We start from the raw sequence: 41645 nt of genomic DNA, 5'->3' as shown, positions 1-41645 counted from the left end.
GAGTAGGGGGAGCAGGGGAGCAGAGGAGCTCCCCTGCTCCTCTGCTCCCCTGCTCCCCCTACTCCCTACTCCCTAACTTCTCAAATAACAGTGCTACTTTGTCTAAATCCTTATCTCCGGGTTTAATTTCTACACCGCTAGATAAATCAATACCATCGGGTTTTACCTGACTTAAAGCTGTGAGTATATTATCTGGTGTTAGTCCTCCAGCTAAAAACCAAGAGCAACTGGGACTAAATTGCTGTAGCATTTGCCAATCTAAAGTTTGACCAGTACCGCCTAATTGCTGGGGATGATAAGCATCGAGTAATAAAGTATCTACGTATTGAGCGTAATGAGCCGCTTTTTCAAGATGCTCAAGACTACGAATTCTCAAGGCTTTGATAATTTCTACCTGGGGTAAAGCTTGGCGTAATTGGTCGCAGAATTCAGGCAATTCGTCTCCGTGCAACTGGACACCAGTCAACCCAGAATCGATCGCTGTCTGGTTGATTTTGGAAATGTCGGTATTAGCAAATACACCAATTCTGTCAATATTTTCTGGTAATTGTGCTACTGCTGCTCGAATTTGGGCTGTAGTAACGTAGCGGGGTGAAGTAGGCACGCAAATAAATCCTAGTGCTGTTGCACCAAGAGTTGCGATCGCTACAGATTGCTGTGGCTGAGTGATTCCGCAAATTTTAACTCGCATAAAAATTTAAGATATTGAGAACTAAAAAAAAGGTCGAATTTTTGCTCGCAGTTTTCAGTTGTTTCCTGACTAACTCTATAATTTTGAAGGGTTACATTAATTTTGCCTAGGAGATACAAGCTTGATTTCATCAATCTTACTAGCAGTCCAATCCACTGTTCCCCCAACTCCCGCGTGGAATCCCACAGTGGCTATCATTATTAGCATTAGCAGCTTAGTAGTTCTTTTGCTTTCTACCAAAATTGAGAAGCCCCTAGTTGGCCCTAAATTACCTGTCTTGCCAGTCAGCGTTCCAACATTCATCGCCGCGATGGCTTTTGGTCATATTATCGGCGTTGGTATTGTTCTAGGTCTGACTAATATTGGTCGTCTGTAGATTGGAGATGCTAAAGGCGTAAAATTTTACGTCTGTATGAATCCACAACTCTGACGAACAATTCGGGTTCTTTCTCCAGTCATGAAACTCTCAGAATTAGTACCGTTAGCTGTTGCATAATCAGCCTAACTGAGGGGAAGACTTCACTAACTGAGTATTGACCTAGCTGATAACTGGCTAAATCAGTTTGTTCATGCAGGAGAAAGAACCACTCTCATCAATTTTCTTAACAATCCAAGCTACCGTTACCAACACGAGCAAAGAGTGCTGGCGATCGCTTGCTATTTCTGACTTTAATGCCTTCAAAGGCTGGTTGTGCCAGTTTATTTGAGTGCAGGAGTGATATCATGTCCACCTAATCACTTGTGATTAAAATATCTCCGCGTCCCTGTGTCCCCGCGTCCCCCTTCGGGTTCGCAGTCGCCTGCGGAGGGAAACCCTCCTGCAGCGCTGTCTCACCGCGTCAGTCTAAATAATAAATCTTTAAACGGACATGATATGAAGCCGCTAAAATATGTCTGGTATCTGCAATTAAGGTAGGCGCTAATTACGAATATATTGCACATATAATTTTCGCACCTGCCACAGAAAACCATTGCCGTGAATCAGCACTCTTGGTAGAGAAGCCACTGCTTTAAAAGTTGCGTGGTTTGTAGACGCACTCTAGGAGGTTAGGTTCTGGGTTGATTTTTCTACATAACGTGAAAATCAGATGCCTTGCGGGGGTTCCCACGGCAGTCCGCTCAAGTTGGGAAACCCACATGGCTGCTTAAACGTTGGGGCAAGTGGCGTGGGAACTCTGCGTAGGCGAGTTTCCCTCCCCGTTGTGGCGAACGTCACCCATCAGGGCACTATACAAACGAAGTTCCACTTTTTCTCACGTTGTGACACACTTAATTGACATATAAATGTCACAAGATTGACATAAATTTGACTAAACATTGTTTGAGCAAAAAAGTTGAAACTGGTAAACTCTTGTCAGTATAAGTTTGATGATTGCAGCAATTGTTTTGAGTATTTAGCTCTATAACGACCAGCCCAATCTTATACCTATAATATAATTTTATACAATGAGTAGTTTGCTGTATTTAGGAGGTCTAAATAACTGAATCAAGGTTATGAAAATAAATAATACTGAAGAACTCTATGGAATTTTCTTGATATAGCCGTAGTCACATAGGTTAGGACAGTATTGATTGCTCAAAGTCTTTTAGTAACTGGGTTTATACTCAGCGAGAAGTTGCGATAGCGCAGCGTTAGCGAGTCCTTGAGCGTCGGAGGGTTTCCCTCCTTTGCAACTTCGGTGACTCAGTACTCAGCACTTTGCTATAAGTAGTTTGACATATTGACTTTTGGAAAATAAAAAAGTGAACATTATCAGTTACAGATGGAGAATTAACAAGCATAAAAAGTTTAGCTTCAATAATTTTCCAAGAAATCAGGTTTTTTGGATATTTATGACTAATAAATTTTTACTAATTTTTAGTTTTATCTTTTTGCTTAATTTTTTCTAGTTAATCAAAGGGGTGTAAAAAATGGAGCAGCCTGAAAGTATGAGTATCAAAAACGAGCGCGGATGAAGGCGATCGCTTTGGCTATAGTAAACAAAACTAGATTAAAAACATACAATGTTAATTACTAATACCTAAGTATTTGTATATTGACACAAACCGCAAAATTCAAAGTTAATTTATTATTACTGCATTTTTAATACATGACTTTAAGAAATTGGAGACGCAAGCGTGGTGTAGTATTGACTACTAAAGGGTTACAAAAACTTCAAGAGGCAAAGCGGCAATCAGAAGCAAAGGAAAATTTTGGAAATAGTTATACACTTGAAGAAATGAGTACGATGACTGGATTATATTCCAGTACAATCTCTAAAGTACTCAACCGTGAAGGAGGAGTTGACAAAAAAACTCTAGAAAAGCTGTTTTTAGTTTTTAAAGCAAAAATCGATCTTAGTGACTATTTAAGTTCTAACACTCAGTTAGACTGGGGAGATGCTACCTATCCGTCTATTTTTTATGGACGTACAGATGAACTTATCGCTTTAGAACAATGGGTTCTTGATGAGCGTTGTCAATTAATAGCACTCTTAGGAATGGGTGGCATTGGTAAAACATCTCTGTCTGTAAAGATTTCTCAACATATACAGGAAGATTTTGAATACATAATTTGGCGATCGCTACGAGAAGCACCACCTGTTACAGCTATTCTTTCTAACCTAATACAAGTTTTATCTGATGATAGTACACCAGAAAGTAAATTATCAGAAAACTTAGGTGAAGGAATATCTAAACTAATATATTACTTACAAAATTCTCGCTGTTTAGTAATACTTGATAATGTAGAATCAATTCTCCGCAGTGGTAGTAGAGCCGGACAATATCGAGAAGGATATGAAGGTTACAGCGAGCTTTTTAGACGATTAGGAGAAACATCTCACACTAGTTGCTTAATCTTAACTAGTCGGGAAAAGCCTAAAGACATAGCATTACTAGAAGGGAAACAACTACCTGTTCGCTCTTTACAACTAAGAGGTTTAAAGGTTTTAGAAGCACAAGAAATATTGAAAGTTAAAGGACTAACTGCCGCAGAAGATGAATGGAAAGTAATAATTGAACGTTATGCAGGTAATCCATTAGCTTTGAAAATAGTTGCTACAACAATTCAAGATATTTTTGATGGCAATGTAACTGAGTTTTTGCAAGAAAATACATCTGTATTTGGAGATATCCGCGATGTTTTAGATCGGCAGTTTGAGCGGTTGTCAGATTTAGAAAAAGAAATAATTTATTGGTTGGCGATTAATCGGGAACCTGTTACGTTATCAGAGTTGCGACAAGACATTGTATTACCAAGACCAACTCAAAAACTACTGGAGTCTCTCGAATCTTCGGTGAGGCGATCGCTAGTTGAGAAAAGTGCAGCAACTTTCACATTACAACCTGTAGTTATGGAGTATGTAACTCAGGTTTTGATAGAAGATGTTTGTGAAGAAATTGTAACTGATAATATTGAGCTTTTTCAATGCCATGCTCTGATGAAGGCGACTGCTAAAGATTACATAAAGGAAGCTCAAATTCGCCTCATTCTCCAACCTGTGATACATGGGTTGCTAATTGTCTTAAAAAGTCAAAGAGCTATTGAAAATCAATTAATTAAAATTTTAGTAAGGTTGCGACAAGAATCTCCTTTAGAACCAGGGTATACGACAGGGAATATTATTAATTTGCTTTCTCAACTCAAGATAGATTTAAAGGGCTATGATTTTTCTTCTTTAACTGTTTGGCAAGCAGACTTACAGAATGTCAAATTACACAATGTAAATTTCCAAAATGCCAATTTAGCTAAGTCTGTTTTTGCTGAAACTTTCGGTGGTATTTTATCTGTAGCCTTTAGCCCTGATGGCAAACTTTTGGCTATAGGTGATACCAATGGTGAGATTCGTTTGTACCAAATTTCCGATTGGAAACAGCTTTTAACTTGTAAAGGACATACTAATTGGGTTTTATCGCTTGCCTTTAATTATGATGGCAGTACTCTTGTTAGTGGTAGTACCGATCATACTGTAAAGCTATGGAACACAAGTACTGGTGAATGCCTCCAAACTTTAACTGGACATGAGCATGAAGTTTGGTCAGTTGCTTTTAGTCCAGATGGTCAGACAGTAGTAAGTGGTAGTGATGACCAGACAATGAAGTTATGGAGTGTCCGTTCTGGCCAATGTCTGAAAACTTTCCTAGGACATACAAGTTGGGTACTCTCCGTCGCTTTCAGTAAAAATGAGCAAGTACTAGTGAGTGGTAGTGACGACCAAACTATTAAGTTATGGGATATCAATACTGGTGAATGCTTCAAAACTTTTCAAGGGCACTGTGATGGTATAAGGTCAATTGTCGTCAGTCCTGACGGTAAGATGGTGGCAAGTGGTAGTGATGACCAGACGTTAAAGTTATGGGATATTAACACAGGTGAATGCCTCACAACTTTTCAAGGGCATTCTAATGAAATTTATTCAGTTGCTTTTAGCCCACGGGGCGATTTGTTAGCTAGTGGCAGTTTTGACCAAACAGTCAGGCTATGGAGTGTTAATACATATGAATGCCTCAAAACATTTCATGGACATTCCAGTTGGGTATTTTCGGTTGCCTTTAGTCCACAGGACGATTTCTTAGTAAGTGGCAGTTACGACCAAACAGTGAGACTATGGGATGTTCGCACAAGTCAATGCCTTAAAACGTTCCAAGGGTATACTAATCAAGTACTCTCAATAGCCTTTAGTCCAAATGGGCAGACACTCGCAAGTGGCAGTCATGACTCTTCGGTAAGATTGTGGGATATCAATACAGGTCAATGCTTAAAAACGTTCCAGGGTCATTCTGCTGGGGTTAGGTCGGTTGCCTTCAGTCCAAATGGGCAGACACTCGCAAGTGGCAGTCATGACTCTTCAGTGAGATTGTGGAATGTCAATACAGGGCAATGCTGGAAGCTATTACAGGGACATCGTGCGGCAGTTTGGTCGGTTGCCTTTAGTCCAAATGGGCAGATACTAGCAAGTAGCAGTGACGATCAAACTGTAAGATTGTGGGATATCAATACAGGGCAATGCTGGAAGCTATTACAGGGACATCGTGCGGCAGTTTGGTCAATTGCTTTTAGTCCCAAAGAAATGATGCTAGCAAGTGGCTCTTTAGATCAGACTATCAAATTATGGGATATTACCACTGGTGAATGCAAAAGAACCCTAGAAGGACATACTACCTGGGTTTTATCTATTGCTTTTAGCCCAGATGGTGAATTGCTGGCAAGTACTAGTCCGGATGGAACTTTAAAGCTATGGAGTATTAGTACTAGTAAATCCACAGTGACTTTACAAGATAATACAGGTGGATTACAATCTGTCACCTTTAGTCCAGATAGCTTGACCCTAGCAAGCAACGGCCAAGATAATACAGTCAAGTTGTGGGATGTCAATACGGGTCAATGCCTTAAAGTTTTACAGGGACATACAGGCAGGCTTTGGTCAGTTATCTTTAGTCCTGATAATCAGATTCTTGCTAGTAGTGGTGATGATGAAACCATTCGATTGTGGCATATAGCAACAGGTGAGTGCTTAAAAACTTTGAAAGCAGAGCAACCCTATGAGTGTATGAACATCATTGGAGTTACAGGTTTAACTACAGCAACTATTGCTACGTTAAAAGTTTTGGGGGCGGCTGTTAGCGAAAAACAGCCGATTTAGAAGTTTTCTGAAACTAGTCAAACCTTGTCTGAAATATCAGGTCAATGAACGACATATTTTTCTACTTTAAAATTTAGATAATCAAGATTAGCAGTGATAAAGTAGAAAAATATATAGCCATTAAATTTGCTTTTTATTCTGTTTAATAAGAGCTAGACGATGAGAAGTAGCGAATGTCTCAAGCTTAAGCAACTACAAAAATAAACAGCTTTCATTTAAAAATAAACTATTTCGGTATCGCTTGGTAAACCTTGTATGAGTTCAGAGGTTATAATCGTTTCCAAATCATCGATATTGGCATCATTTAACATCTCTGAACTGGTATCCAAAACATCAAAACTAGTTTCGATGTTTTTATTGATCAGCTCTTGGTTGAAAGAATTATGCCCAATAGATTTACTTACTGTAATCATTGCTTTATTCTCCTGAAAGTTGTTTTAGTAGAAAACAGTTATGTGAGAACTGAAATAAATCGGCTTTGGCCATTTATTTGATGTATTTGCAATCATACAGATTGCACTTGCAGATATCTAGATAGCTCTAGAGGTTTCAATATGCCTTGTATTTCCTCATCTAATATGTAGTCTTCTTTGGGTGGCATAAAGCGCAAAAGTGCAGTTTCATAACAGGCTCTTGCTACACGGTTACGCTCTTGTGGAGTCAGGTGTGCAACAAGCTCAACAATATCGTCTACATGCTTGACTTCCGAGCCAACACTGCTATGTACGCGCAACCAACGTGTTGCATGGATACCTTTTGGTAACAAAGCTTCCACACTTTGGATGTATTCTTCACCTATAAATGTCCCTAAACGCTCGCTTGCATAACAAAGGCCAATACAATCAATTGGATTTGTTGCTTCTACTATTTGGGTAAAGTAATTGACATAATCTCTAATCGGAGATGGATTGAATACCTGCACTACAGCCTCAGCATCATATCCCATGGACTGAATATCAAGCAAAGCAAGTTGGTCATGACCTGCTTCCTCTTTAGCTTTCTGTGTAGCCCATTTTGCCAAATCTTGGCGACCCAAAGCTGCGAAGTTCTGGGCTGCTTTTTCCATCAGTCGTGAAGTATGACGGCTTGAATGATACGCACCTGCAAGCCGCCATACCCAACGCGTATAGGTTCGATTTGGTGGTTGGCGCTCTGATTTAACTGCGTAGTAGGCATATACTATTGCCCGATCTAAAAACATCTGGACTTTAATTAAGCTTGTGCCATCAATCACTTTTTGAGAAAAAGAATCGTTGTTTTCCACAGTATTAGATTCGTGCATCCAAGCGCTGTTAGCATTATCAACTACTGAAAAATCAGTACTCATAGTTTGTTTTGTACTCACGTACTTTACATCACATTGAAAGCAACTTCTGCTTTTCAAAATTAGGTGTAGATAGGCTTGCTATGAAATAAATTTTGGGCAAATTCCCCTATGTTGTAATGTATAAGACTTTGTAACTTTCTACTCAGCGTTGGAGTTAGGCGATCGCATATGCAAGTCAATTATTTAACAAAATTTCTACATCGCAAGAATTCTAACATGATATTTACTACTGGTAACAAAGTAAATAACAATTGATCGAGCTAGTTTACTACTAAAATTTCTATGAATTTTAAACTGTTCGCGATCTGGTTAAATGGTGTATAAAATATTCAATAACACAGTTCACACTAATAGTAATATAGTTATTTAAATAACTTTAGTACAAAGTAGGTATTTTGCAGAAAAGATAAATATTGCTTGTATAGTCAGCTTTTTAGACTTATTTCAAGTGGGTAATTATTTCAGTAACATTGTATTAATAGTTGATCTAACTAATTTTGATGAAAAATACAGACAAGGTATTATTTTTTTCTGATCCATATTCATCCATGACAATCAATGCAATAGACTGCTAGTAACAGCTATCCTTTTTTTTAGAAAGATACTATGCGAATGGCAACACAATGACGAATGGGGAATTCGTAACTATCATTCCATAAGAGTTTTAGACATTTTAAATAACTGGTTTATTTACGCCAACCGACACTCATTGTTTTTAGAACTAAAGCAAAAGAAAATCGGTAAGTTAGGCTTGAACTTAAAGAAAAATGTCAAGTAAATTTTTGAGATTGAGAAATAGTCTCAAAAAAATTGTAATTTTTAATACTTTAATTTATTAACTCTTCAGCTCAAATCGGATGATTTTTGACTTTTATAGCTAAAAAAACCGTTTATCGGGCAATACATTTACGTATAATAAACAGCTGGCAAAAAAATTACACTTAGGTATAGTATTTTTCCAGCAATTTTTAGCTGTAAAAGAAAAAATATAGATTTACTTTTTTTATGTTTCTAACTAGATTTTATGTCGATCGATACTATACAAGGGTTATTTTTATACAGGTAACTTAAAAAACTTAAATTCAATCTTAAAATCTAGATTTTCACTGGTAAAGACGATTCAGGATAAGGAACATTATTAATCTTGATAGAAAATTATGAAGCACGAACGAGGTCGCAGTGTATACATACCCCAATTCTCCATCTCAAAGTAAAAAAGAGACAGTCAAACGAATTACTATAGAACTCGAATTAGATAAAACTGGCGAACAAATTACTGTAGAGCTAGCTTCAGATGAAGCCAAGAGACTTGATAATTATTGTAATCAGACAGGGAAAGTTGCAAAGGACGTGATTAGAGAACTAATTCAAGGAATTACCTTAATTTAGAATTAAATTCTCACAAAATCCAGAATATTAGCCACTGGAAGATTTTTAGCACCAATGCATTTTGTAAATAGAAGTCATGGAAGTTGGGTCACTGCATAACAGACATAGGTTAAACTAATGACCAAAAACCTAGTTAAAGATTAATAGGGAACGATCGCTGTTGACTAGTAACAAAAATAATACAATTTCTAAATACTACTGAGATGAATTTACTGACAACGCTCGGATGAGTTCTCGAATTACATCTGTAGCTGGTCTACCAGTCTGTTCGCAATATTGTTCCAGCTTCTCAGCTTCTTTTGTTGCCAAATTTAAAGTGATTCGCTTAACTGCCCATTTTTTACTCATGATGTAAATTTAGTTATATGTACAAATTTCTCAAAAGAACCAAATCTTTCCGATTCAGTTTGGCGATAAAGCTCATACAGCTATGTTGCCACTACTAGTTCCTCCTGCATATATATAAATTGTTCTGACATGTAAGATGGCTAGCTTTTTCGTTTGCTTCCATAGCAAGTCCTAAAATCGAGGATGCTTGTATTTTGAAGCAAAGCGATCGTAGTCCACAATAATTGTGCTTCTTGTTTAGCTGCCTCTAATATGGTTTCACCGAGGTTGAATATTTTTCTATTTTATCGGGAATGATATTATATCACTCCTTAGTGGAGTTTGATTGGTTTACGCCATGTAGCTTAATAAAACTATCAAATGCATACCATGCCAACACATACCAGGGAATAGTTTCAAATTGCAAACCTTTAGCCACCAGTTGCCGAATCGCCAGGAAACTGAGTCCTAAGGGAAAAAGGAAGCGCAAATCAACTGCTCCATTGGTCGCCTGTTCGACTCGTTTGTTTAAGTCTACAACCGCACCTGAGACATCCACCGCAGCATCAGATTTATCTTCGGTAACATCAGCGAAAATAATTCCTAAATCCACTAATGTGCCAACTACATTTTCCAAACTGCGATCTTTGCCATCATGGTTGATGACAATACTACCGTGACTGATATTAGTTCGTACTTGACTGATATTGGGTTGTGCTTCTAGCGCACGAGCAATGCGTTGCATTTGTTCGGGTTGACGATGGCATCGAGCAACTCTCAACCGCAGCCTTCCTGGAGTATCGCTGACAATTTTTGTCAATATTGCCTGGGATGGTTTATTTAAAGTTGCCTGCTCCATAACTTTAGGCATTTTGGTGACATTACCATGACTATTTGTCATCACACAATTGCCCTCCTCTAAAAAATGAAGTAGACCCCACAGATAAATCCGGGGGTTTAAGAAAAGATGCTGTACTCTAATTTATTTTTACGGATCGATCCGCTTGCTCGTAATCTCTTATTCAATCAAGTATGGTGGTCTTCAATCAGTCGCGGGTTCCAATCCCTAACTGATTGATTCTGACTCCTGAATTCTGACTTGGTGAATTCTTCTTCAACCTTCCGTTGCGTTATCAGCAGGACTGTTAGCAGCTTCAAATGCTGGAGTTTCTTTAGACTCTGCAAGTTCGGCTTTGGCTTCGGCTACAATGTCTTCCCAGGTTTCACCCAGCTCTGCAAAGGCTCCTCTACTTTTTTCGTAGGCGACAATTCCACCTTTGATTATCGATTTCGCTATCGGTTTACCGATTCCCGCGACAACGGGAATAATCACAGGGGCTAGGAGTACTGCTCCAATACTGGCTATAATTCCAGGAGCGCCAGCATCTTCAACAAAATCACTTATTTTAGGTGCCATAGTTAATTTACCTCCAGTAAATTAGAAATTTGTGTGAAAGCCTTTTACCGTAATCTACCCAAGATGACGATTTCATCTTGCTGATGGTAGAGTTTTCTGGGGTGAATGCTTGAGAATTGGGCGCAAACCATTGACTCCGGCAACGATGGTTGAGCCATTGTTCACTACCGTGGCTCCCAAAGGATTCAGACCGAATAAAACGGCTACGATTAATGCTCCTAAATTAGGAACAACAACAATACCAGTGTTTTGCTGAATTAATTGCTTTGCTTGGCGTGCGATCGCAATTGCCTCTAATAAGCCGTGCAAATCATTCTGCATTAACACTAAGTCTGCTGTTTCGCGGGCAATTTCAGAACCATTGGCAAAGGATACAGAGACATCAGCATAGGCTAAAGCTGGCGAATCATTGATCCCATCCCCAACAAATGCAACTGTCTTGCCTTGTTCGTGCAGTTCTCGGACAACTGCTGCTTTTTGTTCTGGAAAAGCTTCTGCGTGAGTATGCGTCGGCGGAATACCCAACTCAGCAGCCACAGTGCGAGCTGTGCGCTTGTTATCTCCGGTGAGCATATGAACTTCTACACCTTCGACCGTCAATAGCTGGGTAATGACTTCCCGACTTTCTGGACGCAGAATATCACTATATCTAATTTTACCTTGAAGTTGACCGTTGCTAGCTACATAAATCGCAGAGGTCGCCCGTTGGTTATGACCGTTGAGCAGTTTCATATCGATGCCTTGCTGACGCAAAAAGCGATCGCTACCTACATAAACAGTCTCGCCTTCAATTTCTGCTTGCACGCCTAAACCTAGTTGATAGTTCCACTTACTACGGTTGGGAATTACCACTTGCTCTGCTTGGGCGTGGCGGATTATGGCCTCGGCTACTGGATGTGTCAGACGCTGTTCGGCCGCCGCTGCTAAGGCGAGAACTCGCAAGCTGGATACGGAAGGATTGAGACTTTCAACGCCAATTACAGTTACTTCCCCTTTGGTCAGAGTACCTGTTTTATCAAATACAATTGTGTCAACTTCTGCTAGTTGTTCTAACGCCCGACCGCTGCGGATCAGAATGCCGTGCCGTGCTGCATAAGTCAGGGTTGCTAAAACCGTTGTCGGAATAGACACCCGAATGCCCGTGCATAAATCGAGAGTCAGAACGCTAGCTACTCTAGCTGGGTTACGAGTTGCGGCAAATACTATTCCTCCGAGTAACAAAGTTGGCACAACGGCTCTTTCAGCTATTTTGGTGGCATGGTTTTCCATGCGGGTATCGTGGACGGGAGCTTCTTGCATTAACTTAATACTCTGTCCGGCACGAGTGTCATTACCTACCCACTCTGTCAAAATATAAATTCGTCCTTCCCGTACCAAAGTTGAGGCAAAAACAGGCTGTCCTTGCTTTTTCAAAATTGGCATAGACTCACCAGTAAGTTTCTGCTCGTCTAGCAGGGCTTTACCCCGCAAAATAGAGCCATCTACGGGAACTTGTTCGCCGGGATAAACGATAACTGTATCGCCGCGCTGTACATTTTGAATCGGAATTTGTTGCTTTTCGCCATCGCGCTCAACCCAGACAAATTGTCCTAGAGAATTGAGTAGATCCAGAGTTTGCAATTGCGAAGAACGAGCAGTGCGATCGCGGATATTTTCACCAATTTCAATTAAACTCAACATCAGCGATGGAGTGAGAAATTGACCTTGGACTGTGGTAATTGCGATCGCCATAAAATCCAAAAAGTCTATATTCAGTTTTCGCTGCGTTGTAATTCCTTGTATTGCTCTTTGAAAAACTGGCCATGTCGCTAGAGCAATGGTTCCCGCCACCATAAGTGGTGGAATAGGCAATCCAAAAGGCCCTCCTAACACAGCTAAACCAGTAGCCACGGCAGAAAGTTGCAAACCAGGCCAGGAATTCTCTGTATCGGTTGTGGGAACAGCTAATGACTGCTTAGGAGCAATTGGCACTATTCCTACATCATCAGCAGCCAAAATCAAACAGCTCAAACGCGATCGCATTTTGGCATCAGCAACCGCATTAGATTTATAAGTCACAACTAGCGACGCTGCCGCAGGCTTAATCCGAACGCTCGTAATCAGGGGATCGGCTTTCAATAAAGCTTGCAAACGTTGAGCATAGTCTTTATCGTGGCGTAACCGAGGCACGCGCAACCGCACCCTTCCTGGAATAGCATGGACAACACTACAGGATTTAGTTACTTGGGAAGAGCGTCCATTTTTCTTTGCCGAAGCAACTTTGTTATTTTGTTCCTGCAAAGTTTTGTCAAATTTTGCCGCTAGACGAACTTCTCTATTCTTTTCTCCTACAGTCATTGGCGACATTTTAACTAGTGGAGGCGATGCTAGTGGAACTGTAACTTTTGCCATTCCTTCACTCTCATACAGATTTATAAGTTTGTTGGTTATTTATTTAGTGCTGAGTGCTGAGTGCTGAGTTCTGAGTATAGTTTTCTCCTCTGCCCCCCTGCTCCTCTGCTCCTCTGCTCTCTTCTCCCTGCTCATCCTGCGGCGATCGCAGCGGACTGAATTAGACTGACTAGATGGGATACTACTGGTGTAAAGCGTTTTTGTACTCGCTTTTTAGCATCCCGAAGCATTCCAGTTTCATAAGCAATAACAATTGATGCTGCATCTTTATTAACTCGCTCAATCTTCACTGTTGGATCTGCTTTGAGTAAAGTCTCTAGACGTTGGACGTATTTGGGATCGCAAGCAATTTGAGGTATGTGAAACCGCACTCGTCCTGGAATTGCATGAGCAATGCTGTAGTCAACTTTTACAGGTTGCTTGGTTGTTTGAGGATGAGCTACAGACTGAGGTTCTGAATCTGAAGTTGTAGTTGGCTTTTCAATATTTTCTTCTGCTTTGTTTTGTGAATTCAATACAGTAGCCAACTGCTTTAGCAAAGCTCGCATCTCTTCTGACATTACCTCTGGTTTACAGGTAATGATAATAGTCCCTGCTTCAGGACTCACTTGGGGAGCGAACGCCCAGTGTTCTTGTTGAAACAATTTTAGAAGATGTTGCTGGGATTGGGGATCTTCGCTGATTTCAGCCAAGGTAAATCCCGGAAATGCACGAGCAATTCTAAAAACGAACTTGATAACTAACTTGACAATCTGCTTCCAGATGTGATTTTTTTGTGTCGCAATTGTCGAAGTTTGTTCTGGTTGCAATGTTGATGAAGATGTGGAACTATCCATCTTTGTCCTCCAGTGTTCCCAACTTGGGGAACCGTCTATAACGAAAAGTTCGCCAAATAGGCTAAGGAAAAAGACAGCCCTGGAGATTTCATCTCAGCCCATAAGCTCGATAAATCAAAGGTTGGATTCTCAGCTGTTGCGTCTATATTTTCATCAGGCTGACTTATTGGTTCTAGAGTTATAGATTCATCAGGTTGATTTACTGGTTCTAAAGATACTTGCTCATTTATTGTCTGAATCGGATGTGTGGGTGGGTTCGTCTCTAAAGCTGATTCCATCAGACTCACCCAATGAGTTAAAGTCACACTATTAGGCTGATAGGCGATTGCAATTGATGCTGCATCGCTATTCAAACGCACATTGATAACTTGGGGATCTGTTTTGAGCAACCTCTCAAGTCGCTTTGCATAGGCACGATCTTGAGCGATCTGAGGTATATGAAACCTAATCCTTCCAGGTATTGTATGTACAACTTTGTAAGCAACTGCTGTGTCCCGATCTCGATCGTTTTGTGATGGGGGTTCTACTTGGCGATCGTTTGTTGATAAGGAAGGCTGGGACGATTTTGTTACCGTAACAGAATCGGAATTCTTACTGCCTTCTGATGTCGAAAATTGTGGCTCTAGATAGTCGATCGCCCGACGAGTTACATTTGAGGTAATCATATAGACTGGAATCGCTGCCAAACCGCTGATTCCCAGTCCTCCTGTCACCGCCAACCCTGTCATCAAGGGGATCAAGGAAATAGACTGCTCTTTCCAAAAATTAAGAGATTTCCACGGCGCAAAAGGATCTATATTGCTGAGTGAATCTGGCGAATCGGCCTGTTGAATATCAAATTGTTGAAGTACCTTCAATATCTGCGGCAATGTCACCAAATTTTCATCAAAGGTAACTACCAAACTGCCTGTTTGCTGATTAGCAGCTTTCACTCCTTGGTATTGCCGCAAACTTTGGGCTATAGTTTCTAGTTTTATATTTGAACTAGCATCAGTAGCACGAATGCGTATGCGCCCATTGGTTGTATGGACTATTTGCATTCCACCAGCAGGCAGTTGCAATTTTGATGTAACTGCCTCGGTGGTATTTTTTTTATCTGTGACTTCATCGCTTTGACGTTGAGCAGGAATTAAGTCAGGAGACATTTTTGGCTGCGGACTTAATACGCGACTACTGATAATTTGTGTCATTTAACCGATAGTTGCACCACAAACAAGGTTAACAATAGGTTAAATATAACTTAAGGTTTGGTGTTGAATCTCATCCTTGAGAATTATATTGGATTAAGTCTTGTTAACTACTCGGTTTTGGTATTCTTGCTCGGTAATCATATCGAGACTATTTTCCAGGCGGTCTACAAAGACGATACCATCAAGATGGTCGTATTCATGCTGAAATATCCGCGCGACAAAATCAGTAAATTCTTGTTTTTGTAACTTGCCATAGCGGTCAGTGTATTCAACTTCAATTGCTTGATATCTGGGAACTAATCCCCTAATACCGGGAACGCTCAAACAACCTTCCCAACCCTTTACAACCTCAGTTGAACGAGCAACTATCTTAGGGTTAATCATCGCAGTAGGTTCCATTTCCGGCGCGTTGGGATACCTAGGATTAGGACGAGAAGCCACAATAAATAAACGTTTTTGTTCTGCTATTTGAGGTGCAGCAATTCCCACGCCATTAGCCTTGGCAACTGTAGCGATTAAATCATCAATTAGTTGTTGAACACTTTCATCGCTAACATTGTCAACCCAGGCAGCTTTTTGACGCAGTACAGGGTTGCCCAATTGAATGATTGGCGTTAATTCAGCCATCGGTAAAACTCCTTAAATATTGACCATTGTACAGACAAGGGTTAATCGCGTCTCTTCAGCTTTCTTGGCGCACTGGTAAAGGTGCAGGACTGACAGCTACTGCTGTTGTTTGCCCATTGCGTTCTACTTGTATTTGTAAAGGACTGCCAATTTTGCTACTTTCTACAAGCTTTTGTACTTCTTCAATTTTAGTTACAGATTGATTATTAATGCGTTGAATTACATCACCAGTTCGTAGTCCTGCCACAGCCGCTGGAGAGCGAGGGACGACACTAATTAACAAAACGCCATTATCTGTTTTGAGATTGATGCGATCGCCTGCTCTCTCTTGTATTCTTTGTTTAATTTCTGGTGTCAATGTCACCATCTGAATACCTAAATAAGGATGCTCGACTCTACCTTTAGCAATTAATTCTTGAGCAATTCTTTGCACAGTGTTAATGGGAATGGCGAATCCCAAACCTTGAGCGCCTCGGATAATGGCTGTGTTCATGCCAATTACTTGCCCGCGAGCATTCAGCAACGGCCCGCCAGAATTACCAGGGTTAATTGCAGCATCTGTTTGCAGATAGTCAACCCGCTTGTCGCTAGCACCGATGTCACTACCAGAGCGACCTGTAGCACTAATAATCCCAGAGGTGACAGTGTTGTTTAAACCTAAAGGATTGCCAATTGCGATTACTGCTTCTCCTGGTTGTAAACCCTCGGAGTTACCCATGGACAAGGTTGGCAGATTATTAGCATTAATTTTAATTAAAGCTACATCCGTTAGCGGATCTTCGCCTAGTACTTTGCCATCAAAAGTCCTGCCATCCTTCAAGGTGACGGTTACACTATCCGCACCATCTACCACATGGGAATTAGTCACAATTTGGCCTGAGGAATTAATGATAAATCCAGAACCGCTACCCCGCTCAACTCTCTGTCTAGGCTGCGATGGTACGTCCCTAAAAAATCGTCGCAAAAATGGATCGTTAAATTCGTCGGGAATCTGAGAAGTGACTGTTTTAGAAGAATCAATCCGAACTACCGCACTTCCCACTTGTTGCACCACTTTGACTACAAAGTTAGGATCTCCCGACGATGAAAAAATTGCTGGAGGAACAATTGCCGGATTATTAGTGTTATTTGCCTGTTGGTCTAAAACCTGAGACTGAGATTCATTGGTTCGAGTTTCAAAGGTTTTGGCAGATAGAAGAGAGCAACTCTCTAGGAACACCGCTGCTATCCCACTAAATAGCATCAAGATAATACCGGTCGATCCCCTCCTTGGGAGTAAACCCTGTGTATCAATATCTTGGACTTCCAAGTTATGCTCTGTTGTCTTCATGTGTCTTTGCTTCTCCGTGCTGGTCAGTGGGTGGTAGGATATTGCCTACCGGGTTTGTCCCAGAATGATTACAACTCAAAAGTTTGTCTCAGGTCTAGGGCTGATTGAATGCTAAATTGGTGCTTGCTTACATCTTCTATTGTGACGATTAGCAGCAAAGGTGGTAAATGATGGCAATACCCATTGACAGTCTTTGGAGTCAGGTGCTAGAGCGCTTACAAATAGAATTATCTCGCCCCACCTTTGAAACTTGGATTAAAACTGCCAGTGCAAAGCAATTGGAAAACAACTGCTTGGTAATAATTACTCCTAATCCTTTTGCTCGTAATTGGTTACAAAAATATTACATTAACACCATTGCTCATGTAGTAGCAGATATCCTAGGTCATCCTGTAGAAATTTATATTACCGTCGATCGCGGCGATGAAGTCGCTCATTTGGATGAGCCAGACGTTTCTTGGGAATCTCCAAACCAAACTATTGTTCCTGAAAGTGTTCCTAAAAAAGGACAAGCAACTAGCGAATTAAACTCTAAATATGTCTTTTCTCGTTTTGTAGTTGGAGCTAATAATCGGATGGCTCATGCAGCATCTTTAGCTGTGGCTGAATCTCCAGGCAAAGAGTTTAATCCTTTGTTTTTATGCGGTGGTGTAGGCTTGGGAAAAACTCACCTCATGCAGGCTATTGGTCATTATCGCTGGGAAATTTATCCCAATTCTAAAATATTTTATGTTTCTACAGAGCAGTTTACTAACGATTTAATTACAGCAATTCGCAATGATAGTATGCAAAGTTTTCGGGAGCATTACCGCGCTGCTGATGTGTTGCTAGTAGATGATATTCAATTTATTGAAGGTAAGGAATATACCCAAGAAGAATTTTTTCATACTTTTAATACTTTACATGAAGCTGGCAAGCAAGTTGTGATTGCTTCCGACCGTCCTCCGAATCAAATTCCTAGTTTGCAAGAACGTTTGTGTTCTCGGTTTTCTATGGGTTTGATTGCTGATATTCAAACTCCAGATTTAGAAACGAGGATGGCAATTCTCCAAAAAAAAGCTGAATACGAAAATATTCGTCTACCTAGAGATGTAATTGAATATATTGCTTCTCACTTTACTTCTAATATTCGTGAATTAGAAGGAGCTTTAATTCGGGCAGTAGCCTATATTTCTATTTGGGGTTTACCGATGACGGTGGAAAATATTGCACCAGTTTTAGAAACACCAAGCGAAAAAGTAGAAGCTACATCAGAAGCAATTTTAACCGTTGTTGCTGATGCTTTTGATGTTTCAATTGAAGACCTCAAAAGTAACTCGCGGCGACGAGAAATTAGCTGGGCGCGTCAAATAGGTATGTATTTAATGCGCCAACATACCGGTCTGAGTTTGCCGAGAATTGGTGAAGAGTTTGGGGGCAAAGATCATACAACGGTGATCTACAGTTATGAGAAAATTAACCAACTGAGGGAAAGCGATCGCAATTTAGCACAAACCTTACGTCAACTGAGCGATCGCATCAACATGACTAGCCGTTCCCAAAAGTCATCGGGAAAATAATTTTTGGTTTACTATAACCAGCAATCACAAGGTTAGTGAACAGCTAAATAACAATATTAAGTAAAGTATAAAAACTGATTAAATTTAAATTTCTCTGTGGAAAAATCACGATTTTTTGGGGAAAACCCTCTTAAGTATAATTACCCTGTGGAAAAAATAGGGGGTTTTTCCACAAGTTTTCCACAGATAATAACTTGCTAAACTATGCTTTCAACAGACTTAGATTGGGTTTTCCACAATTTCCACAATTAGTCAGTTGTCAGTTGTCAGTTGTTATTTCTACCTTATCTTGTTCATCACTTTTAAGTATGCTGTCAGATAATGTAGATATCAAAATTTCTTTCGGAATCAAACTAAAATATTAAAACCTAACACTGATTAGATTTCATTTCTTTGCTCAAAAAAGTAAGGGTGAGTATTACCCACCCTACTCAGACTATGCAGTGTTTTTACGCCACCACTCAATCGTATGCTTTAGCCCTTCTTGGAAGCTCACCTGAGCAGTGAAATTAAAGGCTTGCTTGGCTCTTTCAGTATCCAAACACCTACGAGGTTGACCATTGGGTTTGTCAGTTTCCCAAACAATCTCACCGTCAAACTCCATCAGTTCGCAGATGAGAGTAATTAAATCGCGGATGGAGATTTCATAACCCGTCCCCAAGTTAACTGGTTCGGATTCGTTGTAAAGTTGAGTTCCCATAACAATCCCTCGCGCTGCATCTTCCGAATACAGAAACTCGCGGGTAGGGCTGCCATCACCCCAAACAGGGAGTTTCTTTTCTCCTTGAACTTGGGCTTCGTGAACTTTGCGAATTAAAGCCGGAATTACATGGGAACTTCTGGGGTCAAAGTTATCTTCTGGCCCGTATAAATTTACTGGCAGCAGGTAAATACCATTGAAGTCATACTGCTGGCGGTAAGATTGAAGTTGGACTAAAAGCGCCTTTTTCGCAACTCCGTAGGGAGCGTTAGTTTCCTCCGGGTAGCCATTCCACAGGTCATCTTCTTTAAATGGCACTGGGGTAAATTTAGGATAAGCGCAAATAGTACCGACACAGACAAATTTTTCTACTCCAGCTTGATGGGCAGCATGAATTAGCTGGGTTCCCATAATCAAGTTATCGTAGAATAATTCTGCTGGTTTTTCGCGGTTAAGACCGATACCACCAACGTGAGCTGCTAGGTGAATAATAATGTCTTGTTGCTCGACTGCACGTTGGCAATTTTCCCAAACACGCAGATCGCGATCGCGCGATCGCGGTATTGTAATCTTCTCCCTATCAGCTCCAGCTTTAATTAGCCGATCTATCACCTGACGACCCAGGAAACCCGACCCACCAGTGACGAGAATCCGTTTATTTTTTAGTTCTAAGGCGGTCATATTTTTCTCCTGTGCGGGTGTAAATCAGAAGTGAAGAGCGCCCAGTTCTTGACGAATAGTTGCAATATCGACAGGAATGGTTGAACCATTTCCATTGGGCGATGTTTGACCTAATGCTTGTAAATCTGCTTCTACCATCAGAGCAACTAGTCCTTCAAAGGTGACTGAAGGTGTCCAGCCTAATTTTTGTCTGGCTTTGGTGGGATCGCCTATTAACAAGTCTACTTCCGCAGGACGCAGATAGCGATCGTCAAACTCTACGTAATCTTGCCAATTGAGATTCACGTGCTTAAATGCCAGTTCTAAGAATTCCCGTACTGAATGGGTTTCACCAGTGGCAATTACGTAATCGTCTGGCTGGTCTTGCTGCAACATCAGCCACATCGCTCGGACATAATCTTTGGCATAGCCCCAATCTCGCTTGGCATCAAGATTGCCCATGTAAAGTTTTTTCTGCTTTCCAGCCACAATGCGAGCGACTGCTCTAGTAATTTTACGGGTAACAAAGGTTTCACCACGACGAGGCGATTCGTGGTTAAAAAGTATGCCATTGCAAGCAAACAAATTATATGACTCGCGGTAATTCACTGTTTGCCAATGACCGTAAACTTTAGCACAAGCATAGGGACTGCGCGGATAAAATGGTGTAGTCTCGCTTTGGGGCACTGCTTGTACTAAACCATACATTTCTGAAGAACCAGCTTGGTAGAAACGTACCTGAATGCCAGTACGTCGTTGATAGTCCCGGATTGCTTCTAGCAATCGCAGCACTCCCATTCCTACTGTATCAACCGTGTATTCCGGCGAATCAAAGCTTACTCTGACATGGGATTGAGCGCCGAGGTTGTAAATTTCTGTTGGCTGGACTTCTTCTAAAATACGTCGCAGCGTTGTACCATCCGTGAGGTCACCGTAGTGAAGAAGCATCTTCACTCCCTCTTTATGAGGGTCTTCATAAATGTGATCGATGCGGTCTGTGTTGAAAGTAGAAGTCCGGCGAATAATGCCATGAACTTCATAACCTTGCTCTAGCAAAAACTCACTCAGATATGAACCATCTTGACCGGTGATACCAGTAATCAACGCGCGCTTGTTTTGCGTCATGCTCAATTATCCCTTGTTGCCTTTGATGAAATATTTGCAGTTTAATTGATACAACCTAGCAGCTCGTTGCTAAATTGTTTAATGGGAAACCTACGGGCCTTAATCGATTGATACAGAAGTTTACCGTCAACAAATATACTTAATAAAACGTAATTTAACAAGTCAGCCCTAAATAGCTTAACTTGAGATGATTGAAGAATTTAGTATAAGTTTTTTAATCTTTGCCAAAACTTCATACAGCTTTGGTTTTTGTAAAGGGAACTACTTTCAAGCAAGCAATACTTAGGGGCATAAACTGCCCCAAAGAATAATAGTTGAGTTTTTGTTTAGTACGCTCCGTTATTTTTGGGGATAACAACCACATCAATCGTTTTCAGCATTATCCATAAATCGAGCCAAAAATTCCTAAATTTGACATAATGCAGGTCTATTTGGACTCGTCGAGGGTAAGGAATGTCGTTACGCCCAGAAACTTGCCATAATCCAGTGATACCTGGTCTGATTGTTAGTATCTGATCGATGTGTTCGCCGTACTTTGGTAGTTCTTCCGCAACTAAAGGTCGCGGCCCGACAACACTCATGTCCCCTTTTAAAACATTCCAAAATTGGGGAAATTCGTCCAAGCTAGTAATTCGTAAAAATCGACCTATTTTTGTAATTCGGGGGTCTTGTTTCAGCTTGAAACTGCTCTCAAATTCTTGCCGCAATTGGGGTGATGTTTCCATCATTTGCATTAGGACTTCATCCGCATTGCTCACCATTGTTCGGAATTTAATGCAGTTAAAGGGTTCGTAATTTTTACCAACCCGTTCTTGAACATAAAAAATTGGGCCTTCTGAGCTTAAAGCAATCAGCAAGGCCAAAATTAAATAGATGGGGAAGAACAAAATCAATACCAATAGCGAAAACGCTATATCGAACAGTCGTTTGGCAAACTCTCCGTTTAAACCCTGAAAAGACAAACTTTTGGGTTTGACCTTGGGCATCCTTGTTTTTTGACCACGTTTTAAGTAAGTACGTGTAGACGCTCTAGCGTCTTGCCGTAGGCCTCGCTTGCCGGAGAGGAGTGAGCTCTGGGCAGTCATCATACTCCTTAATAATCCACACCACACATAGTCCCAATCTTAAAGCTAAAAGGAGGTGCTTCTGGGGGGAAATTGCCAAAAGCCTACAAAACAATTACGAAAATCCAGACCTTCCTGGGAAAGATGGTCTTTTTTCTTTGCACTTATTTAAAAATTCTAAATAACGCTGTGCGAAGATTTGCGGTGAAAACTGAGTTGCGTGCGATCGCACATACTCAGGATTAAACAAATCTTGACACATTTCAAATTTTTCTACTGCGTCTACCAAAGCTGCTTCTGTTTGCATCTGGAAGAATAGACCCGTGCCTGTATCCCCGCAAGAGCGAATGTCTCGTACTGTTTCTAAAGCACCTCCTGCACCATAGGCAATCACTGGAGTACCACAAGCTTGTGCTTCTACTAAGGCAATGCCAAAATCTTCACAAGCTGCATACACAAATGCCTTAGCCCTAGCCATATATTTTTTTACCACATCATCGGGTTGCCATCCCAATATTTTGATGTTAGGGTTGGCTATTTCACGAATTTTTTTCATTTCCGAACCTGTACCAACGATCGTTAATGGTCGTTGCAATTGATTAAAAGCTTTGACAATTAAAGATACTTGTTTATAACTCTCTAACCTGGAAACTGTCAGGTAAAAATCCTCCTTTTGAGAAAAAAAAGGAAAAGCTTCGATATTCACTGGCGGGTAAATGACTGTTGCTTCTCGCCGATAGCAGCGCCAAATACGGCGAGCGATATGCTGTGAATTGGCAATAAAGTAATCAACACGATTGGCGCTTAGTACATCCCAATAACGCAAACGATGCAATAAATACCGCGTTGCCCACCCAGCTGCACCACTTCCCATTTTGCTATGGTTAAGATAATCAAAAGTCAAGTCCCAGGCATAGCGCATTGGGCTGTGGCAGTAGCAAATATGCAACTGATCGGGACTAGTCAAGATTCCTTTGGCTACAGCATGGGATGAAGACAGAATTACGTCATACTGTCGCAAATCCAGTTGTTCAATCGCCAACGGCCAAAGAGGCAAATACTTTTGCACGCCATTACGGGCAAAGGGAAAGTGTTGGAGAAACGTCGTACCAATTTGGCGTTTGTACAAATAACTTTCGGGATTACTGGATTCAAAGTCAATGAGGGCATAAAGATCGGCATCAACGTGATTCAGAATTTCCCTTACAACTAGTTCTGAACCGCCGGTGGCTTTTGGTGTTAGCCACTCATGAACCAGAGCGTATTTCAAGGGCACAGCTAACTTTAAAAAATAGAAAAAATGTAAGGCAAATTTGAGGTTAACTGAAAAGTTTCCCTTTGCGATTGACGAACGGGAAGCGCCCCAGGTTCAATCCAAGACGTTATTCTCGTCAAAGTGGTTCCAGAGGGATCTGCAACCTGATAACCTCAAATTGGGGATTAGGGATTGGGGATTGGGTATTGGGTATTGGGAAGAGTTCTTGTTTATTTCTTTCCTAGTCCCCAGTTCCCTGTCCCCAGTCCCTAGTCCCCAGGTATTTGACATAAAAAGTAGGTATTTATGCGAATTTTGATTATAGGTGGTACTAGATTCATTGGTATCTACCTGACTCAACTGCTAGTGGAACAAGGACATGATTTGGTATTGTTCAATCGTGGTAATCGTCCCGCACCTTCTTTGCAGGGAGTAAAACAAATTATAGGCGATCGCACTGATGCCACTCAGCTGAAAGAAAAATTATCACAAGAAAATTTTGATGCAATTTTTGACAATAATGGACGGGAACTTACAGATACCCAACCACTAGCAGAACTTTTTCAAGGTCGAGTGCAGCATTTTGTCTATATGAGTTCTGCGGGGGTATATCTCAAATCTGACCAACTGCCCCATATAGAAGGCGATGAGGTAGATCCTAAAAGTCGCCACCGAGGTAAGCATGAAACAGAAGCTTTCTTAACTAAGCAGGGATTGCCTTTCACTTCGATTCGTCCGACCTACATTTACGGGCCGCGTAATTATAATGACTTGGAAAGTTGGTTTTTCGATCGCATTGTCCGCGATCGCCCGATTCCGATTCCTGGTAACGGTTTACACATCACTCAGCTAGGGCATGTCAAAGACTTGGCAAGGGCTATGACTCAGGTTTTAGGCAATCAGCAGGCAGTAGGACAAATTTATAATGTTTCAGGCGATCGCTTCATCACTTTTGATGGTTTAGCACGTGCTTGTGCTGTTGCTGCTGGCAAATCGCCCGACGCGCTCAAAATTATGCATTACGAACCGAAAAAATTTGATTTTGGCAAACGCAAAGCTTTCCCATTGCGGATGCAGCATTTCTTTGCATCTGTAAATAAAGCTCAAACAGAATTAAACTGGCAGCCGGAATACGATCTGATTTCTGGGCTGACTGATGCCTTTGAAAATGATTATTTGGCAAACGGACGAGATAAAGCCGAGGTAGATTTTTCTGTGGATGACGAAATTTCCCAATATTCGTCTATTTTCAGGTAAGAGAACTGCATTTTTGCTCTAATATCAAAGCCGCTGGCTTTCTTGACCCAGTTTTTTGCAACTGCGATCGCTAGATTGTGTTCTAAATAAATCAAAACTGCTGTAATTAGAGCTTTATACCAAGTCAAGTGTGTTTTTACCTGCTAGCGATCGCAACTTCATCACTGATTTGGGTCAAAGCCCAATTCTCGCAGTTTTGCCGCTAATTTCTCAGCCCGTTGGCTTTCTTGTTCTACTGGAGTGGGAAGCCAATTTCCATCTGCATCGTACCAGCGCAACCACAAGCGTTCAATGCCCTGATAGTAACCTTGCCAAAGTCCTAACCCTAATTGTAGGCTGGGCATCCAGATTTGTGGTGTACTCAAGTTTAAATCGCTGTAGCGGTCTGCAACTAATTGAAATGCTTGAAGTTTGTCGGTGTAGCGATCGAAGACAATGTAATAGGGAACTCGTAAAATCCGCTCATAAACTTCCCACTTCGTTGGCGGTTGACTAATCTCCCGCAGAGTTTTTCCTAAGTCTTCTTTTTCTGTACCAGGAGAAAGCAACTCTACCACGACAAAGGGAGCAACTCCCTCTTGCCAAATGACATAACTCAGACGCAAGTCTCGTTGTTCGTAGAGACGAGATACTCCCACTGCCGCAAACCAATCTGGGCGTTTGTACCATAGGGTATGCTGTGGGTCATAGTAGAGGTTTAAGTCACTAGCAACGAATACTTGGTCTGCTGGATAGTCGGGTGGAGAGAAAGTTTCCCGCAATAGTTGGGGTTGAAAAGCGTGAAATTCGTCAGGCAAGCCAGGTTGCTCAGGGTCTTCACTAGGAAGATCGTACATGGTAGGTAGGGCTTCTTTTGCAGGGCGAGGCGGATCTGTTTGATACATAAGCTAAATCCTAACGGACTATTTTTAAGTTAGCGGATGAGGGCAAAGTTTTAGTGAAGTCAAAAGTCTTAAAAAAATCTTTTATTTTCTCATTTTAGGAATTAACAATTAATATCAATTAATCAATAATTATAAATCAACTCTGATTTTGGAGGAATTATGCCAACAGTATTAGTTACAGGGGGAGCAGGATTTATTGGGGCTAATTTTATTCTTTTAGCCAGAAATAAACAATGGTTTAATGTAGCGAACTTAGACAAGTTGACGTATGCTAGTAATCTAGAAAATTTAGCTCAGTTGCAAAACGACCTGAATTATCATTTTGTGCGAGGGGATATTGGCAACCTCGAATTAGTCAGCTATCTATTAGAACAGTATCAACCAAATGCAATTATTAATTTTGCTGCGGAAAGCCATGTTGACCGTTCTATATTAAGTCCGCAAGACTTTATCCAGACTAATGTGCTGGGAACATTTCAGCTATTAGAAGCAAGTAGGTTTTACTGGGAAAAACTATCATCACAAAGACAACAGAAATTTCGTTTTTTACATGTGTCTACTGATGAAGTATACGGCTCGCTCAATTCAAAAGACCCAGCCTTCCGAGAAGAGACAGCCTATGCACCAAATAGTCCTTATGCAGCATCAAAAGCAGCATCCGATCATTTTGTGCGAGCCTACTATCATACTTATGGATTGCCTACTTTAACAACCAATTGTTCTAACAATTACGGGCCGCGCCAGTTTCCTGAAAAATTAATTCCTTTAACTATTCTTAATGCTTTGGATGATAAACCTTTACCAATATATGGAGATGGACAAAATATCCGAGATTGGCTTTATGTAATTGACCACTGTGAGGCTATTTATCTAGTTCTACAACAGGGCAAAATTGGTGAAACTTATAATATCGGTGGACTCAACGAGCAAGCTAATTTGGATGTTGTAGAAAAAATTTGTGCCATTCTAGATGAGTTAGTTCCTAAATCTGATTTCAGCTACTCTTCTTTGATTACTTTTGTTAAAGACCGTCCCGGTCATGACCGAAGATATGCTATTGACTGTAGTAAAATCAGCCGCGATTTAGGTTGGCAACCTCAAGAAAATTTTGATAGTGGTTTATTCAAAACAATTCAGTGGTATCTCAATAATTCGGATTGGGTAAAAAAAGTGCGATCGCAAGCATACGAAAACTGGCTTAAACAAAACTATGAAACCCGAAATAATTAATATTAAATTGGACTTTCTCAGGAGTTTAATATGAAAGGTATTATTTTAGCTGGTGGCTCTGGAACCCGTCTTTATCCACTAACTAATGTTATTAGTAAACAACTGATGCCTGTTTACGATAAGCCAATGATTTATTATCCATTGTCTGTATTAATGTTAGCAGGTATTCGGGAAATTTTAATAATTTCTACACCTAGCGATCTGCCGCTCTTTGAAAGACTTTTAAAGGATGGCAGTCAGTGGGGTTTAAAGTTTAGTTATATCGAACAACCGCAGCCAGAAGGTTTAGCTCAAGCTTTTATTTTGGGTAAAGACTTTATTGCTAATGAGCCAGTATGCTTAATTTTGGGTGACAACATTTTTTATGGACATGGTTTAACAGAAGTACTGGAACGAGCTGCGACATTGATTGAAGGTGGATTAATCTTTGGTTATCAGGTGAAAAATCCTCACCGATATGGAGTGATTGAATTTGACACAAATGGCAGAGTAATTAGTATAGAAGAAAAACCCTCAATTCCTAAATCTAAATATGTTGTACCGGGAATATATTTTTATGATTCGCAAGTCGTAGAGATAGCTTCTAGTCTCAAACCTTCGACTCGCAAGGAGCTAGAAATTACTGATTTGAATTTAGCGTATTTAAATCGAGGGCAACTACGAGTAGAACTGTTAGGACGAGGATATGCTTGGTTAGATACTGGTACTCATGAATCTTTGCATCAAGCAAGTAATTTTATTCAAACTTTAGAAGAACGTCAGGGTTTAAAAATAGCTTGTATTGAGGAAATTGCCTATAACAAAGGATATATTCAATCATTTCAATTGCGTCAGTTAGCTGAAACTATGGCTAAGAGTAGCTATGGTAATTACTTGATGGCAATTTTAGAGGGCGACCAAAACTATGAAACTTTTCTCCAGAATAATGGAGCGATCGCCACTAGATAAGAATTTTTTGACTCAATAAGTTAAGTCTAGACCCCATTTAAGATAAATGTCAGATTATAACAGAAAAGATTACAGTTAAAAATGGTATTGCCATGAAGGTTGTACAGGTAGAAATTCCCGATATACTATTGATTGAACCACAGATTTTTGGCGACGATCGCGGTTTTTTTTATGAAAGCTATAACGCTAAAGTCTTGTTAGAAAAAGCCGGGATTAACGAGCATTTTGTCCAAGACAATCATTCCCGTTCTGCTCAAAATGTGTTACGCGGCTTACACTATCAAATTCAGCAACCTCAAGCAAAACTAGTCAGAGTAGTAGTAGGCGCAATATTTGATGTGGCTGTGGATTTGCGAAAAAGTTCTCAGACTTTCTCGCAATGGGTAGGTACACACCTGAGTGCTGAAAATAAACAACAGCTTTGGATTCCCGCGGGTTTTGCTCACGGTTTTTTAGTGCTTTCAGAATACGCTGAAGTTCTATACAAAACTACAAGTTATTACGCACCGCAGCACGAACGCACTATTTTATGGAACGATCCAGATTTAGCGATCGCCTGGCCAATTCAAACTGAACCAATCCTCTCTGCTAAAGATAAAGTTGCCAAGTTGCTGCAAGATGCAGAGGTGTTTGTATGAAAATCCTGCTGACAGGTGTAACTGGACAGGTAGGCTGGGAATTGCAACGCAGTTTAATGACTTTGGGTAAGGTGATTCCTGTAAGTCGCAAGTACATGGATTTAACTCAACCAAATAGTATTCGCCACATTATCCAAGAAGTCAAACCCGACTTAATTGTGAATCCGGCTGCTTATACAGCAGTAGATAAAGCAGAGTCAGAACCAGAATTAGCAACGTCTATTAACGGTATTGCGCCTAGTGTCATGGCTGAGGAAGCAAAGCGGTTGGGTGCAGCGATGATTCACTATTCCACCGATTATGTATTTGATGGTACAAATACAACTCCTTATACTGAGTTAGATAAACCTAACCCACAAAATATCTACGGTAAAACAAAACTAGCAGGGGAAGAGGCGATCGCTTCTGTCGGAGTACCGCATTTAATTTTACGTACCAGTTGGGTGTATGGATTGCGAGGGAAAAACTTTTTACTAACTATGCAAAAACTAGCTCAAGAACGCGAAGAAATTAAGGTTGTTAACGACCAAATAGGCGCGCCGACTTGGAGTCGCGCGATCGCTGAAATTACAGCCCAAATTTTATCTCAGGCTCAACAGAATGTATTTGATTTTTTAGCTAGCAAAGGTGGACTTTATCATCTTACAGCCAGCGGACAAACTAGCTGGTATGAATTTGCCCAGGAAATCTTTGCTCATGATATCCAACACAAGCAACGAAAGTTGCAGAGATTAATAGCAATTACCTCCAAGGAGTATCCTACAGCAGCTAGCAGACCAGCATATTCCTTATTAAATACTCAGAAATTGTCTGATAATTTTGGACTGGTTATACCTGACTGGCAACATACTTTACAGTTAGTATTGGCTGCTGATAATTAAATACAGTTCAGTTAAGCATTTATTCTGCACAAGTTTTTGCAACTTGCTGCATTCGATTAAGCGCAGAAGTAGCAAGTATTATTTAATAACTACATCAGTGTTATTTTGTCAATAAAACAGTAGCATAAGATAATATTCATCGCTATTGTGGCTAGGTGTAGGGTTATGACTCCTTTGACATTAAATTTAGACACCGTTCATTTAAGTGATGAACAGTTCTATCAATTATGTCAAAATAACCGCGAGTTTCAGTTTGAGCGAACGGCTAAGGGAGAGTTAATTATTATGCCACCCGTTGGAGGTGAAAGTGGTAATCGAGAAGCCGACTTAATTATTGATTTAGGAATTTGGAATCGCCAAACTGACCTTGGTTTTACCTTCAGTTCCTCCACAGTATTTAAGTTGCCTAATGGTGCAGATCGTTCTCCTGATGCCGCTTGGATTCAAAAGGAACCTTGGCAAGCACTCACCCCAGAACAAAGACGCAAATTTCCTCCGATCGCACCGGATTTTGTAATTGAATTAAGATCGGCAACAGACGATTTAGAAATGCTGCGTTCTAAAATGTGGGAATATATAGATGCAGGGGTGCAATTGGGATGGTTGATTAATCCCCAACAGCAGCAAGTGGAAATTTATCGCCAAGGGCAAAATGTAGAAGTGCGAAACCTTCCTACAGAATTATCTGGTGAAAATCTATTGCCTGGATTTAGCTTGAGTTTATCGCCGTACTTATAGATACTAATTTTCTTATTCACCAGTACTAACTTTTGGTGGCAAAAGATAAATGCCTCCAGATATTAAAGTTAAGGCAACAGAAATCCAAAAAGCAATTAAAGATGGAGTTTGCCAAACTTCTGGTAAAGGTGCAATCAAAAGTGCGATCGCAATTATTTGACTAACAGTTTTGAGTTTGCCCCAAATATTCGCCCCAGATATTTTAGTTTGATTTACCCGCCAACCTGCGATCGCTAATTCCCGCGCTAAAATCAAAAACACTCCCCAAGCGGGAACTTTGCCTAATTCAATCAACACCATTAACGGCGCAAGCACCAGAAATTTATCCACCAAGGGATCGAGAAACTTACCCAAATCGCTAATTTGGTTGAGTTTCCGCGCTAAATATCCATCTAACCAATCAGTCAACGCAGCAACAAGGAAAATTGTCAAGCATATCCATCTAGCTTGCGATGTCGGATTGTACAAACCGTAAAGCAGAAATGGTACGCCCAGAAGACGAGAGAAAGTAATCCAGTTAGGTATTGTCATAGGTTTTAAGTAAAAGGACATGGGGTACAAGTAGACGCGGTGACATAGAATTTCTTCCTCATCTTCCCTATCATCCTCATATCCCACTCTTCCCCCAAGCGTGGGATGATCTGTTTCTTGAGATTCCCCAAATAATTTTATGACTCAACAAGATAATTCCCAATTTCGCATCGAACGCGATTCGATGGGCGATCGCCAAATTCCCAGTAGCGTTTACTACGGCATTCAAACGCTACGGGCAACAGAAAACTTCCCAATCAGCGGTATTAAGCCTTTGCCTACTTACGTAGATGCTTGCTTAATCATTAAAAAAGCTACAGCTATAGTGAATGGCGAACTGAATTGCATTCCTCAAGATATTAGTCAGGCAATTGTACAAGCAACCGATGAAATACTGGCGGGGAAGTTCCGCGATCAATTTGTCGTGGATGTCTATCAAGCGGGTGCTGGAACTTCTCACCATATGAACGTTAACGAAGTTTTGGCAAATCGCGCTTTAGAAATTTTGGGTGAGGAAAAGGGTAACTACAAGCGCGTTAGTCCTAACGACCACGTTAACTATGGGCAGTCTACCAATGATGTGATTCCCACAGCAATCCGCATCGGTGGCTTATTGGCACTTTCAAAGACATTGCACCCAGCATTGGAAGGAGCGATCGCAGCTTTAGAAAACAAAGCTGTAGAATTTCAAGATATCGTCAGATCCGGTAGAACTCACATGCAAGATGCCGTACCTGTGCGCTTGGGTGAGAATTTTCGTGCTTGGGCGCAAATTTTGACAGAACACCAAAACCGGATTTACACAGCCTCCGGAGATTTGATGGTGCTGGGTTTGGGAGGAAGTGCGGCTGGTACTGGTTTGAATACTCATCCCTTGTATCGCGCGCGTGTAGTGGAAGTTCTCTCGCAATTGATTGAAACTCCCTTAGAACCCGCATCTCACTTAATGGCAGCAATGCAGAGTATGGCCCCATTTGTAAATGTTTCTGGGGCTTTACGCAACTTAGCCCAGGATTTAGTCAAAATTTCTCACGACTTACGATTAATGGATTCAGGCCCAAAAACTGGGTTAAAGGAAATTCAATTGCCGCCAGTACAACCGGGTTCCTCAATTATGCCAGGAAAGTATAACCCCGTGATGGCAGAGATGACATCGATGGTGTGTTTTCAGGTGATGGGTTACGACAGTGCGATCGCTCTTGCCGCCCAAGGGGGACAATTAGAATTGAATGTGATGATGCCGCTGATTGCTTATAACCTGATTCATAGTATTGAAATTATCGGTAATACCATTGCTGCACTTACTGAACGCTGCATCCAGGGAATTATTGCCAACCAAGAACGTTGTTTAGCATACGCTGAAGGCAGTTTAGCTTTAGTAACTGCACTGAATACCCACATTGGTTATCTGAATGCAGCCAATGTCGCTAAAGAATCTTTAGAAACTGGTAAGTCTTTACGCCAGATTGTTTTAGAACAAGGATTGATGACTGAGGCACAATTGGCTACCGTGTTAAACCTAGAACAGATGAGTGGTATCTTACCCCTCATGGCAGAATAGGAAGATCGAGGAGATGGGGAAGAATAATTCTATCTTATCCCCAATCCCCAATCCCCAATCCCTATATTAACCATGCATCAAAAACCATCTGTCAGCCTCATCCGGGCTACTTCATACGAACGAGAGGCTTTACGAGAATCCTTAGTCACACTGCTAGAACCTTTTGGGGGAATAGCTGCCTTTGTGAAAAAAGGCGATCGCGTTTTGCTTAAACCTAATCTACTTACAGGTTCGCGTCCTACCAAAGAATGTACTACGCGCGTTGAATTAGTTTACGAAGTTGCCCAGATGGTAATTGAGGTTGGTGGTAAGCCATTTTTGGGAGATAGTCCGGCTTTTGGTAGCGCTAAGGGAGTCGCATTGGCAAATGGTTATCAGCCTGTTTTGCAAGAACTAAATCTCCCCATCAGCGAATTTCACGGTAAGCGTTACCAAACAGTTAACGAAAGTTTTAACCATCTGCTGTTATCTAAAGAGGCAATGGAAGCAGATGTCATAATTAACTTGCCTAAAGTAAAATCCCACGCCCAGCTAACTTTAACTATGGGAGTAAAAAACCTATTTGGTTGCGTCCCTGGGAAGATGAAAGCTTGGTGGCACATGGAAGCCGGGAAAGATGCCAACCGATTTGGTGAAATGTTAGTAGAAACAGCTAGGGCAATTAACCCTAATTTAACTATTTTAGATGGCATTATCGGACATGAAGGTAACGGCCCTAGTGGTGGCGAACCTCGTCCCTTGGGAATTTTAGCAGCAGCATCAGATGTATTTGCCTTAGATCGGGCAATCGTGGAAATTCTCAACGTCCCACCCCATCAAGTTCCTACCGTTGCAGCTTCTCAAAGGCTAGGTGTTTGTCCCGAACTTGCTGCCATTGAGTTTCCTCACTTATCTCCTGACTTATTAAAAATAGAAGATTGGCGATTACCAGACAAGTTAATGCCTATTGATTTTGCAATGCCCCGCGTCATTAAATCCACGTTTAGGCATCTTTACATTCGTTTTCTCAAAGAACCCATGAGTGCTTATAGTAAACATTAGTTTGCCTCGAACTTTATGCCGATGATGAGTGCAAACTCCGCTACAACAACTTCAAAATCAGCAAATTAAGCTGTAATTACCCTCCGATTGCTTAACCAAACCGCCCTACTTTGGTGGCGGTTTTTTCTAAGTTCATTTCCTAGCAATCTTTTTATTTTCTATTTTCTATTACCCATAAGGTTTATTCTATAGCTATACAGATTTAGATAGAAAACTACGAATTAGATATCGATCGCACAAGCTATATGCGATCGCAAACTTTTATATGTCGTATATCTATCATCAAAGCTTTTATACTCTACCTATATATAGATTGACAGAACCAAAGTAATATCACACAAATTTAGTCATTTAGATTTTGCCGGATTTTTTGAGTGTTCTTACGGTATGAGCATTGTCGAACGCGTCGCTTTATCTGTAAATATTCGGTCTAGATTTATGTTCCGAAAATTCTGACTACCGAGTTATTCTGCGTTTTCAATATCTAGAACATAATTGCTATTAGATAGTGAAAATCTACTGTTATTTTTCAGTAACATTTCGGTATCTATCTAAGGTAGTGGAAACAAGCTAAATAGTTAAAACTAGCTTAACTACCCTATTTGAAGATGTTATAATACTAGCAGTTTGACCTGACACAGATTAATTCTCAATCTGTACCAAATAAAAAATGTAGTTTGTACGACATTTTTTTTCACAGATGCTTAACTGAAATCTTCCCAGTTTCAGCAATGAATCGTAACATCTTAGTCACTTGGTCAATTCTGAAATGTTCAGCCGTAACTTTGTATCAAGATTATCATGTAGAAAATTACTACTATGACACTTCCCAAATAGTTTTATCTTTTTGACTACAGCACAGTTGACAGTCAAAAAATAGATAGAATATCATCAAGACTCTCGCCTAGAGAGCAAATATACAAGTAATGTGACGAATTTCAATAATTTTGTATGAATTCAAATAGCCAGTCTGCCAATGCCGAGACGTATTCCCATCGTTTGGCAGACATTGTGGGAACAGCGATCGCTCTACTAACTCTAACTCTACCTGTGTTCGTCATTGGACACTTTTCTTCAAACAACACTCAGAATAATCAGCAACCCTTAACCTATACATTGCCAAAAGGTGAAAAGTAAATAATAGCTACAAACAATATTTCACCAGTAGGCTAACTCCCAAAAAGGAGAAAAAAATGTTGAGCTAACATTTACGAAACTCAGTGCTGAGTGCTGAGTGCTGAGTAACAAAAAATTACTCAGCACTTTCAACTAAGCACTCTTCATTTACTCTCTTGCCACTATAAAATTACCTCTCTCTTTCTTTGCGTTCTTTGCGGTTCGTAAAAAAATTTAGGTATTTTTTGAGCAGCAAAAAAATAATGCACTTAATTAGGCATGATGTGAATCTATATAGTTTTCCTCTTGATTCAGATCGTGCCCGGTCGAAGCAGTGAAAATAGAAAGAATCAGATTCCCGACTTTTATCAAAAGCCGGGAATCTTGTTTTTCAGAGAGAAATCTACCAAATATTTGAGTGTCAAGTTGATTCGATGGGTAAAATTCTCAATGATTTAGGGACTTCCAGAAATTAAACTATTCAATTTTGAGAGCAAAAACGATTGTGAGATTCTTCCTCCCCTGCTTCCCCTGCTCACCAAAGCGATGGAATATTTTTTTTAGTTGGAAGTCCCTTATCTCTAGTCCGATTCGATTTTGTCAGTTCGACTGCACCAGTTCGCATGAATACTTTGAGAAGAAGTCCATCTTGGCCCTAAAATTCTACACGGGGAACCAAACAGGTGCGCCCACCATTCACCGTTAGCTGAGGATTTTTGTTGTGGACTTATCCCGGATTCCTGCCCAACCCAAACCAGGTATCATCAACGTTCTGGTTGAAATTACAGGCGGGAGCAAAAATAAATATGAGTTCGACAAGGAGCTACAAGCTTTTGCTCTAGACCGCGTACTTTATTCTTCGGTAAAATATCCATATGACTACGGCTTTGTACCTAACACTTTAGCTGATGATGGAGATCCGCTAGATGGCATGGTTCTAATTGACGAGCCGACCTTTCCGGGTTGTGTGATCGCCGCACGACCGATAGGCTTTTTAGAGATGATTGACGGCGGCGATCGCGACGAAAAAATTCTTGCCGTTCCAGATAAAGATCCGCGCTACGCTCAAATAAAATCCCTCAAAGACGTAGCACCACACCGCTTGGATGAAATTGCTGAATTCTTCCGCAGTTATAAAAATTTAGAAAAAAAGGTGACTGAAATTCTTGGTTGGCAGGATGTAGAGCAAGTCAAGGCCTTAGTAGATAAGTCCATCAAAGCATTTAAAGGATAATGGATTAGGAGTTAGAAGTTAGGAATTGGAAGTTATAAATTTTTATTTCTAGCTTCTAACTCTCAACTTCTAAAATTGTTGATTACCCCTAAACCAAATGCAGCGCACTCTCCTTTTAGCCAAAATTCATAACTGCACCCTCACAGGGGCGAATGTCAACTATGTCGGTAGTATTAGCATCGATCGAACTTTATTAGATAAATCTGGCATCTTGCCTTACGAGCAAGTACAAGTGGTAAATAATGCTAATGGTCAGCGCTTTATTACTTATGCAATTCCTGCACCTGCCGATTCAGGAGTAATTGAGCTAAATGGGGGTGCGGCACGTCTAGGCATTATAGGCGATCGCTTGATTATAATGACTTACGGGCAGTTCACTCCAGAAGAGTTAAAAAGTTACTCTCCTACAGTAGTCCTCGTAGATGAAAAAAATCGGCTTTTAGAAGTGCGGTACTACGATGACCTGCTCGTTAAGGTCTAATTTCAAAGAAAATGGCAAATATTGAACTGTCGGGTTCCCAGAGCTACGTAACTGAAAAACCAACTACACCGCAAAATAGTTCAGCGGATAGTTTTATCGTGCAATTCTGGGGTGTACGGGGTTTAATTCCCACCCCAGGCAGTAACGCCAACCGCTATGGTGGCAATACTACTTGTGTAGAAATGCATGTGGCTGGCAAACATTTGATTTTTGATGGGGGTACTGGTTTACGCATATTGGGTAAATCTTGGCAGCAATTACAACAACCGCTAGAAGCCCATCTATTTTTTAGCAACTCCCAATTAAATCGCATCCAAGGTTTTCCCTTTTTTGCACCTGCATTTATTGCCAAAAATTGCTTCCACATTTACGGTATAGCTGCCTCAAATGGAGCTTCTATCAAACAATGTTTGTACGACCAAATGCTCCAGCCCCACTTTCCTTACCCTTTGCAAGTAATGCAATCTGAATTACAGTTCTACAATCTGATTCCGGGTAATGAGGTGAAGCTAGATGATGTGACAATTACAGCAGCATTAATTAATCAAACTCAGCGGTCAGTAGGTTATCGGATTACTTGGCAGGAATATAGCGTTGCCTATGCCACAGATTTGCACAGCAGTGCTGATGAAGCCGAGCAAGAGCGAATTTTACAGATGATTCAAGGTGTAGATTTGCTAATTGCTAATGCTACTTATACTCCTCCAACATCTCACAACCATGACTCAGCCGAACTACAATGGCAAACTGCGGTGAATTTGGCTCGCAGCGCAGGCGTGCAGCAGCTAGTCATCTCTCATTATCACCCAGATGACGAAGACGATTTTCTTGACAATATTCAAGTTGACCTTCAATCTGCCTTTCCCAATGCAATACTAGCCTGTGAAGGTTTAGTTTTACCTGTTGGCAAGTGATTTTCAACTTGTTAAGGAAAGTAGGGGATGCAAAGAATAATTATTGACTGCTGATTATCATTCAATATATAGCCGTAGTCACACCCTTTAGGACAATTGCGATTGTTCAAAGCCTAACAGCAACTGGGTTTTTACTCAGCACTCAGCACTCAGCACTCAGCACTTTGCTATATCTGATAATTCCGTATCCATGTGCCTCTACTTGCACATGGTCTGGATGGCTGCCTGTTAAGGAATACGACAGAATAAGGGAACTCCAATCAATAAATCATCCCGCATCAAACAGTTGACAGTTTATAGTTAACGAGCGATAGTCAACAGTTACAATGGGATATTTTCATTGAAGTCCCCAATCGGAACTATGCACGCAATATTTTCAGACAGTCCGTCAACTTACAGAACACTTAGAACAAAAACGGGGGCTGAATTTACAGAATTGGCTGCCTGTCAACACATAAACCGTACAATAAGGGAAACTGGTAATTGGAATTCTTGCTTTCTGTAGTGGAGAACTTTTTAGCAACATTTTAGTTGGTTTGGTTTTGGATGCAAGAATAGTAGATATAAGCTTGGGTAATACCAAACAAGCAACAGTATTAAGCAAGGTCAGCAATACAGCATCTGCTAAACCCATAGGTAATCACCCCCTGTAGAAAAATAGGTGGTCTCTATTGTTAGCTGCAAATATAAATTTGCAACTAAATTTCAAAGCAATTCATTGCTTTTAGTTTATATAAATTAACTTTAACATAAATTTTTATCAATGCAATCGCCAACTTGGCGAAATTGCTGACACAGCAGACGATATAAATATTTAGGCATGAGATTATAGCACAATAGCAGAATAAGCTAGAAAATAGTCAACAAACATGGATTTAATCGGGTCAGGGGAGCCATTGCGGTGAGACACTCCGTTATAGCAACCGTCGTCAAATGGGGTAAGACGCTACGAGAACAAGCATCAAGGGTTTCCCCACAGGAGACGACTGGCGTTGTAGGAATCTCAGAGAACCACATCAATAAATTGAGGCGCGGATACAGTAGATGTCAGGTTTATCCAACCTTTCCCTACACTCCACACTTTTACACCCTTTTTTAGTCAATTTATCAAATTCAGGTGATGTATGATGTCGAACATCCAACCTACATCTTCTTTTTTATCCAAGATCGCAAAGCAAGAAACTCAAGCATTACAGCGTTTGGTAGATTATACAAATACCAACTCATTGCCGGAGATTTGGCCATTAGTAGCAGAGCGATTTGGTAATATTGTTGCCTTACATAATCCCCATACAACACCAGAGGTAGTAATTACTTATACCCAGCTAGCAAAGCAAATTCAACAATTTGCTACTGGGTTGCAAGCATTAGGAATCAAAGAAGGCGATCGCATTTCCTTAATTGCTGACAACAGTCCTCGCTGGTTTATTGCAGATCAAGGCATCATGACTGCTGGGGCAATTGATGCAGTACGTAGCTCCCAAGCAGAAAAAGAAGAATTACTGTTTATCGTGGCTAACAGTGGCAGCACAGCACTAGTAGTCGAAGATTTGAAGACATTTAGTAGATTGCGGGATCGGCTTGATGATTTACCTGTGACATTGGTCATCATACTTTCAGATGAAGCACCACCACAAGCAGAAACTATTAAAGTGCTGAACTATTCGCAGTTGATAGAAATTGGCGCAAGCAATACTCTTGTCAAGGTTGAACACAATCCCAATACCTTAGCTACACTAATTTATACTTCAGGAACTACGGGTAAACCCAAGGGCGTGATGCTGTCTCACAGTAATTTGATGCATCAGGTAAGAGCATTGGGGGCAGTAATTCAACCAGAACCAGGAGAAAGTGTCCTTAGCATTTTGCCGACATGGCACAGTTACGAACGCAGTGGAGAGTATTTCTTACTTTCTCAAGGTTGCACGCAAGTCTACACTAACTTGCGTTCGGTCAAACGAGATTTGAGAGAATTCAAACCTCATTACATGATCGCTGTACCGCGCCTGTGGGAATCGATTTATGAAGGAGTACAAAAGCAATTCCGCGAACAACCAGCGAAAAAGCAACGCCTAATTAACTTTTTACTCAGCAACAGTGAAAAATATATCCAAAACCAACGAATTGCCCAAGGCTTGTATTTAGATAATTTAAATTCCTCAGCCGTAGAAAGATTAACAGCCAGTATCAAAGCAACTGCTTTATATCCTCTCCATGCTTTGGGAGAACGATTAGTTTATGCCAAAGTACGGGAAGCGACAGGAGGACAAATTAAGTATGTGATTAGCGGTGGCGGTGCGCTGCCAAGACACATAGATAACTTTTTTGAAATTGTTGGTGTCGAGCTTTTACAGGGTTATGGTTTAACAGAAACTTCTCCTGTCACTAATGCCCGTCGTCCTTGGCGCAATTTTCGTGGTTCGTCCGGGCAACCAATCCCCGGTACAGAAGTTAAAATTGTAGACCCTGAAACAAGAAAGCCCTTGCCAGCCGGCGAACGAGGCTTAGTATTGCTCAAAGGCCCTCAAGTTATGCAAGGCTATTACCACAACCCCGAAGCGACAGCAAAAGCAATCGATCCCGAAGGTTGGTTTGATAGCGGCGATTTGGGTTGGGTAACACCAGAAAACGACTTGGTGCTAACTGGTAGAGCCAAGGATACGATTGTCTTAAGTAATGGGGAAAATATCGAGCCACAACCGATTGAGGATGCCTGTTTGCGATCGCCCTACATTGACCAAATCATGCTTGTTGGACAAGACCAACGCAGCCTCGGTGCTTTGATTGTCCCCAATCTCGAAGCCTTAGAAAAGTGGGCAGAAAGCCAGAACCTCAAATTAAGCTTACAGGACAAAGATGATAGCTCATCCAGTCAAAAAATTGACTTGGAGAGTAAAATCATCCAGGATTTATTTCGGCAAGAATTGAATCGGGAAGTGAAAAACCGTCCGGGTTATCGAGCAGATGACCGTATTGGGCCATTCAAACTTATACTAGAATCGTTTTCTATCGAAAATGGCTTGATGACGCAAACGCTGAAAATTCGGCGACACATTGTCACTGAACGCTATCACGATATTATTAACGGCATGTTTGCCTGATAATTCCACCCACAAACTATAGAGTGAACGCGAAACTATTTATGGATGTCTCCAACCCTCAATTGCTTTTAAAGCGCGTTGTTAATGTCAAAGTTATTGTGACTCCCCTTTGGAAAGAGGAAGTGCAACAGCAGCTACAAGCTAATATCAATCAACTCGACCAACAACTGCAACAATTGGATCTTGAAGGACAAAGAGCGATCGCCGCAATTCAAAAGCAAAGTCTGCAACCACCAGGGCCTCAGACCCTCCAACAGATTGACAATATCCAACTTCAAGTCAATCAAAAGAAAAGCGAACTGCTAGAGCAAAAAAATCAACTACTGCAAAACCTCCAGCAAGTGCAGTTTCTCGAATTAGATCAAGAAGTCAATCAATTCCAAATGGAAGGCTTTTTTAGAGTCGAACGAGGAGATAACTTGATTAGCAAAATGCAGGTCGAAGTTGTGTTGCGTGATGGCGTTGTCGAAGATATTCGCGGCGACATCTAAATTTGTCAGTTGTTAGTTGTTAGTACGCGATTAACCACGTCTGTACAATGGCGATTAATCGCGTCTGTACAATGGTCAGTTGTCAGTTGGTCTGTGACTAATGACTAATTACAACTTTGAGTTAACTTTTTGTGTGGGCGACTTCCAGTTTGACATTGTGTCTGGGAGCCGACCCAAACAATTTGCCATACAGGAGGCGAACTTATTAAAAGCGATCGCCCAAAAGTTGTCATCTCAACTCGATATTTAATGACACGCGCTAGCTCACTATTTGACTGGCTTTGTGTAATCGTCACATAAGCTTGATTTCTTTGAGGATAAACTACCTCTACCTTTCGCCTTCCTCCTACTAATGCATCATCATCTAAGACATTCAAGGCGAGGGTAGCAGGGTCGCTGCCTTGGAGAGCAGAGGTAATACTTTCTAACGGTATGGTTTTATAGTCGGAGCGCTGTGGGTATCCTACAATATCCTGAGACTGTTGCACCACCGAAAATTGTTGTTGTTGACTATTGCGAATTTCTGCAACAGTTACGGGTTGTTGGTGGTGGGCAATATAAACCCCAGCACTCGCAGTAGCAAACATACTGAGTATTAAAATTAAAAAGAATTTCCACTTTACCGACATCATAACTAAATAGGTATTTTAAACAGACTAATTTTCAATTTTGAATTTTAAATTGATGTTTAACTATTAAGCACACATCATACTAATTTGTAATTAACACACTTCAAAAAGACTCGATCCCCTCAGGTTTCTATGCATTACTATCCTCAGTAAAACAATACATTTAATCCCAATTGGGTATCATTAGCTTTGGAAAATATACTAAATATTAGTAAGTATTTATAAGAAATATAAACTTTATAACAGTTTTATTTGAGTTATGGAAAACTCACCATGGCTATTAATAGTCAACAGTCGAGATGCGATGTAAAAAAACAATTTATAAGTGTCATATAAATAGACCCTAAAGCCTGATTGAGGTTCCAAGGATCGGTTGTCAGTTGTCAGTAGTGAAGAGTACTGAGTAAGGAGTTCGGTATTCTCCTCTGCTCCCCCTACTCCCCCTACTTCCCCTGCTC

At 40.8% G+C, this 41645-nt stretch carries 37 protein-coding genes; 18 read left to right on the top strand and 19 right to left on the bottom strand.

What is annotated here, in order from left to right:
* Positions 1-58 precede the first annotated feature (58 nt).
* Positions 59-691 (bottom strand): phosphoribosylanthranilate isomerase, encoded by a 633-nt coding sequence (locus I8752_RS10335; protein ID WP_214432219.1) that lies wholly within the window; start codon positions 689-691, stop codon positions 59-61.
* Positions 692-812: 121 nt separating this feature from the next.
* On the opposite strand from I8752_RS10335, the gene psaK reads away from it, so the two are divergent.
* Complete coding sequence (gene psaK, locus I8752_RS10330; RefSeq protein WP_214432218.1) at positions 813-1067, top strand: photosystem I reaction center subunit PsaK; 255 nt, start codon at positions 813-815, stop codon at positions 1065-1067.
* Between the two features lie 226 nt (positions 1068-1293).
* On the opposite strand, the gene I8752_RS37995 is transcribed toward psaK, so the two are convergent.
* Complete coding sequence (locus I8752_RS37995; RefSeq protein ID WP_263985297.1) at positions 1294-1422, bottom strand: hypothetical protein; 129 nt, start codon at positions 1420-1422, stop codon at positions 1294-1296.
* Positions 1423-2781: 1359 nt separating this feature from the next.
* Between I8752_RS37995 and I8752_RS10325 the strand changes: the two genes are divergently transcribed.
* Entirely contained in the window at positions 2782-6315 is a 3534-nt protein-coding gene (locus I8752_RS10325) for a WD40 domain-containing protein (protein WP_214432217.1), read from the top strand.
* Positions 6316-6530: 215 nt separating this feature from the next.
* Here I8752_RS10325 and I8752_RS10320 read toward each other — a convergent pair whose 3' ends face one another.
* Positions 6531-6728, bottom strand: coding sequence for a hypothetical protein (locus tag I8752_RS10320; protein ID WP_214432216.1), 198 nt, complete (start codon positions 6726-6728; stop codon positions 6531-6533).
* 92 nt (positions 6729-6820) lie between these two features.
* Positions 6821-7642 carry a hypothetical protein gene (locus I8752_RS10315; RefSeq protein WP_214432215.1) on the bottom strand — a complete coding sequence of 274 codons (822 nt, stop codon included), beginning with the start codon at positions 7640-7642 and terminating at the stop codon, positions 6821-6823.
* 1179 nt (positions 7643-8821) lie between these two features.
* Here I8752_RS10315 and I8752_RS10310 point away from each other — a divergent pair.
* Positions 8822-9031, top strand: a complete 210-nt coding sequence (locus I8752_RS10310) for a hypothetical protein (protein ID WP_404827084.1) — start codon at positions 8822-8824, stop codon at positions 9029-9031.
* A 195-nt stretch (positions 9032-9226) separates the two neighbouring features.
* Here I8752_RS10310 and I8752_RS10305 read toward each other — a convergent pair whose 3' ends face one another.
* From I8752_RS10305 to I8752_RS10270, 8 genes are all read right to left on the bottom strand, one after another.
* Positions 9227-9382 carry a CopG family transcriptional regulator gene (locus tag I8752_RS10305; RefSeq protein ID WP_214432225.1) on the bottom strand — a complete coding sequence of 52 codons (156 nt, stop codon included), beginning with the start codon at positions 9380-9382 and terminating at the stop codon, positions 9227-9229.
* A 301-nt stretch (positions 9383-9683) separates the two neighbouring features.
* Complete coding sequence (locus I8752_RS10300; RefSeq protein WP_214432214.1) at positions 9684-10262, bottom strand: HMA2 domain-containing protein; 579 nt, start codon at positions 10260-10262, stop codon at positions 9684-9686.
* A 210-nt stretch (positions 10263-10472) separates the two neighbouring features.
* Positions 10473-10775 carry a DUF5132 domain-containing protein gene (locus I8752_RS10295; protein WP_214432213.1) on the bottom strand — a complete coding sequence of 101 codons (303 nt, stop codon included), beginning with the start codon at positions 10773-10775 and terminating at the stop codon, positions 10473-10475.
* 72 nt (positions 10776-10847) lie between these two features.
* Positions 10848-13166: a heavy metal translocating P-type ATPase gene (locus I8752_RS10290; RefSeq protein WP_214432212.1), complete on the bottom strand. Its 2319-nt coding sequence runs from the start codon at positions 13164-13166 to the stop codon at positions 10848-10850.
* 131 nt (positions 13167-13297) lie between these two features.
* Positions 13298-14002, bottom strand: a complete 705-nt coding sequence (locus I8752_RS10285; protein ID WP_214432211.1) for a hypothetical protein — start codon at positions 14000-14002, stop codon at positions 13298-13300.
* 35 nt (positions 14003-14037) lie between these two features.
* Positions 14038-15192 carry an HMA2 domain-containing protein gene (locus I8752_RS10280; RefSeq protein WP_214432210.1) on the bottom strand — a complete coding sequence of 385 codons (1155 nt, stop codon included), beginning with the start codon at positions 15190-15192 and terminating at the stop codon, positions 14038-14040.
* A gap of 93 nt (positions 15193-15285) precedes the next feature.
* Positions 15286-15819 carry a peptide deformylase gene (def, locus tag I8752_RS10275; protein ID WP_214432209.1) on the bottom strand — a complete coding sequence of 178 codons (534 nt, stop codon included), beginning with the start codon at positions 15817-15819 and terminating at the stop codon, positions 15286-15288.
* A 55-nt stretch (positions 15820-15874) separates the two neighbouring features.
* On the bottom strand, positions 15875-17149 hold the full coding sequence (locus I8752_RS10270; RefSeq protein ID WP_214432208.1) for an HhoA/HhoB/HtrA family serine endopeptidase: 1275 nt from the start codon (positions 17147-17149) through the stop codon (positions 15875-15877).
* A gap of 170 nt (positions 17150-17319) precedes the next feature.
* On the opposite strand from I8752_RS10270, the gene dnaA reads away from it, so the two are divergent.
* Entirely contained in the window at positions 17320-18708 is a 1389-nt protein-coding gene (gene dnaA, locus I8752_RS10265; RefSeq protein ID WP_214432224.1) for a chromosomal replication initiator protein DnaA, read from the top strand.
* 436 nt (positions 18709-19144) lie between these two features.
* Here the strand turns inward: dnaA and I8752_RS10260 are convergent, their stop codons facing one another.
* The 4 genes from I8752_RS10260 to I8752_RS10245 form a co-directional block, all read right to left on the bottom strand.
* Complete coding sequence (locus tag I8752_RS10260; protein WP_214432207.1) at positions 19145-20089, bottom strand: GDP-L-fucose synthase family protein; 945 nt, start codon at positions 20087-20089, stop codon at positions 19145-19147.
* A gap of 24 nt (positions 20090-20113) precedes the next feature.
* Positions 20114-21193, bottom strand: coding sequence for a GDP-mannose 4,6-dehydratase (gmd, locus tag I8752_RS10255; protein WP_214432206.1), 1080 nt, complete (start codon positions 21191-21193; stop codon positions 20114-20116).
* A gap of 326 nt (positions 21194-21519) precedes the next feature.
* Positions 21520-22278, bottom strand: coding sequence for a sugar transferase (locus I8752_RS10250; protein WP_214432223.1), 759 nt, complete (start codon positions 22276-22278; stop codon positions 21520-21522).
* A 94-nt stretch (positions 22279-22372) separates the two neighbouring features.
* Positions 22373-23533, bottom strand: a complete 1161-nt coding sequence (locus I8752_RS10245) for a glycosyltransferase (RefSeq protein ID WP_214432205.1) — start codon at positions 23531-23533, stop codon at positions 22373-22375.
* A 285-nt stretch (positions 23534-23818) separates the two neighbouring features.
* On the opposite strand from I8752_RS10245, the gene I8752_RS10240 reads away from it, so the two are divergent.
* Positions 23819-24769 carry an NAD-dependent epimerase/dehydratase family protein gene (locus tag I8752_RS10240; protein WP_214432204.1) on the top strand — a complete coding sequence of 317 codons (951 nt, stop codon included), beginning with the start codon at positions 23819-23821 and terminating at the stop codon, positions 24767-24769.
* A gap of 161 nt (positions 24770-24930) precedes the next feature.
* Here the strand turns inward: I8752_RS10240 and I8752_RS10235 are convergent, their stop codons facing one another.
* A complete protein-coding gene (locus I8752_RS10235) occupies positions 24931-25653 on the bottom strand; it encodes a Uma2 family endonuclease (RefSeq protein WP_214432203.1) in 723 nt (240 codons plus the stop codon).
* A 159-nt stretch (positions 25654-25812) separates the two neighbouring features.
* Here I8752_RS10235 and rfbB point away from each other — a divergent pair, with 159 nt between their 5' ends.
* From rfbB to I8752_RS10210, 5 genes are all read left to right on the top strand, one after another.
* Complete coding sequence (gene rfbB, locus I8752_RS10230; protein ID WP_214432202.1) at positions 25813-26883, top strand: dTDP-glucose 4,6-dehydratase; 1071 nt, start codon at positions 25813-25815, stop codon at positions 26881-26883.
* A gap of 30 nt (positions 26884-26913) precedes the next feature.
* On the top strand, positions 26914-27831 hold the full coding sequence (gene rfbA, locus I8752_RS10225) for a glucose-1-phosphate thymidylyltransferase RfbA (protein ID WP_214432201.1): 918 nt from the start codon (positions 26914-26916) through the stop codon (positions 27829-27831).
* Positions 27832-27923: 92 nt separating this feature from the next.
* Complete coding sequence (rfbC, locus tag I8752_RS10220; protein WP_214432200.1) at positions 27924-28469, top strand: dTDP-4-dehydrorhamnose 3,5-epimerase; 546 nt, start codon at positions 27924-27926, stop codon at positions 28467-28469.
* Positions 28466-29350: a dTDP-4-dehydrorhamnose reductase gene (rfbD, locus tag I8752_RS10215; RefSeq protein WP_214432199.1), complete on the top strand. Its 885-nt coding sequence runs from the start codon at positions 28466-28468 to the stop codon at positions 29348-29350. Before rfbC ends, rfbD begins: the two co-directional genes overlap by 4 nt.
* 165 nt (positions 29351-29515) lie before the next feature.
* Entirely contained in the window at positions 29516-30088 is a 573-nt protein-coding gene (locus I8752_RS10210; protein WP_214432198.1) for a Uma2 family endonuclease, read from the top strand.
* A 12-nt stretch (positions 30089-30100) separates the two neighbouring features.
* On the opposite strand, the gene pgsA is transcribed toward I8752_RS10210, so the two are convergent.
* The gene (pgsA, locus tag I8752_RS10205) at positions 30101-30619 is read right to left on the bottom strand and encodes a CDP-diacylglycerol--glycerol-3-phosphate 3-phosphatidyltransferase (RefSeq protein WP_214432197.1); all 519 of its coding nucleotides are present in this window, start codon (positions 30617-30619) and stop codon (positions 30101-30103) included.
* 139 nt (positions 30620-30758) lie between these two features.
* Here pgsA and I8752_RS10200 point away from each other — a divergent pair, with 139 nt between their 5' ends.
* From I8752_RS10200 to I8752_RS10165, 8 genes are all read left to right on the top strand, one after another.
* Positions 30759-32180 carry an aspartate ammonia-lyase gene (locus tag I8752_RS10200; protein WP_214432196.1) on the top strand — a complete coding sequence of 474 codons (1422 nt, stop codon included), beginning with the start codon at positions 30759-30761 and terminating at the stop codon, positions 32178-32180.
* A gap of 72 nt (positions 32181-32252) precedes the next feature.
* Positions 32253-33221: a DUF362 domain-containing protein gene (locus I8752_RS10195; protein ID WP_214432195.1), complete on the top strand. Its 969-nt coding sequence runs from the start codon at positions 32253-32255 to the stop codon at positions 33219-33221.
* A 951-nt stretch (positions 33222-34172) separates the two neighbouring features.
* Positions 34173-34358, top strand: coding sequence for a hypothetical protein (locus I8752_RS10190; protein WP_214432194.1), 186 nt, complete (start codon positions 34173-34175; stop codon positions 34356-34358).
* 700 nt (positions 34359-35058) lie between these two features.
* Positions 35059-35571 (top strand): inorganic diphosphatase, encoded by a 513-nt coding sequence (locus tag I8752_RS10185; protein ID WP_214432193.1) that lies wholly within the window; start codon positions 35059-35061, stop codon positions 35569-35571.
* A gap of 97 nt (positions 35572-35668) precedes the next feature.
* Positions 35669-36052 carry an aspartate 1-decarboxylase gene (gene panD, locus I8752_RS10180; RefSeq protein WP_214432192.1) on the top strand — a complete coding sequence of 128 codons (384 nt, stop codon included), beginning with the start codon at positions 35669-35671 and terminating at the stop codon, positions 36050-36052.
* 11 nt (positions 36053-36063) lie between these two features.
* On the top strand, positions 36064-36966 hold the full coding sequence (locus I8752_RS10175; RefSeq protein WP_214432191.1) for an MBL fold metallo-hydrolase: 903 nt from the start codon (positions 36064-36066) through the stop codon (positions 36964-36966).
* Between the two features lie 1127 nt (positions 36967-38093).
* The gene (locus I8752_RS10170) at positions 38094-40067 is read left to right on the top strand and encodes an AMP-dependent synthetase/ligase (protein ID WP_214432222.1); all 1974 of its coding nucleotides are present in this window, start codon (positions 38094-38096) and stop codon (positions 40065-40067) included.
* A 41-nt stretch (positions 40068-40108) separates the two neighbouring features.
* The gene (locus I8752_RS10165) at positions 40109-40558 is read left to right on the top strand and encodes a YlqD family protein (RefSeq protein ID WP_214432221.1); all 450 of its coding nucleotides are present in this window, start codon (positions 40109-40111) and stop codon (positions 40556-40558) included.
* A 104-nt stretch (positions 40559-40662) separates the two neighbouring features.
* Here I8752_RS10165 and I8752_RS10160 read toward each other — a convergent pair whose 3' ends face one another.
* Complete coding sequence (locus tag I8752_RS10160; protein ID WP_318780830.1) at positions 40663-41145, bottom strand: hypothetical protein; 483 nt, start codon at positions 41143-41145, stop codon at positions 40663-40665.
* Between the last annotated feature and the right edge of the window lie 500 nt (positions 41146-41645).

Source organism: Dendronalium phyllosphericum CENA369, assembly GCF_016056275.1.
Classification (GTDB): domain Bacteria; phylum Cyanobacteriota; class Cyanobacteriia; order Cyanobacteriales; family Nostocaceae; genus Dendronalium; species Dendronalium phyllosphericum.
Note: the sequence above shows the minus strand (reverse complement) of the source record. Positions and strands in the feature narration are given on the sequence as shown.

Bases quoted from the DNA above. Each gene is read 5' to 3' on its own strand.
- I8752_RS10290 (WP_214432212.1), bottom strand. From the start codon at position 13,166: ATGGCAAAAGTTACAGTTCCACTAGCATCGCCTCCACTAGTTAAAATG.
- I8752_RS10320 (WP_214432216.1), bottom strand. From the start codon at position 6,728: ATGATTACAGTAAGTAAATCTATTGGGCATAATTCTTTCAACCAAGAG.
- I8752_RS10260 (WP_214432207.1), bottom strand. From the start codon at position 20,089: ATGACCGCCTTAGAACTAAAAAATAAACGGATTCTCGTCACTGGTGGG.
- I8752_RS10195 (WP_214432195.1), top strand. From the start codon at position 32,253: ATGCATCAAAAACCATCTGTCAGCCTCATCCGGGCTACTTCATACGAA.
- def (WP_214432209.1), bottom strand. From the start codon at position 15,819: ATGGCTGAATTAACGCCAATCATTCAATTGGGCAACCCTGTACTGCGT.
- I8752_RS10190 (WP_214432194.1), top strand. From the start codon at position 34,173: ATGAATTCAAATAGCCAGTCTGCCAATGCCGAGACGTATTCCCATCGT.
- I8752_RS10175 (WP_214432191.1), top strand. From the start codon at position 36,064: ATGGCAAATATTGAACTGTCGGGTTCCCAGAGCTACGTAACTGAAAAA.
- I8752_RS10200 (WP_214432196.1), top strand. From the start codon at position 30,759: ATGACTCAACAAGATAATTCCCAATTTCGCATCGAACGCGATTCGATG.
- panD (WP_214432192.1), top strand. From the start codon at position 35,669: ATGCAGCGCACTCTCCTTTTAGCCAAAATTCATAACTGCACCCTCACA.
- rfbA (WP_214432201.1), top strand. From the start codon at position 26,914: ATGAAAGGTATTATTTTAGCTGGTGGCTCTGGAACCCGTCTTTATCCA.
- rfbD (WP_214432199.1), top strand. From the start codon at position 28,466: ATGAAAATCCTGCTGACAGGTGTAACTGGACAGGTAGGCTGGGAATTG.
- I8752_RS10315 (WP_214432215.1), bottom strand. From the start codon at position 7,642: ATGAGTACTGATTTTTCAGTAGTTGATAATGCTAACAGCGCTTGGATG.
- I8752_RS10335 (WP_214432219.1), bottom strand. From the start codon at position 691: ATGCGAGTTAAAATTTGCGGAATCACTCAGCCACAGCAATCTGTAGCG.
- I8752_RS10170 (WP_214432222.1), top strand. From the start codon at position 38,094: ATGTCGAACATCCAACCTACATCTTCTTTTTTATCCAAGATCGCAAAG.
- I8752_RS10325 (WP_214432217.1), top strand. From the start codon at position 2,782: ATGACTTTAAGAAATTGGAGACGCAAGCGTGGTGTAGTATTGACTACT.
- I8752_RS10250 (WP_214432223.1), bottom strand. From the start codon at position 22,278: ATGACTGCCCAGAGCTCACTCCTCTCCGGCAAGCGAGGCCTACGGCAA.
- I8752_RS10270 (WP_214432208.1), bottom strand. From the start codon at position 17,149: ATGAAGACAACAGAGCATAACTTGGAAGTCCAAGATATTGATACACAG.
- I8752_RS10240 (WP_214432204.1), top strand. From the start codon at position 23,819: ATGCGAATTTTGATTATAGGTGGTACTAGATTCATTGGTATCTACCTG.
- I8752_RS10160 (WP_318780830.1), bottom strand. From the start codon at position 41,145: ATGTTTGCTACTGCGAGTGCTGGGGTTTATATTGCCCACCACCAACAA.
- dnaA (WP_214432224.1), top strand. From the start codon at position 17,320: ATGGCAATACCCATTGACAGTCTTTGGAGTCAGGTGCTAGAGCGCTTA.
- I8752_RS10235 (WP_214432203.1), bottom strand. From the start codon at position 25,653: ATGTATCAAACAGATCCGCCTCGCCCTGCAAAAGAAGCCCTACCTACC.
- I8752_RS10165 (WP_214432221.1), top strand. From the start codon at position 40,109: ATGGATGTCTCCAACCCTCAATTGCTTTTAAAGCGCGTTGTTAATGTC.
- I8752_RS10280 (WP_214432210.1), bottom strand. From the start codon at position 15,192: ATGACACAAATTATCAGTAGTCGCGTATTAAGTCCGCAGCCAAAAATG.
- rfbB (WP_214432202.1), top strand. From the start codon at position 25,813: ATGCCAACAGTATTAGTTACAGGGGGAGCAGGATTTATTGGGGCTAAT.
- I8752_RS10210 (WP_214432198.1), top strand. From the start codon at position 29,516: ATGACTCCTTTGACATTAAATTTAGACACCGTTCATTTAAGTGATGAA.
- pgsA (WP_214432197.1), bottom strand. From the start codon at position 30,619: ATGACAATACCTAACTGGATTACTTTCTCTCGTCTTCTGGGCGTACCA.
- rfbC (WP_214432200.1), top strand. From the start codon at position 27,924: ATGAAGGTTGTACAGGTAGAAATTCCCGATATACTATTGATTGAACCA.
- I8752_RS10285 (WP_214432211.1), bottom strand. From the start codon at position 14,002: ATGGATAGTTCCACATCTTCATCAACATTGCAACCAGAACAAACTTCG.
- I8752_RS10295 (WP_214432213.1), bottom strand. From the start codon at position 10,775: ATGGCACCTAAAATAAGTGATTTTGTTGAAGATGCTGGCGCTCCTGGA.
- gmd (WP_214432206.1), bottom strand. From the start codon at position 21,193: ATGACGCAAAACAAGCGCGCGTTGATTACTGGTATCACCGGTCAAGAT.